The following is a 56,264-nucleotide window of genomic DNA, read 5'->3' on the forward strand; positions in this document are numbered from 1 at the left end:
CATGGGCACAGGCCCGCGCCGATGAAGACGTACCCGCCTTCTTGCCGATTTTGCAAAAGGTTGTGGATTTGCGCAAAGAAGAAGCTGCGGCCATTGCAGGTAACGCCGATCCCTATGATGCATTGCTTGATGATTATGAGCCGGGCGCGACCGGGGCCAGCCTTGCGGCGATGTTTGATGCATTGCGCCCCCGGTTGGTCGCGCTGCGTTCTGCGATCCTGGATAAGCCCGCACCGCAGACCCTGTCGGGCGAATTTGATGAGGCAGCGCAACTTGCCTTGTCCGAAAAGCTTGCGCTGGCATTTGGTTACAGCGTTGCAAATGGGCGGATTGATAAGGCGGTGCATCCGTTCTCATCGGGTTCGGGGCTGGATGTGCGGATCACAACCCGCACTTCGCTGACGGATCCATTCAACTGCTTTTATTCGACCGTGCATGAGGTCGGCCATGCGGCCTATGAGCAAGGCATTGATCAGGCGCATCTTCTGACCCCATTGGGCCGGGGCGTCTCGATGGGCGTACACGAAAGCCAAAGCCGTATCTACGAAAACCAGCTGGGCCGTAGCCGGGCCTTTACGAGCTGGCTTTATGGGCAGATGCGCGATGCGTTTGGTGATTTCGGCATCGCTGATGAGGGGGCGTTTTACGCAACCGTAAACCGGGTCAGCGATGGGTTCATTCGCACCGAGGCCGATGAGGTGCAATATAACCTGCATGTCCTGCTGCGCTTTGATCTTGAGCGTGCGTTGATGGCCGGTGATCTGGCGGTCAACGATCTTGAGGCTGCGTGGAATGACCGGTTCAAGGCTGATTTCGGCTATGCGGTCGATAAGCCTTCGAACGGGGTGTTGCAGGATGTGCATTGGTCCGAAGGTCTGTTTGGTTATTTCCCGACCTATACATTGGGCAATGTTTATGCGGGCTGCCTGCATCAGGCATTGCGCCAAGCTGTGCCAGAGCTGGATGATCAGCTGGCGCAGGGCGACACATCGCAGGCAACGGGCTGGCTTCGGACGCATTTGCAGCAATTTGGCGGGTTACGCAGCCCAGCGGATACCATTCAGCACGCCACAGGCAACGCGCCCAGCGAGGCGCCGCTGTTGGATTATCTGGATGCGAAATTCGGGGATATCTACGGGCTCTAGGTTATTGGTCCCAGTCGGGATCACGCTTTTCCAAAAAGGCGTTGATCCCTTCATTGGTCTGGGTCTCTAGCATGTTTTGCACCATGACATCCCCGGCATAAGCATAGGCCTCGGCCGTGTTCATCTGGGCTTGGGCGTAAAATGCGGATTTGCCGATTTCCACGGCGGCAGGCAGCTTTGATGCAATCGCACCTGCCAGCTCTGTCGTTTCGCGCTCTAACGCGTCGGCATGAACCGCCCGGTTGATCAGACCCAGTTCCTGCGCCTCGCGCGCATTGATGAACCGGCCTGTTGTCAGCATTTCAAACGCGGCTTTGCGGCTGATATTGCGGGTGAGCGCGACCATCGGGGTAGAGCAAAAAAGGCCAATATTCACGCCGTTGACGCCAAAGCGGGCCTCATCCGAGGCGATAGCCAGATCGCAGGTGGCCACCAATTGGCAGCCCGCAGCCGTCGCAATGCCGTGCACCTGCGCGATGACAGGTTGGGGCATGGATTGAATGGTTTGCATCATTGCCGCACAGCGCGCGAACAGGTCTTGAAAATAGGCCGCGCCACCATCAGGGGTCTGTCGTCCGGCCTGCATCTCTTTCAAATCATGCCCCGCACAAAAGGCCTTGCCCGCACCGCGCAGGATAACGGCGCGCACGCGGTGATCTTTGGAAATCTGATCCAGTGTGCCTTGCAAAGCGGCCAGCATCGCATCTGATAAGGCGTTCAGCCGGTCCGGTGCATTCAGGGTCAGTGTCGCGATCGACGCAGCGTCGTGCCGCTCAAGGATTGTCATTTGCGGCCTCTCATGGTCCGTTTGACGTCAGGTTAGGCCGGGGAGGGCGGTAATGGAACCACAGATGGATATCCCGGCGCTGCAAAATTTCGTGGCGCGCGAATTTCCACAATTGGGTGATGATTTCACGATTGAGGCGCTGACTGATGCGGGGGTGCGGGTGCGCTTGAATGTGGGCGAACGGCATTTGCGCCCTGGGGGGACGGTGTCGGGCCCGGCGATGTTCGCGCTGGCCGATGTGGGCATGTATCTGGCGATCCTGGCGCGGCTTGGGCCGGTTGCTTTAGCGGTGACAACCAATTGCGCGATTGACTTCATGCGCAAACCGGCTGCAGAGGCGGATATGATTTGCGACACAAAACTGCTGAAGCTGGGCCGCGTTTTGGCGGTGGGGGATGCGTTGCTTTATAGTGTCGGGCAAGACGCACCGGTAGCGCGTGCCTCTTTGACCTATTCCATTCCGCCTAAATGAAAAAGGGGCCGGAGAATATCCGGCCCAGTCAGGAAGATAGCAGGAGGGGTTAGTCCTGCCAGAACGGTTTGGACGCTTCTGCCTGGGCAGAGCTGCGATCCAAACCGATATCGCGAAGCTGATCGGGCTCCAATGTCTTCAATGTGCGGCGGGTTTTTCGGCGCGTGTCCCATTTAACCACGGCCACCGCGAACGTGACCGCGAGGCGGGCCAATGCAGGCATATGCACCTGGGCGTTCAGAATATTGATTTGCGCGGTGTGGAGCGCGTGTGACATGGGACAACTCCTTCAATTGTATTGACACAAAATAGCATTATGCTATGCCGTATTGATACAAATTGGCGTGCGAAGGGTCCAATAAATGATTGTATCGGGTACAAAATGGGAGGAAGAGCTGCGCCGCGCAGGGCGCTCTAAGTACAAAGCACTGGCCCGTGCCATCCGTGAAGGAATTGTATCAGGACAATTGCAGCCTGGGCACCGGCTGCCAGCTGTACGCGATCTGGCGTTTGAGGTCGCGATGACCCCAGGAACCGTGGCGCGCGCCTATAAACTGCTGATTGATGAGGGGCGTTTGACTGCAGGGGTTGGCAAGGGCACGTTTGTGTCCGGCAGCCAACGCGCGCCGCAGGCGGTTGTGCCCGGCACGCCGATCCTGCACGACCCGGTCTATGATATGCATGCGCGGGCACATCTACTCAGCCCGAAAATGCCTGATCTCGGACAGTCGGAAATGATCCGCGAGGCGATGCGCCATGTGGCCGCCCAGACCGCACCGGATCAGTTATTGCGCTACCCGAGCCGCGATACCGATCTGCCTGCACGGCTGGCATTTGCCAAAACGCTGAGCGCCGATCAGGTGGGCAGTTTCACGGTCGATGATATTGTTGCGGCCCATGGCGGGCAAAGCGGGATCATCATGGTGCTGCAAAGCATCCTGCGCGGACCCAGCCCAATCATCGCCGTGGATGAGCTTAGCTATGGCGGCTTCCGTTCGGCGGCGATGCTCAACCGGGCGACCTTGGTGGGCATTCCATGGGATGATCAGGGGCCGCGTCCGGATGCGTTTGAACTGGCAATCAAGGAAAAGGGTATTCAGGTTTTCTGCACCTCTGCCGAGGTGTGCAACCCAACGGTTCTGGCGACATCGCCGGCCCGACGGCTGGAAATCGTGCGGGTGGCCGAACGCTATGGCGTGCATATCCTGGATGATGATTGCTACCGGCTGATGCAGACGCGCTACATCGGCCCCAGCTACCGGCAGCTATTGCCCGAGCTGGGTTGGTATGTGACCTCACCCTCTAAATCGATCACAGCGTCTTTGCGGATCGGTTTTGTGATCGCCCCCCATGGTTGGAGCGGGACATTGCAGCGCACGGCAGCTTTTGGATCGTTCGGGATTAGCCGCCTGGTAACCGATGTCTACGCGCATGTGGTCGCGCAGCCCGGCTTTGATCAGGTCATCGATGGGGTGAAGGCCCGAATTCGGCAAGATATCCGTGCTGCAGTGAATATGCTGGGGCGCTACCGAATGAACTGGGCCGAGGATGTGCCGTTCTTCTGGCTCGACCTGCCGGAAGGCTGGCGGGCAGGGGAGTTCTGCCAGGCGGCAGAGACCGCAGGGGTGCTGGTCAAATCCGCCGAGGATTTTGCCCTGCGCGACAGCCGCAGCGTCCATTCGGTGCGGGTGGCCGTGAATGGGTTGGTGTCGCATCAGCGATTTTGTGAGGCATTGCAGGTCTTACGCGAATTATTGGACAAACCGCCAGAGCGGATCGTTGTTTGATTGGGGTATAATAATACCTAATTTGCAACCCATTGTTTTCAATTGAATAATTCAATCATATGGCGCTTGACTGCATCGCGCACCCCACTATAACGCCCAAATCCGAATGACAGTGGCCCCGTGCCACCCCAACGATATTGGTGAGATATGAAAACCTTTACCGCAACCCCGGCGGATATCGACAAGAAATGGATCCTGATCGACGCCGAGGGCGTTGTTCTGGGCCGTCTTGCCTCGATCGTCGCTATGCGCTTGCGCGGCAAGCACAAGCCGTCTTTCACGCCCCATATGGATATGGGCGACAACGTGATTGTCATAAATGCTGACAAAGTGCAGCTGACCGGCAAGAAGCGTGATGAAAAATACTATTGGCACACTGGCCATCCTGGCGGCATCAAGTCCAAGACCAAAGCCGAGATCCTGGAAGGTGCCCACCCTGAGCGCGTCGTGATGAAAGCGGTTCAGCGCATGCTGCCCGGCGGTAAACTGTCCCGCAAGCAGATGACCAACCTGCGCGTCTTCGCCGGTGCCGAGCACGGTATGGAAGCCCAGAAGCCCGACGTTCTGGACGTTAAGTCCATGAACAAAAAGAACACGAGGACTGCATAATGGCCGATCAAGTAAACTCGCTCGAAGAGCTGGGCCAAGTTGCCGAAGGCGTCGAAGCGCCCGAAGCTGTGGTTGAAACTGTGACCCTGCGTGAGCCTGTTCGTGACGAACTGGGCCGCTCTTATGCAACTGGTAAGCGGAAGGACGCGGTTGCCCGTGTCTGGATCAAGCCAGGTTCCGGTAAGGTCACTGTGAACGGCAAAGAGATGAACACCTATTTCGCCCGCCCTGTTCTGCAGATGATCCTGGCGCAGCCTTTCACTGTTGCTGGCGTTACTGGCCAGTTCGACGTGATGGCAACTGTTAAGGGTGGCGGTCTGTCTGGTCAGGCTGGTGCGGTCAAGCACGGGATTTCCAAGGCGCTGCAGCTTTACGATCCGTCCTTGCGCGGTGCGTTGAAGGCCGCTGGCTTCCTGACCCGCGACAGCCGTGTGGTTGAGCGGAAGAAATACGGTAAGGCGAAAGCCCGTAAGAGCTTCCAGTTCTCCAAGCGTTAATCGCTTTGAGGAAAAAATTTTCGAAAAGGGCGGTCCGATTGGGCCGCCCTTTGGCATTCTTAGGGACGTTTGGGTGTCGAATAACTTGCTTTTGGGCGTCAAACACAGCATTGCATCCGAAGCGACGGCCCAAGACCGATTTTTTGAATGGCGAATATCAGAGATCTGAAAATTAATGCCATTCCGTATAATCGTTTGGGCGACCGCTTTATTGCATGGAAAAAATTTGTTGCGCGGCACAGGCGTTTACCGTCCAAGCATAAGATGCTCTGGAACGATGTGCTTTACCGGCTAAAGACATCCGATGCGATCCTTGATCCGTTGCGTGTCTTTGTCTCGGACAAAGAACACGTCAAGGATTACGTCCGGGCGATTGTGGGGGACCACTACAATGTACCGACCATTGCGGTAATTCGGGATGCTGCCGCGTTGCATGACTTTGCCTTTCCTGATGAGTGCTGCATCAAGCCCACCCAATCCAGCGGACAGGTGATCCTGCGCAAAAACGCTGCGCCGATTGATATCGATCGCATTGCCGGCTGGTTCAATCTGAACCAATATTATGCAGGGCGCGAGATCAACTATCGCTATCTGGGGATCGGAGGAATGACCCCGATGCAGAAACTGAAAGCAGCTTAGATTCTACTGATGCGCCCCTCTAAAAATGGGGGGATTACCTTGGGATCAGCATGTCAGTGACATGGGATTGTGTAGTCCAAGCTTTTTTGAAACGTGATCGCATCAACGCGTCGCAACGTAGCGCCGTGACGGCCAAGACACTCGAGGACAGTCCTTTGGCTGATCGGGTCCGCCAACGCGACGCGCTGATATTTGATCAGTTTTATGGCGATGAATGGTCCGGCACCGCAAAGAAACCAGTATAACACTCTGTTACTGGTTGATTTTTTATCCAGAGATCGCAACGATTGTTGAATGTGGCGTAGTTTGACAAGTAGTGAAGCAGGGCGCGGGCTAGCAATGATTAGCCCGCCATTTCTTTACGCGCTTGTGATGCTCGCCTTCCCCATGGCGGCGGTCGTCCTGTTCAGCTTCTGGACACAGGATTTTATGGCGCTCGACACGACTTTGACGCTGAATAACTACCGCGAGATTGCCGAAAAGCCGATCTATTTTGCCCTGCTTCAAAGGTCGCTTTATGTTTCGGCCTGTGTCACAGCAGTGACCGTTTTGCTGGCATTTCCCGTCGCTTATTTTGTGTCGTTTCACGTGCGACCGGATCGAAAATCACTTTGGCTCTTCCTGATCACGATCCCGTTCTGGACCTCTTACCTGATCCGGGTGTTTTTGTGGAAAGTGATCCTAGGCTATAATGGCGTCATTAACACCGGGCTTATCAATGCCGGGCTGATCGACGCGCCGCTGACCTTCATCCTTTATAACGTCAATGCGGTGATCATCACCTTGGCCCACGCCTTTGCACCCTTTGCCATCCTGCCGATCTTCGTGGCGCTGGAAAAGATCGATCGGTCGTTGCTTGAGGCGGCGCAAGATCTTGGCGAAAGCAGGTTCACGACGTTTTTCCGGGTGACATTGCCCCTGGCTATGCCAGGTGTCGTTGCGGCCGTTCTGATTGTCTTTATCCCGACAATCGGGGATTACGTCACGCCCGAGCTGATGGGCGGGGCAGGGGGAAAGCTGATCGCCAATATGATCCAGACGCAGTTTCTGGCGCTCAATAACGCGCCTCTTGGTGCGGCTTTAGCGATTGTTGCGATGCTTTGTGTCACTGCGATTGCGCTTGCATTCATCCTGATGAACCGGCGCTGGCTTAAGGGGCGATCATGAGCCTGCGCATCTATGCCATTATCTATCTGGTGTTTCTTTACGCGCCGATCGCCTTGCTGCCTGTCTTTGCATTCAACGATGCAACGATCATCGCCTTTCCATTGACCGGTTTTACAACGGACTGGTTTGCTGAATTATGGACCAACACATCGCTGCATGCGGCGGTCAAGAACTCGGTCTTTATTGCGGTCATGACAGCGTTGTTTTCAACGTTGCTGGGCATCTGCGCCGCCCGGGCGGGCGCGATGGCCCATTTCCCAATGAAGGCGGGGATCATGGGGTTCATCATGCTCCCCTTGGTTTTGCCCGAGATTATCGTGGCCGTGTCCTTGCTGGTTGTGGTTGTGCAGATCTTTGATTTAGGCCTGTCGAATTGGACGATTATCGCGGCGCATGTGTTGATCTGTACGCCGTTTTGCATTGCGATTTTGAATGGTGCGTTTCAAAATCTCGACCCGTCAATGGAAGAGGCGGCGATGGACCTGGGCGAAAGCCGGTTCGGCGCGTTTCGCACCGTCACGCTGCCTTTGGTGATGCCGGGGATTATCTCATCAATGCTGATCGCATTCACGATCAGTCTGGACGAATTCATCATCGCATTCTTTCTATCAGGGGTCAGCCCAACCATGCCGGTTTACATCTGGGGCCTGCTGCGTTTTCCAGCCTCTTTGCCGGTGGTGATGGCGCTTGGCACGCTTCTTGTTGCATTGTCGATCATCTTGCTGACATGCGCAGAAATTCTGCGCTGCAGGGGGCTCGCCCGCGCCGGCGTCAAAGACAAAGGGGGCTTTTTGTGAGCGCTTTGATCACGCTGAATGGCGTCAATAAATACTATGGCGACTACCACGCGTTGCGCGATATCGATCTGACCATTGATGAGGGCGAGTTCTTTTCTCTGCTCGGCCCGTCGGGCTGCGGCAAGACGACTTTGCTACGCACGATTGCGGGGTTTGAGGCGGTATCTGGCGGCACCGTCGCGATCGGCGGTAAGGACATGGCCGGGGTGCCGGCCAATCTGCGTCCGACAAATATGGTGTTTCAATCCTATGCCATTTTTCCGCATCTCAGCGTGGGTGAGAATGTCGCCTTTGGTCTGCGCAAACGTCCTGATATCGACCGGAAAACCGCGGTGCCGGATGCTTTGAAGATGGTCGGGCTGGCCGGGTATGAGGGCAGGGCGGCACATGCGTTGTCAGGTGGACAGCGGCAACGTGTAGCGCTGGCCAGGGCGTTGATTCTTAAGCCAAAAGTCTTGTTACTGGATGAGCCGCTTTCAGCGCTGGACAAAAAGATGCGCGAGCAGATGCAGGTTGAGCTGATGCGCCTACAGCGCCATGTCGGGATCACCTTTATTCTGGTCACACATGATCAGGAAGAGGCGCTGGTGATGTCCGACAGGATCGCGGTGATGTTTGAAGGGCGGATCGGGCAATTGGCGGATGCGGAAACGCTATACAGACGGCCGCGAAACCGTGAAGTTGCTGATTTTATTGGAAAAATGAATTTTCTGGATGCCCAGGTTCTGTCATCCGGTCCCGTCATTGATCTGGACGTTCAAGGGCTTGGCCGTTTGCAGATTGATGCAGAACAATCGCCCGAAAACATCGGCGCGCATCCTGCCGTTGTCGGGATCAGGCCCGAGACGTTGGGTATCCTCTTTGAAGGCGAAAGCACGGATCGCAGGGTGATTGACGGCGTCGTTGATGAAGTCGTCTATTATGGCGATATGACCTATTATGATATTCGCATTCCGGGTGTCGCGGCGCCGCTGAATATCGCCATGAAGAATATCATCGGGCAGCCCGTTCTGGATGTGGGCGAGGCGGCGAAAGTGATCTGGGACGAACGGTCTTTGGTTCTGCTGAAATAGACCGTTTCGCCTATATGGCGCGCGTACAGATCCTGTACAGATGGCGTACATACACGGGCAAGGGATTGTCTGGGTGCTGCGATTGAACACCGGTGCGGACTTGCGGCACAATTTGCCTGATCGGCTGGCTGCCAACCATTCCCGAACAGAACCCGGCCGGTCGGTCGCGTCGAATGTTGCGGCAGATATTTGGAGAACCGTCAACGATGGGCTGCCCGGTTCCAACCTGTCGAGGCGAAAGTCGGACCAAAAAAGAGCGATCAGATTAGCGCCGATTGCCTGAAAGCTGCCATTGTCGCAAAATGCAGCGAAAGACGACATTGAGCCCGTTTTACCGCGTTTCTGCATCGCAGCCAAAGTCCGGTTTCAGAATACGGGCAACACAATCGCTGGACTTTGGCCTGAGGTTTCAGTTTTGAGACATGAGTGCGCGACAAAGCTAGGCGCAGGGTAGGCGACTTTATTATTACGGCATCGCAACCGAACTTGTGTGTGGCCGGCCAACAAATGCGTAAAACAGGATCGTCGCAAAGCAGGCCGGCACCAAGAGCCCAAGCGCCATTGGAAGAGCTGTCTGAGTTCCGCCTAAAGCCACGCAGAATGACACCAAAAATGCGATGGCAAACTGGGTTGCACCCAGCAGGGCGGATCCCATCCCGGCGCCTTCACCGGACAGCTCCATCGTCATCGACATTGCGTTTGCTGAAAGCAGCCCAACCACGCCAATCGATACCCATAGAGGAAAAGCAAAGACCCATAAGGTGTATGAGCCTGATACGAACGCGAGAACCGCCGTCGAAGCGACAAAGATCGGCAGGCCGACGCTGATCACCTGTGCAGGATTAAAGTGGTTGAGCAAAATGCCGTTGATCTTGCCAAAAATGATCAATGCGGTAGCAATCACAGCAAACATGATCCCAAATTCAAGCGAACTTAGCCCGAATTTCCCTTGAAATACCCCTGATGACCCAGTGATGAACGCAAACATCCCGCCTTGAATAAGGCCCGATACCAACGCCATAACGACAAATTTTGGCTTCGAGAGCAGCGTGAAAGCTGTCCGCCCTCCATCGATGAAGGGCCGGGTTTTCCGCGCTGACGCCTTGAGCGTTTCAGGCAAGATAACGAAAGCCATTGCGAAGGCCACAGTGCTGATAAGGGCCATCACAAAAAAGATTGATTGCCAGCCGAGTGTTTCAAGCAGGAGACTGCCCAAAGTTGGCGAAACGATCGGCCCAACCGTCATCAGCATGACAAGCACCGTCATCACTTGAGCCGCACGGCGCCCCTCATACAAATCTCGCACGATGGCGCGTCCAACGACCATACCTGCGCTGGCACCGATCGCCTGCACGAAACGCAATACATTGAACCACGTGATATCGTGGACCAGCGGAAGGGCCACCGACGTCGCCGCGAACAACGCGGTCCCAATCAAAAGCGGCCCTCTACGACCGTAAGTGTCCGCGAGCGGGCCAAGCATAAGCTGCCCCACACAGAGCCCAAGAAAGAAGATCGACAAAGAGAATTCTGCCCCAGCATGACTCGACCCCATTGAGGTCGCCAGATCGCCGAGCGCGGCAAGGTACATATCGGTCGCCAATGGCGGGAACAAAGACAAGAGGCCCAGCGTCACCGTTATGGCCATGGTTCGGTTGATTTTGGGGGCTGAGAGTATAATCATATTGGCTCCAGATCTATTAGTGGACTTCGGTCTACTTTGTGAATAATAGACTGCTGTCCAAAAAGTAAAGGCAGGGGGGACTGTGCAAATGAACAGGAACTGTGCATGAATACGCAAAGTACGAGCGGACGTCCGGTGAGCATCCAAGCGGGTGCAGCTCTGAAGGAGGCCGCACTGCGTCTCGTGCGGGCACATGGATACAATAAGGTATCGATCGCGGTCATCGCAAAGGAAGCTGGGGTTGCGCGCCAAACGCTTTACAACCGATGGGATACCAAAGCCGACCTTATCCTTGATGCTTTGTTTGACGACGCCGAAAACTATGCGGCGGCTCCTTCGTTGGAAGATGGGCGGGACATCCGTGTTCTACTTGAAGAATTTCTGTTGAACATTTTTCAATACGTGACCGCCAATGGTGACATGATGCGCGCACTTATCGCGGCTGCCCAACACGATACGGCGTTTCACAGTTCGTTTTACGCTAAGTTTGTTTTGCCCCGAGACAAGATGATCTCAGATTTGCTGAGGCTTGCGCAAACGCGCGGAGAGTTTTCACCGGAGCGCGATGCAGAGCTGGTTTCGGGCTTTATACACGGGGCATTCTGGTACCGATTGCTAAACCGAAAGCCACTGGATGCTCGTTTTGCGAGGGCTATTGTATCAGATGTATTTGGTTGAACGAGCGAACTTTACAGCCAGACTGCCATGCCTCACCAGTTGGGGGGAGTGTCCAAACTGCCTTTGTGACGCAACTTCGATATCAATGGATCACCAACGCAAAGAGGTCGTTGGTTCTAATGTCTGAAAGGTCTACAAAGTCCCGCTCTGCAGACCTCGATATTTAATACATGGAAGTCCGCTTGTGGAAACGTGATGACGACGCAGTCTTGTTTAGGACGTGCGATACGGAAAAGGTTTGAAACACGCTATTCCCAGTGCGACGCTTTGGTCCTAGGATAATTGCGTCAGGAGCGTTCTATGCCTGTTTTCAGCCCCAAAACGGTTAAGACCGACAGTAGCGATGGCGCGGGTGATCCCTGCGGGCCTTATCATGCGCTGCTGTTCAGCGACAGCGGCGGCTTGACACAGTTTGGTGCTTTTGAGGAAATCTTGCCGCCCGGGTCCTCCTCTTCCATCAAGCATTGGCATCAGACCGAAGATGAAATGGTCTATATCCTTCAGGGCGAAGTCACCCTTCATCTGGGCCCCGACACGATCATCATGCGCCCTGGCGAGGCGGCGACCTTTAAGGCGGGCGACCCAGTGGGCCATTGCCTGACGAATAACAGCGGCGCAGAGGTCCGTTATCTGGTGATTGGCACGCGCGCGCCCGTTGATGTCGTGACTTACCCAGACCATGACCGCGTCTTGCATTTTGACAGAGAGACGCAAAATCGGCGCTGGACAGATCACAGCGGCGCACCGGCGGATAGCCCTTATAAGGGGGATTGAATAGGTATGTTTGCGATTTTCTTCGACGTCGCAAGGCTCGTGTAAAACAGATACGCGCGGCTAATTTCAGTCGTTCAACCTGTTCGAACGACGCGCGCATCTTCGAGCACGAAGAGAGTTTGCTTGGAAGACCCTATCGAACATGTACCGCTCAACTTTTGAACCAGTTATCCGGTTGCGGTAAGTTGCCTTCCCAACCCAAAGTAAGCCTAACGATGTTTGATACGCCTCCATGGGCAAGATGCCGTGCATCTTGGTGCGTCAAAAATTTTGAGACAGTGGCCTTGTTCGCGAATAAAATCGTATCGAAAATCTCTTCACGCATCTTTTCTGTTGGATATGGTGGTAATTGATGCGTTTCGTGCATCACTGCAAACAAGAAATAGAAACGTTCTTCATCTTCTTGCAAGATTTGCAGGTGGTCGTTGGTTATTTCGAAGCTGAACGAACGGTCGATGTGACCTGATGCGACTGGGAAGCTGTACATCAGTTTTCCATCTACACGGACAACGCCAGCGCACCAGCCGGGTTTGCCTTTGGTCGGAATAAGTTCTGTTTCTGACACGACTTTTCCTATCATCATCTAGCAGATTGAACCTGAGCATGCCCTTTAGGCTTAGCGCTGACATCTTTGTGCGACCAAGGCGAGATTCTAATCCCGGTGAAGCAGAAAGTTCAGGAAATATGCTCTTTCAGTTCAATTGCGCATTTTTCACATGGTAAAGTGACTGTCGTCGCTCTTTTGCAATTCTTGTTAGCTCTAACAAACGAAACGGCCGCCCGGCAGAGCTGGGCGGCCGTTTTGGGATGTCTTCTTATTTGGCTGACTTGCTGCCTTTGGGTTTTGCTGGCGTGATCACTTCGCCATCCGCTGCGCTGTCTTCGGGCGCTTCTGGCGTTGGGAAAGCATCACCTGTCACGTCGGCCAGACCGTTTTCAAGGCTGAGCCCCAGTTCCTCGCCCAGCTTTTTCATCGCGGGCATTTGCAGTGCCATCCCCATGATACTGTCCAGCGCCTGGTTAACCGGTTGACCGCCCCCGTTGGCGCCAGCGCCCGCACCATTCAGGCCGCCAACCTGGTGGATCTTGATGCTGTCGATCTTCTCGGCTGGTTTGACCATCTCGGCCACAATCCCGGGCAGGGCTTCGAGCCGGGCGATGTCGAGCTTCATCTTGATGATCTCGGCGCTGAGCGCATTTTCCGCCCCCGCAATCGCGTGCCGCCCTTCGGCTTCGGCCAGCATGTCGGCCTTTTTCGCCTCGGCCCGGATCGTCAGAGCGTTGGCATCGGCTTGCGCCTCTTCCGTCAGGGCGGCGGCCCGGTCGGCTGCGGCGTCTTTCTCGGCCTCAGCTGACAGGCGCACGGCGGTCGCCTGACGCTCGGCCTCTTTGGTGGCTTCGATCAGCGCAATCTGCTTGGCACGGTCCGCTTCGGCCACGGCACGGGCGGTTTCGATCGCCTCTTGCGCCTTTTTGGCTTCGGCGCGGGCGCTGTCAGCAGAGGCCCGGGCCCGGCTTTCTTCTTCGGATTTTTGCGCCACGATGATCTGGCGGTCTTGATCAGCCACTTCTAATTCACGCTCATTGGCGATTTCGGCCTCGCGGATCACGCGCTCGCGCTCAATCTCGGCGGCGCGAATTTCGCGTTCTTTCTCAATCCGTGCCTTTTCCTTGGCCTGATCAGAGATTTCCCTGTTCCGGGCGATTTCGGCTTCTTGTTCGGCCTGCAGGATTTCGATCTGCCGGATCTGTGCAATCTGGGCTTCTTGTTGCGCGCGCTCGATCTCGTATTTCTGGCGTTCGGCTTCCATTTCGGCCTGACGGACAGCGACGTCAGCTTCGGCTGTAATGGTCGCGCGTTCCTTTTTGGAGGTCGCGATCACCTCGGCCAGCTTGCGCATCCCGACAGCGTTAAAGGCGTTGTTTTCATCCAATGCCTCAAACGAGGTCTGGTCCAGCGCTGTGAGCGAGACCGATTCCAGTTCCAGACCGTTTTTCAGCAGGTCCTCTGAGATCGCATTCTGCACCTCTTGTACGAATTCAGAGCGGTTTTCATGCAGCTCATCCATCGACATCCGTGCCGCGACCGAGCGCAGCCCGTCCACCAGCTTACCTTCGATCATTTCGCGCAGTTGATCGACATTGAACGTCCGGTCGCCCAAGGTCTGCGCAGCCCGGCTGATCCCGTCTTCGGTTGCGTTTACCGAGACGTAGAACTCTACGCCCACATCAACCCGCATCCGGTCGCGCGTGATCAGTGAGGCATCGTCTTTGCGGTGCACTTCGAGCCGCAGTGTTTTCATGTTTACATAGGAAATTTCATGCAGGAACGGGATGGCGATTGTGCCTCCATCCATGATGACTTTGCGCCCGCCCGAGCCGGTTTTCACAAGGCTTACTTCGCGCGTTGAACGTCGGTAAAGCCGGGCCATGATCAGCCCGATGAAGATGAACAGCCCGATGATACTGGCCGCAACAATGAGTATGGATTGAAAGTCCATGTACGTCTCCTTGATAAGAAATATTTGTTTTGTTCGGTTTAAGCCGTGATGTCGACGACGAAGAACACGCCGTTTCGTTTGCGGATGACATGCACATCCCGCCCTTGCGGAATTTCTGCATCATCATCCAAAGGTTCGACCCGTAGGTAATGGATATTCCCATGCCGATCTTTGATCTTGGCCTCAGCCGGTTTGCCGCGTTTGGCCGTGCCTTGGCTGATCACCCCGTGATGGCCGCCCAGAAAGCGCGTCTTCATCGCAGAGGATTCTGTTTTGGGCATGATTGCAGCCACCATGCGCGCGATGAACCGGGCGCAATAGACGCCAACCACCGCCGCAATGGGCAACGTGATCGCAACAGGTAGGGTGACCCCGAAAACGCCCGCGCCAGTACTGAGCAACACCAGCCCAGACAGCCCGAAAAGTGTGAGGAATGACACCAGCCAGATTAGAAAGGGGACTTCCCCGATCCCAAGCCAGCCAATCCAGCCCCCGGCGCCAGATGCCCCGTCCAAGCCGGTATCCGCATCCGCATCGAGATCAAGATCCGTGTCTATGTCGACATCGACATCCATATCGATGTCAAAATCCGCATCCAGATCCAGATCAACATCCGGCGCGTCTGATCCGATGGCCAGTAGGCTGCCCCCTAGGATCAAAGAGATAATTTCTAGAATGAAAAGGCCCAGCACAACGCATAGGGCAATGGAAAATGGGTAGGCTTCGGGCGTTAGAAATATAGCGATCATTTGTCCTCCTTCTGGTGTATACATAGGTATACGGGGGATCACTTTAAAGTGAGCTTTACAAAAGTTTCACATTTTTCGCGCGCATTGCCAGGGTTAGGGCCCTAGTCGAGTGTTTGTGAAAACCGAATGCCGACCGTTTCAATCCCGGGGTTCCATTCGGACGCATTTGCATTTGAGCGGTGATCGAACAACACGCTAAGGCTGGAGCCGTTGGGAAAATCGATCCCGGCCCCCAGTGTTCCACGAAATTGCAGGGGGAATCCGACATCCGGCCCGTCGCCCTGAAAATAGACCCCCGGCATCAGCGACAATTCCACATAAACGGGGCTGTCCGCGATCCGCCGCGTCGTCCATTTGCCCCCGGCACCCAACCAAAAATCATCTTGGTCGCTCAGGCTGGCCCCGACCGTCGGCTGGAAGGCCCCGTAATATTTGGGAAAATCATAGATGCCATAAATCTCATCACCGATGATTTCCTCTTGGAAATAGGTATCCCCGAATTGGATCGCGATCCGTTCTTCGGCAGGGGCGGTTTGGATGCAATCGGTCGGGCAGTCGTTCAGGTAGGTATCGAGCCCGCCCATGATGAAAAAGAATACGGCAAATCTGCTGTCCACGGGCGGTCTTCTTACTGGTCTGGGTCGATCAGCCCAAGCCCGCGCAGATAGATACCAATGCCGGACTCCAGCAGATCTTCGGGCGGGTAGGGGCTTTGCGTGCCGGGGTTAGAGCGTGCGAAAAGTTCCACGACCCCGTGGCTCAGCGCCCATATATGCGCGCTGAACATTTGTGCGGGTGGCCTTTTTTCGGCGGGGATGTGTTGGCTGAGTTCGGCAGCCGCTTTTTCAAGCACCCCCATCGCGCGGGTTGCTGCGCTGTGCAGTTCAGGGCTGCGGTTGATCGATATGCCAGATTCGAACATGGCGATGTAATAACCGGGATATTTACGAGCAAATGCCAGATAGGCCCGCCCCGTCGCTTCGAAAGCCGCCAGCGCGGATGGTTGCCCATTCCCGTAAGCATGTTCCATCAAATCGCCAAACATCTCATAGCCTTGCTGGGCCGCGGCGGCGATCAGATCTTCGCGCCCTTCGAAATGCCGGTAGACGGCGGCGGGGGTTACACCGGCCTCACGTGCGGCCTCTGACAGGGTGAACCCGGTTGGTCCCCGCTTTTCGATCAGCGACAGGCACCCATCGATCAGTGCTTTGCGCAGATTGCCGTGATGATAGCCGCGTTTAGGCATGCCAGAGTTCAGGCCCCCCGGCGATTTGCGGGTCGATTTCGCCCAATGCCTTCAGGTCTTTACCGTCATAATCGAGCTGATGAAGGATGCTGCGGATCACCTGCACTCGCGCCCGCCGCTTGTCATCGGACCGCACGAGCGTCCATGGCGCGGTATCCGTATGGGTCCGCGTGAGCGTTTCATCAATTGCGCCCGTGTAAGCATCCCATTTGCCAAGCCCCTCAACATCGATCCAGGACAGTTTCCATTGCTTGAGCGGGTCTTTTTCCCGGTCCAAAAACCGTTTGAGCTGGGTTGCCCGCCCGACATTGAGCCAGATTTTGATCAGGGTGATCCCTTCATCCACCAGCATGTCTTCGAATTCGGGGGTCTGGCGGAACCATGCGGCGCGCTGCTTGTCGCTGCAGAAGCCAAAAACATGTTCGACAACGCCCCGGTTATACCAGCTGCGGTCAAAGATGGTGATCTGCCCTTTGGCCGGTAAATGGGCGATGTAGCGTTGGAAATACCATTGCGCCGCTTCGGTTTCTGTCGGCTTTGAGAGCGCGACCACCTTGGTATTGCGCGGATTGAGGTTTTCGCGGATCCGCTTGATTGTGCCGCCTTTGCCCGCAGCATCGCGCCCTTCAAAGACGATCGCGATCCGTTGCCCGCTATCTTTGACCCAGGATTGCAGGCGCACCAGCTGGATTTGCAGCGCCGCAAGCGCCGCTTCGTAATCATCTTTATCCCAGCGTTTATCATAGGGGAAATCGGGGTTCAGGATATCGGACTTACCGCCTGCTTTGATCGCTGCGCGCACTTCTTTTGGTGCGGCCTCTTTGAAATAGCGGCTGATGCCACCGTCAAAGGGTAAATCCATGAAAACTCTCCCGAACTGCCGGACTTCTTATATGGGGGTTTTATAGCCCGAGCGCAATTCTGCATCCGGTCTGAGTTGACGGGCAGGGCGCTTATCCGGTCATCGCGAAATCGGTGATGGCGGACATCAACAGGTTCAGCGCCTTTTGCGTTGCGGCCTGCCGGACGCCGTCCCGACCCAGCGCGCCGAAATCGGCGGTTTCCGTGTGGCACGTATGCTGTGTTGCGATCCCGAAGCAGACCCGCCCTTCGGGCTTATGGTCTGATCCACCTGGCCCGGCGATCCCGGTCACAGAGACGCTGATCTGCGCGTTCGAGGCCGCCAGCGCGCCTTGCGCCATTTCGGCGGCCACCTGTTCGGAGACGGCCCCATGTTGATCAAGTGTGGCCACTTTCACATTCAGCATCTGCGCTTTGGCCGCATTCGAATAGGTGACAAAGCCCCGGTCAAAAACGGCCGAGCTGCCGGGAATGTCTGTCAGGGCGGCGCTGATCATTCCGCCCGTGCAGCTTTCGGCCGTGGCGATCATCAGATGTTTGTCTTGCGCGGCCTGCAGGATGTCTTTGGCGATCTGGTTCATGTCATATGCGCAAGGGCGGCAAGCCCTGCGACCCCGACCGCTGCGAATACTCCGGCGATGACATCATCCAGCATCACCCCCGTTGGTCCATGCATCCTGTCGGCCCAACCGACCGGTCCCCATTTGGTGATATCAAAGAGCCGGAAAAGCACAAAGGCTACAATCCAGCCGGGCCAAAGCGCAGTGATGCTGACCCCATTTGCCGCAGCCCCAAAGGCCACGGGAAGCAGGGCGATCCATTGGCCGGCGACCTCATCAATCACGATTTCGGACGGGTCGTGATTGTCTTTGCCGCGCGTTTCAACGCCCGTTGCCCAAACCCCCAGCCCGTAAGAGGCGAGGATGCCGCAGACCAGCCCCCAAGGGCCTGTCAGCACATAGATGACCCAAGCGGCGGGCAGGGCGGCCAATGATCCCCAGGTGCCCGGCGCTGGCCGCAGGTGTCCGACGTAAAAGAAGGTGGCGATCAGATGGGTCATGGTTTTACCAATGTTGCTGTGGCCAGTGCGGCGATCCCTTCTTCGCGCCCGGTGAAGCCCAACCGCTCGGATGTTGTGGCTTTGACGCTGATCCGGTCCGCCCCGATCCCTAGAATATCCGCCAATGCGTTTTTCATGGCATCTTGATGCGGTCCGATTTTGGGCCATTCGCAGACAAGTGTGCAGTCTATATTGCTGATTTGAAACCCGTTTTCGGCAGAAAGCCGCGCTGCATGTTCAAGGAAAATATAGCTGGCGGCCCCTTTCCATTGCGGATCCGAGGGCGGAAAATGCTGCCCGATATCGCCCATCCCCAGCGCCCCATAAAGCGCATCTGTGACCGCATGCATCCCCACATCAGCGTCTGAATGCCCCTGCAGCCCGCGCCCATGCGGGATTTGCACACCGCAGAGCCAGATATGATCACCCGGCCCAAACCGGTGCACATCATAGCCATTGCCGCATCTGATATCCATGTTGCCTCTCATCAGTTGGGCGGCCCGTTCAAAGTCATTCGGCGCCGTTATTTTGATGTTGTCTTCATCGCCTGCCACAATCGCCACGTCCAGCCCTGCCGCCCGTGCCACGCTGACATCATCGGTGGCCTCTGCGGTGCTGTTTTGATGCGCTTGCAACAACGGTGCGCGGTGAAAGCCTTGCGGGGTCTGTGCCCGGAACAGCCCATCACGTGCCTGTAGCCCGACGACCTTATGATCTTCCCCATGCCATAGCGTATCCGTGACCGGCAGGGCGGGGGCTGCCCCTTGATGGGTGGTCAGGCCTGCTAGCACCCTATCGATCAATGCAGGCCTGATCAGTGGGCGCGCGCCGTCATGGATCAGGACCTGCTGTATTTGCGCGTCGCAAGCTGTCAACCCTGCCAGGACCGAGGCCTGCCGCGTTGCACCGCCTGCAACGATTCGATCTGCGGGTAGCCGCGCGCCGCGCCCCGCTGCAATATCATCGGGATGCAGAACGAGTATGATTTCATCGATCTGCGGATGTCGCCGAAATGCTGTAATACTGCGCGATAGAACGCTTGCGCCGTGCAATTGCTGCCATTGCTTAGGCAGTGCGCCGCCCGCGCGTGTGCCGCGCCCGGCGGCGACGATGATGGCCGCTACTTGCATCTGTGCCCTGTGAAAATGCCTCGCTCAGTTCTAGGATGCTAAGAGGTCAGGCGCAATTCCGCTGTGAAAGGCCATTTGTGCACATTTTTTGTGCGGTTGCTGATTTTCAGGGATAATATTGACTGGCGCGCGTTGTGGGACCCGCGTGATCGTCCTATTTCAAGGGCAATGCACACCCTTTGAGCGAATGACTGTTCCTTTGGCAAAGAGCGAATCCCTGATTTTAGACGATGTGGGCCTGGCCCCACCGGTCGCGCTTGCGCCATTGGCGGGCATCACCGATTTGCCCTTCCGGCAATTGGTTGCTTCATTCGGGGTTGGTTGGGTTGTCAGCGAAATGGTTGCCAGCCAGGAAATGGTGCAGGCCAAACCGGGCGTGCGCGAGCGGGCAGAGCTTGGCTTTGATCAAGCGGGTACTGCAGTGCAGATCGCAGGCCGCGATGCCCATTGGATGGCGGAAGCCGCCCGCATGATCGAGGCGAATGGCGCCGCGATGATTGATATCAATATGGGTTGCCCGGCCAAGAAGGTGACGAATGGATACTCCGGATCGGCCCTGCTGCGCACGCCTGATCATGCCCTTAGCCTGATTGAGGCGGTGGTGGGCGCTGTGAATGTGCCGGTTACGTTGAAAACGCGTCTTGGCTGGGATGATGACAGTTTGAATGCCGCTGATGTCGCCCGCCGCGCCGAGAATGCAGGCATCAAACTGGTCACGATCCATGGCCGCACCCGTTGTCAGTTCTACAAAGGTTCGGCAGATTGGGCTGCGATCAACAAGATCAAAGAGGCCGTGTCCATCCCCGTGATTGCCAATGGCGACATTGTGGATGCGGCATCAGCCCGCAAGGCATTGGCGCTATCTGGCGCGGATGGTGTGATGATTGGCCGGGGCGCGCAGGGCCGCCCGTGGGTGCTGGCCCAAGTGGCCGCCAATCTACATGGCAGCCCGGCCCCTAAAATCCCGCAGGGCCGCGCCCTGATCGATATGGTTTGCACACATTACGAGGCGATGTTGTCGTTTTATGGAACTGAGCTGGGCCGCAAAGTCGCCCGGAAACATTTGGGCTGGTATATGGATGATGTCAGTACGGCGCCTGCTTTGCGGAAGGCCATTCTGACCCATGTAGACCCGGCGGATGTGCTGCGTGATTTGCCCGAGGCGTTGGATATGCAGGTTGCCGCATGATTGTTGATACGGCTTTGTGGAATTCGCTGCCTGTGCCTGCACTGATGCTGGATGGGGATGATCTGATTGTTTCATCCAATCCGGCGGCCGAGTCTTTTCTGAACTTGTCGACCAAAGCGTTGTTGAACCAGAAAATCTGGGACAAGGTGATGATTGATGCGCCGCTTGAGGGGCCGTTTGCCCGGGCGCGCAGCAACCGTACCTCGCTTTTTGTAAACGATGTTGATGTCGGCAGCGGCGAGCGTGCCCCGCATTTGTGCAATCTGCAATTTGCCCCCCTTCAGGGGACTGATGATATGATGATCGTGATGATCAGCCCGCGCGAGATTGCCAGCCGGATCAATCAAAACCACTCATCCGAAAAGGCCGCCAAATCTGCCATCGGTATGGCCGAGATGCTGGCCCATGAGATCAAGAACCCGCTGGCGGGTATCACCGGCGCTGCCCAGCTTTTGTCGATGGGTCTGAGCACCGAAGATCTGGAGATGACCGATCTGATCGTTGAGGAAAGCCGCCGGATCGTGAAATTGCTAGAGCAGGTGGAACAGTTCGGCAATCTGCGCCCGCCCGTTCTGCGCCCGGTCAATCTGCATGACGTGCTGGACCGCGCCCGCCAATCGGCTGCCGTTGGTTTTGGCGCGCATATGCTTTTTGTTGAGGAATATGACCCATCCTTGCCGCAAACTTTGGCGGATTCGGACCAGTTGCTGCAGGTGTTTTTGAACCTGCTTAAGAATGCGTCTGAGGCGAATAAGGATGGCGGGTCGATCCGGTTGCATACGTTCTATGACACATCGCTGCGCGTGCGCCGTTCCGATGGAACCCAAGCCCGGTTGCCTTTGCAGGTTGAAATCATTGATGACGGACCGGGCCTGCCGCCCGAGATCGCCGATGATGTGTTTGAACCATTTGTATCGGGCCGCGAAAACGGCACCGGATTGGGGCTTGCCCTTGTATCAAAGCTGATCGGCGAAGGTGGCGGTTGGATATCGGTGGATAGCGTGCCTGGCCGCACGGTGTTCCGCATATCATTGCCACTGGCCCCCAAAGAATTCGAGACAGGAGAAGAATAATGGACGGAACCGTTCTAGTTGCCGATGATGATCGGACGATCCGCACGGTGCTCACGCAGGCGCTGACCCGGGCTGGCTGTAAGGTACATGCGACATCATCGCTGGTCACGCTGATGCGCTGGGTTGGCGAGGGTAAGGGCGATCTGGTCATCTCTGACGTGGTGATGCCTGATGGCAATGGTCTTGATCAGTTGCCGCAAATCTCGGACGCCCGGCCCGGCCTGCCTGTCATCGTAATTTCGGCCCAGAACACGATTATGACCGCCATTCAGGCGGCTGAGGCGGACGCGTATGATTATCTGCCCAAGCCCTTTGATCTGCCTGATTTGATGAAACGGGCCGCCCGGGCGCTTGAGGTGAAACGCCGTGCGCCTGTGACGCCGTCGCGCACGCCTGATGTGACCTCGACCGAGCAGGGGGGCGATCTGCCCCTCGTTGGCCGCACAGGTGTCATGCAGGCCCTTTACCGTCTTGTGGCCCGCGTCATGAATACCCAATTGCCGGTGCTGATCACCGGTGAAAGCGGCACTGGGAAATCGTTGATTGCCCGTGCTGTGCATGATTTTTCAGACCGCCGGAACCTGCCTTTTGTCGTTGTCGCCGCAGCTGATCTGGAGGGGATGGATGGCCCCTCAACCGTGCTGAGCCGTGCCAAGGGCGGATCGATCCTGTTTGATGAGGTCAGCGATCTGTCCGATCAGGCGCAGGCCCGCATCGTGCGGATGCTGGACAGTCTGGGTGATAATGCACCACGGATCATGGCGACCTCGCAGACGGATCTGATGGCCCGGATGGAAGACGGCCAATTCCGCGAGGATCTGTTCTATCGTCTGGGCGGTGTCACTGTGGATGTACCATCCTTGCGCGAGCGCGTTGATGATATCCCGCTGCTGGCGGATCATTTTCTGGCCCGCGCCGAGCGTGATGGCGCCCCCGTCCGCCGTTTCGGCCCTGCGGCGCTGGAATTGGTACGCGCCTATAGCTGGCCGGGCAATGTTCGCCAGCTTGAAAATGCCGTGCGCCGTTTGGTCTTCACCGCCGCCGAAGAAGAGATTACCCGGGCCGAGGTTGAGATGGTTCTCGGCAATCAACCTGCGATCGAACCGCTCCGATCGGGTGGTGAGGGTGAAAAGCTTTCTGCAAGCGTTGCCAAGCACTTGCGCCGCTATTTTGATCTTCATGGTGGGGTGTTGCCCCCGCCCGGATTGTACAACCGTATTCTGCGCGAAGTTGAAGGCCCGCTGATTGAGATCGCGCTTGATGCCACAGGCGGTAACCAAGCCAAATGCGCAGATCTTTTGGGGATCAACCGCAATACTTTGCGCAAGAAGATCACAGATCTCGATATCCGCGTGACACGCCGCCGCAAGTTGATGTAAAACCGCAACAGAACCGTGGCACCGATGCGTCATCGTATCGGTTGAACCAGGGTCAACAGGCGGTATCGGCGGGCTAGCCCCCGTCCTAATATGCAGGGCTTTGCGCGTGCAGCGGACCCTTTTGGGCTTTAATTTTAACCGGTTCAGCCGGTGGCAGCGGCAGCGGCATGTCCAAAGCGCGCTGACAGGGGGGCTGGTGCTGGCCGGCCCTTTTCTTGTGCTGCTGACCTATATCGTGATCGTGCCGATGGATCGCGGCGCGTCCTCGACGCTGTTGCGTTTGGTGCTGCTGACCGACCTGATCTATATCCTGATTGTTCTTGCGCTGGTGATGCGCCAGGTCGCCCGGATGATTGCGGCACGGCAGGCCAAATCGGCAGGCTCGCGGCTGCATTTGCGTCTGACCGGTGTTTTCGCGATGGCAGCCCTTGTGCCGACTATTCTGGTTGCGGTCTTTTCGGTACTGATGGTGTCCGTTGCGCTGGACGGTATGTTTGCTGAGCCGGTGGGGAACGTGCTGCGGACCTCGCTGACGACGGCGCAGGCCTATGAGGAAGAACATGTACAAGAGCTGACCCGTGATGCGCGCGGGTTGGCGGCCTATCTGAACCGCGAGCGGCAGTCGAACCTGTTCATGGATGATGGCGAGGTACGCCGCGCCTTGGGCGATGTGCAGGCCCAGATCGAACGCGGTCTGAGCGAAGCCTTTGTTTTGAATGGCTTAGGGGATATCGCCGCACGCGGCGCGAGCTCGTACGATTTTGATTTTGAAAGGCCAGACGCTGAGGTGTTTGTTGAGGCGAACGCCACGGGTCTCGCCATCATCGAAGACCTTGAAAACAACGAATTCCGGGCGCTGATCCCCCTGAGCGCTTTTCGTGATCGCTATCTTTACGTCACCCGCGAAGTTGATGGCAGTGTGCTGTCTCTGCTGGATGATACGACCGAAACGGTGCAGCAATACGAAGAATTGTCGAATGAGCGCGGCCAAATCCTGTTGCAGTTTGGTCTACTGTATTTTGGCTTTGCCGCCGTTCTGATCCTTGGCGCGATCTGGGGCGGGCTGTGGTTTGCCGAACGGCTGTCCCGCCCGATTGGCCGGCTTGTGTCAGCCTCGCAACGGGTTGGGTCTGGCGATTTGGATGTGCGCGTGATCGAGGAGGATGATCACGACGAAATTTCCCAATTGGGCCGCTATTTCAACCAGATGACCCGGCGTTTGAAAGAACAACGCGATGAATTGCTTGAGACCAACCGGCTGACCGAGCGCCGCAGGCGCCTGTTTGACTCTGTGCTCAGCTCGGTCACATCGGGCGTTGTCGGATTGGACGCTGACGGCCGCGTGACCTTTGTGAACCCGTCGGCAGGGCGATTGTTGTCGGTAGGGGCCGATCAGGCGGATAGCGCCTTGGCTGTCGCGATCCCGGAATTTGGCGCCTTGTTTGATCAGGTCCGCAATGCAGGCAGCGATAGTGTGCAGGAACAGGTCAATCTGATCCGAAAAGGCAAACAAGAAAGCCTGCTGGTGCGCATGTCCCCGCGTCGCAACGCAGATGGTGCGCTTGAGGGCTATGTGGTTGCTTTTGACGATGTCACCGATCTTGTCAGCGCGCAGCGGATGGCCGCCTGGGGCGATGTGGCCCGCCGCATTGCCCATGAGATCAAGAACCCGCTGACCCCTATTCAGTTGTCCGCTGAGCGGATCAAACGCAAGTTCCGCAAAGAGGTTGGCGCGGACGCCGCCAAGCTGGATCAGATGACCGATGTGATTGTCCGCCAGACCAATGATCTGCGCCGCATTGTTGATGAGTTTTCGAAATTCGCCCGTATGCCTGAGCCGCAATTGAAGGTTGCCGATCTCCGCGAGCTGTTGATGGATGCGATCACCTTGCAGGTGGCGGGGCTGCCGGATGTGAAAATCCGCTCTGATCTGCCGGATGACGCTGTGCTGGCTGATATAGATTCGACCATGGTCAGTCAGGCGCTGACCAATCTGATCAAGAATGCCGGCGAGGCTACCAATAGCTATGCCGAGAAAATTGGCGCCGAGGGCTACCAGCCAGAGATCCGAATATCGCTGCAACGCCATGAAACAGCCGTGACGATCATGATTGCAGATAATGGCATTGGCCTGCCCGAGGATCGTGCGCGCCTGTTTGAGCCTTATGTAACGACCCGCAGCAGCGGCACCGGCCTTGGCCTGCCAATTGTGAAAAAGATCATCGAGGAACATAGCGGCGTGCTGACTTTGACGGATGCCGATGTTTTTGAAGGGCAGGACCATGCCGGTGCCTGCGCAATTATCCAACTTCCAGTCATGCCCGCAGGGGCAGCGGCTGCAAAAATACCAGCGTGAGGGCAATATGGGCGATATTCTGATCACAGATGATGAGCGTGATATCCGAGAGCTGATTTCGGATATCCTTGAAGATGAGGGCTTTACCACCCGTCTGGCAGGCACCTCCGATGAATGCATGGCGCAGATCGAAAAAGAACCACCAGCGCTGATGATCCTGGATATCTGGCTGAAAGATAGCGGGATGGATGGGATTGATATTCTGAAAGCCGTCAAGCGCGACCATCCTGACATCCCTATCGTCATCATTTCGGGGCATGGCAATATCGAAATCGCTGTCGCTGCGATCAAGCAGGGCGCGTATGATTTCATCGAAAAGCCGTTCAATATCGATCAGCTTTTGGTCGTTATTCGCCGCGCGATGGAGACGTCACGCCTGCGCCGTGAGAACCTGGAGCTAAAGCGCGGTGAAACCGCCAACGCCGAGATGCTCGGCGACAGTGCCGCCTTCCGCGCCTTGAAATCCCAGCTTGAGAAGGTGACGAAATCCAATGGCCGTGTCATGCTGACCGGCCCTGCCGGTGCGGGCAAAGAGATCGCGGCCCGCTACATCCACGCCAATTCAAACCGCGCGTCGAGCCCGTTTGTTACGGTGAATTCTGCCTCGATTGAGCCTGAGCGGATGGAAGAGGTCCTTTTTGGCCGCGAAGATAGCGGGCGCGGGATTGAGCCGGGTTTGCTGGAAGAGGCGAATGGCGGCGTCATCTATTTTGATGAGGTGGCCGATATGCCCCTTGGGACACAGTCAAAAATCCTGCGTGTCCTTGTTGATCAGCGGTTTCAACGGGTTGGCGGCGCGGACAAAGTACAGGTTGATTTGCGGGTGATCTCAAGCACTAACCGCGATCTACCGGCTGCGATTGAGGCTGGGATTTTCCGCGAAGAATTGTATCACCGGCTGAACGTCGTGCCGATTGCAGTGCCTTCGCTTGAAGAGCGCCGTGAGGATATTCCGCTATTGGCTGAGCATTTCATCGAAAATTGCAACAAGTCCCAAGGCCTGCCGCTGCGCAAACTGGCCGAGGATGCGCGCGCTTTGCTGCAAACCATGCTCTGGCCAGGCAATGTTCGTCAGTTGAAGAACGTCATTGAACGTGTTCTTATTCTTGGAGAAAACACTGGTGACATCTCGGCAAAAGAACTGCCCGCGGGTGACGAGGCCCCCGATGACGAAAGCCGTATTGTGCTGGCCGGTGGTTTGGCGACGCTGCCGTTGCGCGAGGCGCGCGAGCTGTTTGAACGTGAGTATCTGCTGACCCAGATCAATCGTTTTGGCGGTAATATCAGCCGGACCGCCTCATTCGTCGGGATGGAGCGGTCTGCTTTGCATCGTAAACTCAAATCCCTAGGCGTTGTGACCACGAACAAGGCGGGCGGCCGTGTTGCCTATGTTGAAGGCGAAGAAACATGAAGGTCATCATTTGCGGCGCAGGCCAGGTTGGTTGGCAGATTGCCCGCCATTTGTCGGGCGAAAACAATGATGTCACCGTTGTTGATCATAACCCCGAACTGGTTCGCCGCGCCACGGATACATTGGATGTGCAAGGCATTGCCGGCTTTGCGAGCCATCCGGACGTGCTGGACCGGGCAGGGGCACGGGATGCCGATATGGTTATCGCGGCCACCCATTCCGATGAGGTGAACATGGTAACCTGCCAGGTTGCCCATTCCGTGTTTGCGGTGCAGCGCAAGATCGCCCGGGTGCGTGCGCAAAGCTACTTGGACAAGGGTTATTCTGACCTTTACCGCCGCGATCATCTACCAATTGACGTGGTGATTTCGCCTGAAAAAGAAGTCGCTGACGCGGCTTTGCAGCGTCTTGCTGCTCCTGCTGCTTTTGATACCGAGAGTTTTTTGGAAGGCGGCGCCCAATTGCTGGGGATCACGATTGATGAGGAATGCCCCGTCATCAACACGCCCCTGCGCCAGCTGACCGATCTATTTTCAACATTGCGTGCCGTGGTGGTGGGCATCCGGCGCGAGGGCGCGTTGTTTGTGCCCGCCTCAGGGGATCAGATTTTCCCGGGCGATGAGTGTTATATCTTCTGTCACACTGATGACATGACCCGCACGCTTGAGATTTTCGGCAAGACCCAATCCAAGCAAGAACGCGTGGTCATCATTGGGGGCGGAAATGTCGGCCTGGCCGTGGCCCTTGCGCTTGAAACCCGGACCGAACGGGTCCGCGTCAAGATGATCGAAAAAAACCGCATTTGCGCCGAGGATGCCGCCGATGCGCTAGACCGCACCATTGTTTTGAATGGTGATGGGTTGAATGCCGAGCTGCTGGAAGAGGCCAACATCGCCACGGCCGACGCCGTTTTGGCGGTTACCGATGATGATAAGACCAATCTTTTAGCCTCGGTGAGGGCCAAAGAGATGGGCTGCCCCATGGCCATCACGCTGGTCAATGACCCGACGTTGGTGCCGCTGATGGGCCCGCTGGATATCGATGCCTATATCAATCCACGGGCCACCACCGTCAGCTCAATCTTGCGCCACATTCGTCACGGCCGGGTGCGCGGCGTTTATTCCATTGGCGATGCCGAGGCCGAAGTGATTGAGGCGCAGGTGCTGGGGACCTCGCCCATTGCCGGACAGCGCATTCGCGAGGTCGCCTTTCCCGAAGGTACATTGGTGGGCGGCGTGATGAAGCAAGGCAAAGTGATCAAGCCCACAGCCGATACCCGTATCGAAGAGGGCGATGTGATCGCTATTTTTGCGATAAGTGATGACGTTCCCGAGGTGGAACGGCTTCTTCAGGTCTCGATCGACTTTTTCTGATGCGCTGGATCGTCCGCCTGCCATTCTTCGTGGTGCTGATGGGGTTGGGGTCGCTTGCCATGATTGTCCCGGCAGGTCACGCCGTGATCATGGAAGATTTCAACACGATGCGTGTATTCTTCTACGGGTTCATCCTGTTTTCGATCCTGACCTTGATCATCGGCTTGGCCACGGCAGGCTATGCGCCGCATAACGTGGCGCGCAGTCAGTTGATCGGGCTTTTGTCGGCCTTCACTGTGCTGCCCCTGATGTTTGCCGTCCCGTTTTACGAGGCCGTGGGCAATACAACCTATCTGAACGCCTGGTTCGAAATGGTCTCAAGCTTCACCACAACGGGGGCGACCGTCTATGACACGGCGGGGCGGCTAACCCCATCGTTGCATTTGTGGCGGGCGCTTGTCGGTTGGCTGGGCGGGCTTTTGATCTGGATCACGGCGGTGTCGATCTTTGCGCCCATGAACCTGGGCGGGTTTGAGGTGCGTGCCGCCTCAGCCGTGGGATCGGGCGCGGCAGTATCCTTTACCCAGATTGCCCGGATCACCGACCCACAAGAACGGATGGTGCGCTACACGCTGACGCTGACCCCGATTTATGTAGGGCTGACTTTGGCCTTGTGGATCGGCCTGGTGATCATGGGCGAGTTTCCCTACATCGCCCTGTGCCATGCGATGTCGACCCTGTCGACCTCGGGGATTTCGCCGATCAACGGACTTTACTTTGCCGCGTCGGGATTCTGGGGCGAGCTGCTGATCCTGGCCTTTTTCATATTTGCGCTGTCCCGGCTGACCTTTAGTCGCGGGTTGATTGGTGAACGGCAAAGCGGGCTGCTGCATGATGCTGAATTCCGCACGGCGATGGTCTTGATCGGCGGTGTCACTGTACTGCTGTTCTTGCGCCATTTTTTGGGTTCGTCTGATCAGGAAACGGCGGCGAGCTTGCTGGATGTGGGGCAGGCGCTTTGGGGCGCGCTGTTTACGGTGACGTCCTTTTTGACCACCACGGGGTTTGAATCGCGTTATTGGGACGGGGCCGCCGCATGGTCGGGTGTGCAAACGCCGGGGCTGTTCTTGATCGGGATGGCGCTGATTGGTGGGGGCGTTGCAACGACGGCGGGCGGTGTCAAATTGCTGCGCATTTATGCGCTGTATCGGCATGGGGAGCGTGAGCAGCAGCGCCTGCTGCACCCTTCATCCATCGGCGGCGGTGGGCGCGAAGCGCGCAGGGTGCGTAAACAAGGCGCGGTCATTTCTTGGGTGTTCTTCATGCTTTTCGCGTTGAGCATCGCCGGTGTCATGCTGCTGTTGTCCCTGACGGGCGTGCAGTTTGAAACCTCAATGGTGTTGGCCGTGTCTGCCTTGTCAACAACCGGACCGCTGGCGTCTTTTGCTGCGGAAACACCCATTGCGTATTCCGGCATTCCGGACGCGGCCAAAGCAATTCTAGCGGCGGCGATGGTGCTGGGACGGCTCGAAACGCTGGCGATTATCGCCCTTTTCAACCCCGAAATTTGGCAGCGTTAAGCCTTGAACGTGGTTTCGTCTTTTTGCACTGGAAAGTCCTGAAACCTCGCGACATACTGCGATCACAATCTGGGGGGCCGTTGCGCGGCCGAAATAACAAAAAAAGGAAGTCGCAATGGCTGCCGATAAAGCAAATCTGCAAGACGCGTTTCTGAACCATGTCCGTAAAACCAAGGTACCTGTGACCATTTTCCTCGTGAATGGCGTCAAACTGCAGGGCGTGATCACATGGTTCGACAGTTTCTGCGTGCTGCTGCGCCGTGATGGGCAATCGCAATTGGTCTACAAAAGCGCGATTTCCACCATCATGCCTGCGCAGCCCATCAGCCTTTATGAAGGTGAAGAGTAGCATTGCTTGAACATGACAAGCCCGTCACCCGGGCTTGGGTGCTGCATCCCGATCTGAAATCAGACCAAAGCCGCCGTGCCGCAGAGCCGGCGCTGGAAGAGGCCGTGTCATTGGCCGCTGCATTGCCTGATCTCGAGGTCTGCGGCGCTGATGTCGTTCGCTTGCCCCGTATTCAACCTGGCATGCTGTTCGGCAAGGGCAAGATTGATGAACTCGCGGGTGTTTTCAAAGCCGCCGAGATTGAGCTGGTTTTGATCGATGGGCCAGTGACGCCCGTTCAACAGCGCAATCTTGAAAAGGCCTGGGGTGTCAAACTGCTTGACCGCACCGGCTTGATCTTGGAGATTTTCAGCGACCGCGCCCGCACATCTGAGGGTGTTTTGCAGGTTGAAATGGCGGCGCTGTCCTATCAGCGCACCCGATTGGTGCGTGCCTGGACTCACCTGGAACGCCAGCGCGGTGGCTTGGGTTTTGTAGGCGGCCCGGGCGAGACCCAGATTGAGGCGGACCGCCGCGCTATTGATGAACAGTTGAACCGGCTGCGCAAACAATTGGCCAAAGTGGTCAAGACCCGCGAATTGCACCGCGCCTCGCGCGCCAAGGTCCCGTTCCCGATTGTGGCCTTGGTCGGCTATACCAATGCGGGTAAATCGACCCTATTCAACCGGCTGACCGGGGCCGAGGTGCTGGCAAAAGATATGCTCTTTGCGACCCTGGACCCCACCATGCGCAAGATTGTGCTGCCCACAGGCGATGAGGTGATCATGTCCGACACCGTGGGCTTCATCAGCGATCTGCCGACCGAATTGGTTGCGGCTTTCCGGGCGACCCTGGAAGAGGTATTAGATGCCGACTTGATCGTCCATGTACGTGATATCAGCCACCCGCAGACCGAAGAGCAGGCCGAGGACGTGCACGCGATCCTGCAAGGCCTCGGGATCGGGGATGAGGCGCCCATTGTTGAGGTCTGGAACAAGATCGACCTGTTGGACGATGAAGCCCGCGCGGCCACGTTGACCCAAGTTGAACGAACTACCGATCTTTACGGGGTGTCGGCCCTGACGGGTGAGGGGATGGACCCACTGCTTGCGGCAATCCCCGACAAGTTGAAAGACCCGCGCCATACCGAGACGCTGCATCTGCCATTCGCCGATGGGCGCCGCCGGGCTTGGCTGTTTGATGCGGGGATCGTCACCGAAGATGTCATGACCGACGAGGGCTACGACATGACCGTCTTTTGGACTGAGCTGCAAAAGAAACGGTTTGCGCAGCTTTAGCGGGTGAATGCGCCGGCGTATTTGCTGCCTTTGTCTTATTACTGTTACGCGATACCAGCAATAACGCCTTTTCAACGCAAGGGGACGAAGCTGTGCATTTTGAAACCCTCCAATCGATCAGTATCAACGGAACGCTGACCACGCCGAATGATGATCGATGCGGGGCAACAGCGCAGTTGGCCTGGGTCGTTGATGGTGCAACCGATCTGGCGCCACCCGGTTTGTTGGGACAACAGGGCGGCGCTGCTTGGCTCGCCGAGACCGCAAGCCTGGCGTTTGGCGCCGCGCTGGCCGGGAACATTCAGGCCTCATGTCAAACCGCCTTTGTCCGGATTGAAGACCAGTTTGAACGCCAAAAGACGCGAGACGTCATTGCAGCCTGGGAAGTCCCTAAAGCCGCCTTTTGTTTGGCGCAATTGACAGATAACGGGCTTTCAGTCGCATGGGCCGCGGATAGCCCGATTTTGCGGATGTCCGGGGATGATGTCCTGTGGTGCACCGGAGAACCTGACACAAGTGCAGAAGCCGAGGACGCCCGCGCATTGGGGGATGGGGTTGGTGCGGCGCGCGCGCTGTCTGGCGCAGTTCTTGAGGACCGGCGTGCCCATCGCGCACAGGATGGGCATGCGGCGCTTAGTCCAGATGCGCAGGCCAGTGCGGCGGTCACGCGCTATGCGCATCATGATATTGCGGTCGGGGATGAGCTGCTTTTGATGAGCGATGGGTTTGCCAGTCTGGTCACGGATTATCAAAGATACTCTGCGCAGGAACTCGCTGCCGCAGTGCGATCAGATGGGCTGGCAAGACTGGCGGAAGAAATCCGTGAGATCGAGGAGGCGGATTCCGCTTGCCTGCGCTTTCCACGGTTTAAAGTGAGTGATGATGCCACTGCCATGTGGTTGAAGATCGGAGGCTAAAGTGTTTTGCGTTTTAACTGAGCCACCCGCATCGCAAATGGCGTTCGACCGCAGGGGGAGGCCACGCATTGCTCATCAGTTTAAACGCAAGATGGCCTAGTCGTTTTGTAGTTCCATTCGAACCTGCATTAGAATTTTCCCCAGCTGGTTAAGGCCAGCTCCGTCAGGTCCAATTCCCCAATAGGCATCCATCGGGGCGTTCTCTGCGATGTGGGCGTTTCCTGTGGATATGAGAAGTTCTCGAGGAATGGCATGAGTTTGAAACTTGCGCCTGACTGCGTTCAACATAATTTCGTCTTTGACATCTTCCCAATCGGCGCGGAGTGGGATCCTTCTTGTCATACCTAGCGCCTTCGCATCCTTTGGTTTTCCGCAACGTCTGATCCGTTCGCGATAATCATCATCGTGGAATTTCATTGCCTGGAAGTAATGCTCAACGGTCCGCCACCACAGGTCGTCAAATGCGACGCCATATGGCGCAAAGTTTGAAAACTCAGAGTATGCGTCTGTTTGCGCGTAAAAGTAGATCGTGCTTTCGGGCTTAGAGGACATCTGAACATGAATGCCAGAACCGCCAGGATTCACAAGTAGTTTTGGATTCGACGACCAAGTTTGCTTAGACGCCCTAAGGCCCGGCTGGCACCAGCACAGTCACCCCGACAGCCGCCGCCCGTGCCAGATCGGGGTCGAGCGACATGGGAATGTATTCACCCCGCCGCCAGAGCTCGCCCAGGTCGTCGTAGTAACGCGACAAAGGGTGGCCCGATTGCCCTGTCGACGTGATGAAAACCGAACTGTCGGGGTCTGCGAAATCGTAAACTCCGCGATAGCCTGCCGCATGCACGTTTTGAAACGGCGCGTCGCCCGTGCCAGAGGTTTTTCCCCGTTGCAGCGTATTATCCCCGCCGCTGGTCGATTGCCGGATGTTCACGATCCAATTCAGGATCGGTGTATTCCCCAGCACAGGGTGATCGTGGGTTGCCACATGGGCATCGCCCCAGCGGACGGCCTCAACCGCGTCGCCGTGATTTTCCTGTATCCAAAGCAAAGCATCATCCAAAGATTGCCGTGCGATATCGGTGCAGGTTTCAACCAGGGCCGATTGGATCACGTCGCACCAGATGCCGGCCCCATCGATATTCCGAAAGACCCGTTCGATGAAAACCGGATCGGGGTGGGTGAATTCAGCGGTAAGCGGTCCCAGCTCATCCCGGATCAGCCGCTGCTGAAAGGCCCGTGCCCAGGCCGCATAGATCAGCGGCTCTGGCAGGTGTTCGTTCATCTCGCCATTCCAGGCCGACAACAGATCCAGCGCGATTTGCCGTTGCCGTTCGGGCGTCCCTTCAGGGGCCGCATCACCGGTGAACCACAGATCGGCGCCCATCAGGGTTGAAAGCGTGCGGGCGGTAAAGCTGACAGTGTCCAACTGTGCCTCAATAAAGCTGTCGCGCGTATGCACTTCGCGGGCCTGCATCAGCCTGCGCCAACGGTTAATCCGCTGCGTGTCCCCCCAGCGATGCGAGACATGCATCGGAAAGGGCCGGTCGATGGTTTTATTATTGGTGTTCCCGATGATCCCGCCTTCGGGGTTCGTGAACTCGGGATTGTCACTGTAGGGAAAACGCCCTTGCCAACGGTTTTGGGCCAAATAGCCAAAAGACGGCAGCCGCCCTTGGCTTTGATGCGCGGGATCGCGCGCGGGCAGGGCACCTAGTGTTTTCAGTGCAATCCGGTTCCTGTCTGCGATGGTCAGGTTTTGCGCTGGCGCGATGTAGCCCTCACCGGCGCGCAGCACTTCGTTGACGGTCCGTGCCCGCATGATGGCAAGCGCTGCGGACATGGATGTGTCCTGATCAGAAAGCGCGCTCCATGCTATGGATGTCACATGCCCGGGCGGGGTAATGGTGCCAAGGTTGAACTGATCGGCGGGCATCACGGGGCCGTTCACCGTCCAGCGCAGACGCAAGGTGACAGCTGGGCCATCCTTGACCGTGATGATGCTGTCACGTGTTTCAAACGGGACCCAGCCGTTCACCCCCCGATATTCATTGGGATTATCGGGGTTCAGCTCTTCTATATAAATATCTTGATCATCGACATAAGCGCTGGTCAGCCCCCAGCCGATGCTGTCGCCGCGCCCGCTTAGCACAAGGGGCATGCCTGGGATGGTTCCGCCGATCACGCCGCCACTGGCCAGTTCCAACCGGGCCAGATACCAGATTGAGGGTGCCGTCAGCCCCAAATGCGGGTCATTGGCCAAAAGCGTTGCGCCACTGGCCGAGCGGCTGGCATCCGCCGCCCAGGCGTTTGAGGCGCCTGCCAGCTCGGGCCGCTTGAACGGGGCGAGCAGATCATCCGCGGGCCGTATGCTGGCGGTATAGGTTGGTACATTGGGCACCAGCTGCGCATATTCGGGCAGGGCGGCAACCCCTTGGCCCGGATCATCGGGCAGGATATCGGCAAGCCGTTCATTTCCGATCACAAGCGATGTGCGGGCGCGCAGTACCTCGCTTTCCAAATGCGAGGAAAACTGCATCGCCATCAGTTTCAGGATGACGAGCGAATCTGCGGGCTGCCAGGGGGCCACCGGGTGGTTGAACAGCCACATCTCGGGGGCACCGCGGCCGCGCGCGCCTGCATTCACTTCGTCCAGCCAGGCATTCACGCCGCTTGCATAGGCCCGCAGCGTGGCTTTGGTCGTCTCATCCTGCACAGCGAATGAAGCGACGGCCAGCGTGTAAAAATCATACCGGCGCATCACCTCATCAATGCCGAGTGTCCGTTCGCCAAACAGTTCGGACAGACGCCCTTGGGCCGTCCGCCGCAGCATGGTCATCTGCCATAGCCTGTCTTGGGCATGGGCATAGCCAAGGGCGAAAAACACGTCTTCATCGGTTTCGCCAAAGATGTGGGGCACGTTGGCGTTGTTGCGCACGATTTCAACCGGGGCGCTGATACCGGTGACATTACGCGTGCCGTCATAATCGGGCAGTGAGCGCGAGGCGAAGTAATAGATCAGCGCGATGGTCCCAACGCCCAGAAAAACAACGGCGTAGGTCAGGCGGATCATCCAGCGAAAGAGACGTGCCATGGGGCCCTCGGGTCTTGTGATTGCCCTGCTTTTATCAATCTAGCGCGTTAGGACAAGCTAGCGTTCAGGGATCAAGCCGCGCGGGCTGAACCGCAGGACCGATAGCAGGACCAATCCCATGGTCAAAAGCCGCATATGGGCCGCCGATTCAATCATCCGATCTTTCAAGGCGCTGCCATCCTCAAGCCCACTGCTGAGCAGGTTCATCAGCCCCAGCCCAAGCGGTTCAACCTGAACCCAGAGGAACCATATCAGCATCCCGCCCAGGATCGCTCCGAAATTATTGCCAGAACCGCCAACAATCACCATGACCCAGACCAGAAAGGTAAAGCGCAATGGCTGATAGGTGCCTGGCGTCAGCTGCCCGTCCAGCGTTGTCATCATGGCGCCCGCAATGCCGCAAATGGCCGAGCCGAGAATAAAGATCTGCAAATGCCGGGCGGTGACGTCCTTGCCCATGGCTTCGGCGGCGACCTCATTATCGCGGATCGCGCGCATCATCCGTCCCCAGGGGCTGTGCAGCGCCTGTTGTGCCAGCCAAAGCAGGATCAGCAGGACGATGGTGAACAGGATTGCATAACCCATCTTGGTGTAAAGGGTTGAGGCCGTGACAGGATCAAGTCCTAGGCTTGCGGCCCGTTCCACAAAGCCCGGATCGTTTTGCAGATCGATCTCATAGGGTACGGGCCGGGGCAGACCGATGACGTTTTTGACGCCCCGCGCCAGCCAGTCTTCGTTTTTCAGGATGGCTATGATGATCTCGGCAATGCCCAGCGTGGCAATCGCCAGATAGTCGGATCGCAGCCCAAGCGCGGTTTTCCCGATGATCCAGGCGGCCCCAGCGGCCAGCAGCCCCCCAACAGGCCAGCTGAGCAAGACCGGCAGGTTCAGCCCGCCGAGGTTGCCGGTTGAGGCCGGATTGATCGCCTCAATCGCGGCTTTGGCCGGATCAAACACGGCGCGGAAGACGAAGAACCCGCCAATCAGGATGACAAGCGTTGCGATTGTGCGCACCCGCCCTTGCAATTGCTTTTGCGCGATGACAGCCGCGACAACCGTGGCAGCCCCCAAGGCAAGCCCTGCAAAGATGCGCAACCCGCCCGCTTGCCAGGCTTCGGGCACGGGCGGTGTTGACACCAGAACCGTGGCCAGCCCGCCAAGCGCGACAAATCCCATCACACCGATGTTGAAGAGCCCCGCAAACCCCCATTGCAGGTTCACCCCCAGGGCCATTATCGCGGAAATCAGCCCCATATTCAGGATCAACAAGGCCGAGTTCCAACCTTGCACAAGCCCGGTCCCCAAAAGCAGGAGTGCCACAAGCCCAAACAGCGCGGTGTTTTTGTAAATCGGGTTCATACGGATTGCCCCTTAAACAGGCCGGTCGGTTTGAACAGCAAGACAATGATCAGGATCGCGAAACTGACCGCAAATTTGTAATCGGTCGACAGAAGCTGGACCAGGCCGTCCGGCTCGAGGCTTTCAGGCATCAGGTAGGTCAGTACCTTTTTCCAGGCATAGGTGATTGTGACCTCGCTAAAGGCAATCACAAAACCGCCGGCAATGGCCCCAATGGGGTTGCCAAGACCGCCGACAATAGCGGCGGCAAAGATGGGCAGCAGCAGCTGGAAATAGGTGAAGGCCTTAAAGGACTTATCAAGCCCGTAAAGGACGCCCGCCGTGGTGGCCAGCGCGGCGACGATCATCCAGGTGACCTTGACCACCCAGTCAGGGTTGATGCCCGAAAGCAGTGCTAGGTCTTCGTTGTCCGAGAATGCGCGCATGGATTTACCGGTGCGCGTTTTGTTCAGGAACCAAAAGAGCAGGGCGACAGCGATGATGGCGACAACGACCGTAATGACTTGCGTCGTTCTGATCGCCAACCCTTCGCTCAGGCCAGTCATATCACGGAATTCGCGGGCGGTGATGATGAAACGCTCGCCATCGGCAAAGCGGATATCATCCACCCCGATGATAAAGCGCACAATCCCGTTCATCACGAACATCACGCCCATGGACACGATGACCAAGATCACCGGCTTAGCCTTTTGATCACGATAAAATTTGTAAACCAGCCAATCGGTGGCCAGCACCAGCCCAATCGTCGCGGCGATCCCAAACGGCAGCGCCAGCAACGCGGTCGGCAGCGGACCAAAGGTGATGCCGATGGCCAAGAGCGCGTTGGTCCCGATGATCGTCATCGCGGTGCCGAACGCCATGGTGTCTCCGTGGGCAAAGTTCGAAAAACGCAGGATGCCGTAAATCAGGGTCACACCAAGCGCGCCGATGGCCAGCTGCGCGCCGTAGGCGAGGCCGGGGACGATGACGAAATTGGCAAGGGCGACTAGGGCGTTGAGAATGTCCATTATTGATCCCTGGTGTAACGCAATGCCGAACATATCAGTTTCGTGACATTTTCAGAAAGATAGGTGCCGTGACCGGTGACGACCGAGTGATAATTTAATCCAAATGCGTCTGCGACTTCGTTATTTGGTATAATGATCGCTCCAAAATCTCGTTCTGGTGCCGTCGAAACGAATTCTTGGGCTTCGTCTAATGACGAAAAATAACCCAGTTTATAACGGACGCCCTCTATTGAATTAGCCATAAAATATTCTCCGTTGTCCTCGATTAGAGTTACCGAAGAAATTGGCAAGTTGCCCCTGATACAAACCCCACCCTCGCATACTTGATAGATGGAGCAACCAGCTGGATAGCCACTTTGGTCGAAGGCTGCCGAAAGCAGCGTTGGTATCAGGCTAGTAAGAATGGCCGCGCGAAAAACTGATCTGTATGTTTTCATCCGCCCAAGAAACTCCGCCGTACTTCGGGATCGGCCAGCAGTTCTTTGCCCGTCCCTGTATGCGCATTGCGCCCTTGCACCAAAACATAGGCTTTATCTGCGATTTCAAGCGCTTGCCGGGCGTTTTGTTCGACCATCAAAATGGGAATTCCGGTGCGCGAGACCTCGATGATCCGGTCGAAAAGCTCATCCATCACGATGGGGCTGACCCCGGCGGTGGGCTCATCCAGCATCAGCACTTTCGGCTGGGTCATCAGGGCCCGGCCCACGGCCACCTGCTGGCGCTGACCGCCTGATAACTCGCCCGCGGCTTGATTGCGCTTTTCCTTTAGGATCGGGAACAGATCATAGACCTGTGCCATCGTGTCCGAAAAATCATCGCGCCGGATAAACGCGCCCATTTCAAGGTTCTCTTCAACGGTCATTGAGGTAAAGATATTGGCGACTTGCGGGACGAACCCCATGCCTTTGACAACGCGTTCTTGCGGGGACAGGTGGGTGATGTCTTCGCCATCTAGCCGGACAGCGCCCTGATTGACGTTCAGCATCCCGAACACGGCCTTCATTGCCGTGGATTTACCCGCCCCATTGGGGCCGACAATCACGGCAATCTCGCCTTTTTCGGCGGCAATCGTGCAACCATGCAGAATGTCGGGGCCTTTGCCATAACCACCGGTCATGGCGTCGCCGATCAGGAAAGCTTCGCTCACGGCGTGATATATTCCTCAAGGAAAGGCGCATAGGTGGTCAGCGTGTCCCGCATCAAGGCCTGCTCTGTTGCGTCCGCGTGGTTTTCATAGATGTAATACAGCGTCCCAGCGGCACCCAATACGGCGCCCAAAAGCAGTGTGAGTAAGAATTTCATGTCGCGCTTACCTTATCTTTGTTTTTCAATCCGGTGCCGAGATAAGCCTCGATCACCTGTTCGTTTGCCTTGATCTCATCCAAGGTTCCTTCGGCCAGGACATGCCCCTCGGCCATACAGATCACCGGATCGCAGAGGCGTCCGATAAAATCCATGTCATGTTCGATCACAACAAAAGTGTAGTTCCGTTCCTTGTTCAGGCGGATTATTGCATCCCCGATCGTGTTCAGCAGGGTCCGGTTCACACCGGCGCCGACCTCATCCAGAAACACGATCCGCGCGTCCACCATCATGGTCCGGCCCAGTTCAAGCAGCTTTTTCTGCCCGCCAGAGAGGTTGCCCGCCTTTTCCTCTTTCAGGTGGTCGATGGTCAGAAATTCAAGCACTTCATCGGCCTTGGCGCGTAGTGCCCGTTCTTCATTGGCAATCCGGCGCCGTCCGATCCAGGCATTCCACAGGGTCTCGCCTGATTGGTCGCCGGGAACCATCATCAGGTTCTCGCGCACGGTCATTGATGAAAATTCGTGGGCGATTTGGAAAGTGCGCAGCAACCCTTTGTGAAACAGGGTATGGGGCGGCAGACCGGTGATATCCTCACCCTGCATGGTGACCCGTCCCGATGTTGGTTTCAGAACACCTGCTATCACATTGAAAAGTGTTGTTTTTCCGGCGCCATTCGGTCCGATCAATCCGGTGATTGATCCTTCTTGAATCGTCAAAGACGCCCCATCAACGGCATGGAATCCCCCAAAGGTTTTCACCAGGTTTTCAACGATGATCATTCACTTCCCCTCGCGCGCGGTTTTTTATGCGCGTCTATTGTCGTAAGCGGCGCGGGTGTGATCCCGCGCCGCCTTTTTGTCAATCCGGTGGATTAACGATAGCCAATCGTCGAATAGACGCCATCGGCAAATTCGACTTCCTGATAGTTGCCAGCGCTTTCGCCGGGGCCAATCAGTTCAACGGCGGACGCGCCGACATAGTCGATTTCTTCACCTGCGGCCAAAAGCTCAAGGCCCTTTTGCAGCTCACCTGGCATGATTTCGACGCCTGGGCCATTCGCGACGTCAAAGATATGGTCTTTGAACGCGGCAGAATCGCTTGATCCAGCGGCTTGCATCGCCAGCATGATCAGCGCTGCTGCGTCATAGGATTCAGGTGCGAATGCGCCGGTGCCGTCAAAGCCAGCACCTTCGGCAAGTTCAACAAACATGCCTGCGCCCGCGTTATCTGTTCCCGGATAGGCCCCGAATGAGCCGTTCAGCTCATCGCCGAAGTTTTCATTCAGCTTTTCGCCGACCATCCCGTCTGGAACGTAGAACGTATCAAACGCGCCTGTGTCCAGGGCCGAACGGATGACGCCCGAGCCGCCTTGGTCCACGTAACCGGCGACAACCAGCACTTCACCACCAGCGGATGCCAGCGCGCCGACTTCAGCCGAATAGTCGGCCTTGCCGTCTTCATGCGCAGCTGAGATTGTGACTGTGCCGCCAGCTTCTTCAAACGCGGCCTGGAACGCGTCAGCCAGACCTTTGCCGTAGTCGTTATTGGTATAGGTCAGTGCCACTTCGCTAAAGCCGCGATCCTGCAGGATATTGGTGATGATGACACCTTGGCGCGCATCGGACGGGGCGGTGCGGAAGAACAGCCCATCATCTTCAGCGGTCGACAGGCCAGGCGATGTGGCCGAGGGCGAGATCATTACAACGCCGTTCGGACGCGCAACATTTTGCAAGATGGCCCCTGTGACGCCGGAGCAGTCCGCGCCCATGATGGCGTGCACATTGTCAGATGTGACCAGACGCTCGGCCGCTGCCGTGGCTGCGCCGGCATCGATGCATGTGCTGTCACCGCGTACAGATGTCACGGTGGATCCGTCTAGCAATGCACCTGACTCGGTCACTTCCTGCATGGCCAGTTCCGCGCCCGAGCCCATTGCGGGGGTGATCGATTCCAAAGGCCCGGTAAAGCCAAGGATCACGCCGATTTTGATATCTTCTGCATTTGCGCCGCCTGCCATCATTGCGATGGCTGAGCTGGCCAAGAATAATTTTCTCATTTTTATCTCCCTGTTGGAACGCATTGTTCTGCATTGCAGATTAGCAGCACGTTTCCAAAAGAAAAGTCAGAACCAAAGGTGAATTCGACCGAACAACGTCCTTTGTGCGGGAAGATCGGGCAGGGGCGCCCTAGATCGACAATCGCGCCGCGTGGCTGCCGCGTTCGCGGTAGGGGGTCGTGTCATAATGGGATCGGTAGCATTTCGAAAAATGCGAGGGCGAGGCAAAACCGCAGGCAAGTGCCACATTGATCACCGTCATATCGGTCTGCATCAGCAGGTTACGCGCCTTTTGCAGCCGCAATTCCATGTAATAACGTTTGGGGCTACGGGAAAGGTAGCGCCGAAACAGCCGTTCAAGCTGGCGCGTGGACATGCCCACATCTTTGGCCAAGATAGAGGGGCTGATCGGCTCTTCGATATTCTGCTCCATCATCTGGATCACGCGGGACAGTTTGGGGTGCCGGACGCCGATCCGAGTCGGGATCGACAAACGTTGTGTGTCCTGATCTGTGCGGATCGCCGAATAGATCATGATATCGGCCACCGCATTGGCCAGCTCTTCGCCATGATCATCAGCAATGATTTTGAGCATCAGATCAATCGATGCGGTCCCGCCTGCGGTGGTGATCCGGTTCCCGTCAACAACAAAGACCGATTTGGTCAGTTCGACCTCGTCAAATTCTTCGGTAAAGCTGTCTTGGTTTTCCCAATGAATGGTCGCACGTTTTCCATCCAGCAGCCCGGCCCGCGCCATCGTGTATCCCGCTGTGCAAAGTCCGATCACGGTGACACCGCGCCGCGCCTCGCGCCGCAGCCAGCCCAGCAGCTTTTTGGTGGTGGCGTCTTTGATATCCATCCCGCCGCACAGCACGACCGTGTCATCGCGCTGCAATTCGGCCAGATCATCATCTAGTTGGAACTTGCATCCGTTAGAGCAGATCGCCTCAACGCCGCCTTCACCGACAAGCTGCCAGCTATACAGCGTTTTTGCGGCGCTTTGGTTCGCAATCCGCAGGCTGTCCAGGGCCGAGGCAAAGGACATTAACGTAAATTCCTGCATCAAAACAAAGACAAACCGGCGCGGCTTGCCGGTATGTGCAACCTCCACAATGTCCTGTTCTGTCCGCATTGGCGTGCCTATTGAATCGGTTCGATTGGCGAAGCTCATCAGGTTTGATCTGATCGTTCAAGTGGGATAATCGCGTCCGGCTCTGATCGCAGCGCAATTTGTCATTGGCCCGGGCGGTTTGCCGCGTTATACGCTGCCTCCAGGGTGCAACGAAGCCCCTGAAAACCTTGATATGGAGCAAGACGATGACTGACTGGCAAAAATCTGACTGGCGCAAAAAGCCCCGGGTTCAGATGCCTGAGTATACTGACGCAGCCGCCCTTAGCGCTGTTGAAGCGCGCCTTGCCAGCTATCCACCCTTGGTTTTCGCCGGTGAGGCCCGCAAGCTGAAATCTGAGCTGGCCGCAGTCAGCCGCGGTGAGGCTTTTCTGCTGCAAGGCGGCGATTGCGCCGAAAGCTTTGCCGAATTCGCCGCCGATGGCATCCGCGACACGTTCAAAGTGATGTTGCAGATGGCGATGGTCCTGACCTATGGCGCCAAAGTGCCCGTCGTCAAAGTCGGCCGGATGGCAGGCCAGATGGCCAAGCCACGTTCGGCTCCAACCGAAACGGTTGATGGGGTCGAGCTGCCCAGCTACCGCGGCGATATCATCAACGGCTTTGACTTCACCGAAGCCAGCCGCGTTCCCGATCCAGAGCGGATGCTGCAGGCCTACCTGCAGGCCGCGGCCACATTGAACCTGCTGCGCGCGTTCTCGACCGGTGGTTTTGCGAATGTGCATGAAGTGCACAAATGGACGCTTGGCTTTACCAGCTTCAATGAGGTTGCCAAATACAGCGATATGGCGGGCCGTATCAGCGATACGCTCGACTTTATGGAGGCCGCCGGCCTGACCACAGACACCAATCACGAACTCCAGACCGTTGATTTCTACACTAGCCACGAAGCGCTGTTGCTGGAATATGAAGAGGCGCTTTGCCGTCTTGATTCCACCTCTGGCAAATGGCTGGCGGGTTCGGGTCACATGATCTGGATCGGCGATCGCACGCGGCAGCCTGATGGCGCACATGTGGAATTCTGCAAAGGTGTTCAGAACCCGATTGGTCTGAAATGTGGGCCAAGCATGACCTCTGGTCACCTCAAATCGCTGATGGCCTCACTGAACCCCGAGAATGAAGCGGGCCGCCTGACCCTGATCGCGCGCTTCGGTGCAGGATCCGTGGGCGAGCATCTGCCGCGCCTCATCCGGGCCGTCGAAGAAGAGGGCGCCAATGTGGTTTGGACCTGTGATGCGATGCATGGAAACACGATCAAATCCTCAACCGGCTATAAAACCCGGCCATTTGACAGCGTTCTGCGCGAGGTAAAGGAATTCTTTGCTGTGCATAACGCAGAAGGCACGATCCCGGGTGGTGTGCATTTTGAAATGACCGGCAAGGATGTGACCGAATGCACCGGCGGTGTGCGTGCTGTGACTGATGAGGATCTGTCCAGCCGTTATCACACTGCTTGTGATCCACGCCTGAATGCGTCGCAGTCTTTGGAACTGGCCTTTTTGGTCGCCGAGGAACTATCAGCCCGCCGCAACGCGTTGCAGCAGGCCAAAGCAGTCTGATCTAGCTGTTATTGACAACCAACCGAAGGACGCCGTGCGCTGCGCTGCGTCCTTTTGGTTTTTCGGTGGGCATAATGGCCTGTACGGCCGCCAATTGCGGGCCTTGTGGCTCGTGTCGGATCGGTTGGTCTGCCGCGATCTCAAACCGGCGGGGGCGGCTGCCACGCGCACCGTCCGTGATAAGGGCGCCCAAGATACGGGTCGTTTCACCCTCGGCATCGCGTAGCGGCAATAGCAGCATGGTGCCCGTCACATCCTGGCGCAGCAATGATCCGCAAGAAATCAACTGTATTGATACGATGGCTTTCGACGCAAAGGCGCTTTCGACCAGCTCAGCCACTTGTTCACGGGCCTCTGGCACGAAAAAAGCGCTGATCGGCATGCCGCGCGCATCCATTTTTAACAGATCGTGCAATTGCTGACCGGCCACGCGCATCCGGGCCACGCCGGGGGCGACACGCTGCAAGATAAAGGCATGCGGCAGGGCCGCATCGATCTGCCGAGGCTCGATATCATTGCGCGATGGGATACGCTGCGCATGACGCAGGGCCCGCCAATATTGTTCGAGGTTTTGCAATGTCGGGTGCTGCGGGGTGGCGGCATCTGTGCGACGGCGCTGGGGAAATTCTGTTACAGTGTTCATCGTGACCTCGAATGGCAATGCCGCTGTCCCGTTAAGGACGTTAGCGAGTTTTCGTTAACAGGAATTTAACAAATCTTACCGGCAATTTCATTTAATTAAGTGTTAAAGGGTTAATCCCAATTGCGCAGGTAGCCTTGCCCCCGTCGGCCATTTTCACGTAGTCCTGACAAAAGCGAATTGTGAACAGGACGTTACATGACTAAATCGATGACCGCTTTTGCCAGCCGCACCGGAACCTGCGGGCCATTGTCGTGGAACTGGGAAATGCGGGGTGTGAACGCGCGCGGGCTGGATCTGCGCATACGTATTCCTGATGGGATTGCCGGGGTTGAACAGGCCTGGCGCGCCGCCCTGGGCAAAGCGCTGTCGCGCGGCAATGTCACGGTAAATCTGCGTCTGACGCGCGAAGAAGCCAGCGCTGGTCTGACCATTGATGCGGCACAATTGGACAGCGTGCTTTCGGCGCTCGATCAGGTGCAGGAGCGCGCCTTTAGCATGGGCGTTACCTTGGGCCAGCCGACGGCAGCAGATGTGCTCGCGCAGCGCGGCGTCTTGATTTCGGCCCAGCCCGAGGATGACACCGGCGCGCTGGCCGCGGCGCTGCAGGCTGATATCGCGCCGCTGCTGGCGGATTTTCTGACCATGCGCGCAAACGAAGGTGCCGCACTTGCTGCCGTGATCAACGACCAGCTGGATCACATCGAAAAACTGACGGATCAGGCGGCCAAGGCGGCCGCCGACCGCGCCCCGCAGACCCGGGCTAATCTGACAGCGGCCCTTGCGCGGGTGCTTGAGGATGTGGCGACGGTTGATGAAAGCCGCTTGGCGCAGGAATTGGCGCTATTGGCTGTGAAATCCGACGTCACAGAGGAAACGGATCGCCTGCGGGCCCATGTCGCGGCGGCGCGCGATCTGTTGAAATCCGATGAACCGGCGGGGCGGAAACTTGATTTTCTGGCACAGGAATTTAACCGTGAAGCAAATACACTTTGCGCCAAATCGCAAGCAACGGCACTGACGGCAATTGGTCTTGACCTGAAGGCTGTCATCGACCAGATGCGCGAACAGATCCAGAATGTGGAGTAACAGATGGCGCGACGTGGCCTTTTGATCATCCTGTCCTCGCCCTCTGGGGCTGGCAAATCAACGCTGGCGGGGCGGCTTCGCAAATGGGATGACAGTTTGCGCTTTTCAGTGTCCTCAACCACCCGGGCCGCGCGCGCGGGCGAGGTGGACGGTCAGGACTATTACTTTGTCTCTGTACCTGACTTTCAAACAGCTGTCGCCGAAGGCGAGATGCTTGAGCATGCCCAGGTTTTTGGCAATTACTATGGCTCGCCCAAAGCGCCAGTAAAGGCCGCCGTTGATGCAGGGCGCGATGTGCTTTTTGATATCGATTGGCAGGGGGCCCAACAGATCAGCAACTCGGCCCTGCAGGAACATGTGTTGTCGATCTTCATTCTGCCGCCTTCCATCACCGAGCTGCACCGACGTTTGGTAAGCCGCGGTCAAGACAGCGCCGAAGTGATCGAAAAACGCATGCAGAAAAGCTGGGACGAAATCAGCCATTGGGACGGCTATGACTACGTTCTGGTCAATGATGATCTGGACGAGACCGAAGCGAAGCTGAAAACCATTATCAGCGCCGAGCGGTTGCGCCGTTCGCAACAACCCAGCCTGGTCGATCATGTCCGCCAGTTGCAAACTGAGTTCGGAGAACGCTGATGAGCCTTTATGCTCTGGGTGAAATAACGCCTGATATTGCCCCGGATGCGTGGATCGCCCCGGGCTGTTTTGTCATCGGAAATGTTGAAATCGGGCCACAGGCCTCGGTTTGGTTTGGCAGCACGCTGCGCGGTGACAATGAACGGATCACTGTCGGCGCGGGCAGCAATATTCAGGAAAACTGCGTCTTGCACACCGATATGGGCTTTCCGCTGGACATCGGCGCAGGATGCACCATCGGGCACAAAGCCATGCTGCATGGCTGCACGATCGGCAAAAATAGCCTGATCGGGATGGGGGCGACCGTTCTGAATGGCGCCGTGATCGGGGAAAACTGCCTGATTGGGGCAGGGGCGCTGATCACGGAAGGGAAGACAATTCCCGACGGATCGCTGGTGATGGGCGCGCCGGGTAAGGTGGTGCGGGAATTGGATGCAGCGGCAATCAACAGCTTACGGTTGTCTGCAGCGCATTATCAGGAAAACGCCGCCCGGTTCATGCGGGACCTGCGCCCGCTTTAGACATTTGCGGGCACTGGCAGCAGATCAAAATCCAGTTGCGGCGCAAAGGCTCGGATTTCTTTGCGGATCAGATCGGCATCCGGCAGGACATCGGATATGGCACGATATTTGCCGTCAAATTGCAAATCGCGCAGCTTGGCAGCGACATCGACTGCGTCGAAATCATCAGCAACCAAGGGCGACAAGATGATATCGGGATCCACCTGATCGACGACTTCGGCGGTGAGGGATTTGATTTCGACAAATTCAAAATCGGTTGGGGGCGTGCTCATGCGCCCCTCGGCCTCCCATCTGGCAAGATCACCGACCACCAACGTTTTGGCCGACAGGTTCTTGATGGCTTCTGGAAACGGCGTAACTGTTTTGCGCTGTGCTTGTGCCGACATCGTTACCTCAACATTATTTTATTCAAAGATATGGGTGACTGCTGAGTTAACGTTTGAGTTGTGTCAATTGTTCCATGCATATGAAGAATTTTTTAACACCTATGTAGACAACAGGCCTAAAGCGCGTTCATTACTTGCCGCAAAACGGAGGCTGAGAGTGACCCAAGAACGTATTTCGGCAGTGATCGACGCGCTTGCCATGCCCGTGCTGCTGATTGGCCCGGATGAGCGCGTGCGCAGCGCCAATGCGCCGCTTGAGGCGATCTTGGGCCCTGATTTGATCGAGAAACACTATATCACGGCCCTGCGCCAGCCAGCTGTGGTCGATGCGATCGCGCGGGCGCGTCAATCCGGAGAACGGCGTGTGACCCGATTTATCGGGCGGGACGGGGACAAGGATACGGTTTACGTTGTGTCCATATCCAAGGCGGCTGATGATATTGTGCTGACATTCGAAGATCAGACCGCTGCCGAAGAAGCCGGTCAGATGCGCCGCGATTTTGTGGCCAATGTCAGCCATGAACTGCGGACACCGTTGACGGCATTGCTTGGTTTCATCGAAACCCTTGGCGGCGCGGCGCGCGATGACGCAGCGGCCCGGGATCGGTTTTTGGCGATTATGGCGCATGAGGCAAACCGGATGACCCGGTTGGTTGATGATCTTTTGTCGCTCAGCCGGGTCGAAGAAGATGAGCGGGTGCGCCCGCGTGAAAATATCGATCTGACAGCGCTGTTGTCCTCGGTGATCAAAGGGCTTGAGCCGGTCAGCCAGGCGGCGGGCGTCACTGTCACGCTTGAGGGCGATGGGCGTGATGAAATGGTGCCAGGCGATGCCGGGCAATTGGTGCAAGTCTTTACCAATCTGATTGAGAACGGCATCAAATACGGGGCGGCGGACCAGGTTGTGACAGTGACACTATCTGCCAAGGCGCACCATCCGCGCCTGCGGGCTGATGGGGTCAGAATCAGCGTCGCTGACAAGGGCGAGGGGATCGCATCGCACCATCTGGCCCGTCTGACTGAACGATTTTATCGGGTCGACAACCACCGCTCGCGCGAGATTGGGGGCACCGGGCTGGGGCTTGCGATTGTCAAACATATCGTCAACCGGCATCGGGGGCGGCTTTCTATTGAAAGTGAACTGGGCGCGGGCACAACCGTGTCTGTTTTTCTGCCTTCCGAAGTGGTGTCATAAAACTTTTACACAACTGTCACAAAAGCGTCGGACAAGCCCAAGTAGACGGGCCATGATGATTGCGCGGCTCGCGCGTGATCAATGTTTGACTGACAGGAGTAATTTGATGTCGATCATGAAACTGACTGCGACAACCGCGGTTATTGCCCTTACTGCCACAACATCTTTCGCACGCGATAACGTGCAAGTTGCTGGCTCTTCTACCGTTTTGCCATATGCATCAATCGTTGCAGAAGCATTCGGCGAAAACTTCGAATTTCCAACACCTGTTGTCGAATCCGGCGGGTCTTCTGCTGGTCTGAGCCGCTTTTGCCAAGGCGTTGGTGAGAACACCATCGACATCGCCAACGCATCGCGCGCCATCCGCCCTGCCGAAGTCGAAGCCTGTGCCGAGGCCGGTGTGACAGACATCATCGAAGTCCGCATCGGCTATGACGGCATCGTTTTTGCCTCGCAGCTGGACGGCCCTGACTACACAGCGTTTGAGCCAGCCGATTTCTTCAACGCATTGGCCCCCAAAGTGCTGGTTGACGGTGAATTGGTCGACAACCCATACACACAATGGTCCGACTTCAACCCTGATCTGCCTGCCGAAGACATCCTGGCCTTCATCCCAGGCACCAAGCACGGCACACGTGAAGTGTTTGAAGAGAAAGTGATCGCCGCAGGTTGCGAAGCCACTGGTGCCTTTGAAGCGATGATCGAAAGCGGCATGTCCGAAGACGATGCAGAAGACGCTTGCCTGGCGGTCCGCACAGATGGTCTGTCGGTTGATATCGACGGTGACTACACAGAAACGCTGGCCCGTATCGACGCCAACACAAACGGCATCGGCGTGTTCGGTCTGGCTTTCTACGAAAACAACACCGACAAGCTGAAGGTTGCGACCATGTCCGGTGTTGAGCCAACAACTGACACGATCTCAACCGGTGAATACCCTGTGTCGCGTCCGCTGTATTTCTACATCAAAGCGGCCCATATCGGCGTGATCCCAGGCCTGAAAGAATTCGCTGAATTCTTCGTCTCAAACGAAGTTGCGGGTCCTTACGGTCCTTTGGCAGCCTACGGTCTGGTCTCTGACCCGGCCCTGGAAGAGACCCAGGCGATGGTCTCAGCCGAAGAAAGCATGTAATCTGCCAGATGTAGATGGCCCGGACCCAGTACCGGGCCATCTGCCAATAATGCTTCTGAACGACTTGATAAAACTATGAATTTGTGGATGCCCATCGTGCATGCCACTTGCCTTAGAGGGCCAAGATGTCAAATTTGCTAATCGTTGCTGTCATTATCGGCCTGGGCATTTTGGGATTTATCGCAGGACGCAGACGGGCTTTGGTCTCGGGCGGGGGCGATAAACGGACCTTACATTCGCTTCCGGTCTATTACGGGGCCAATGTGGGCCTTTCGGCGCTGGTGCCGGCAATTGGCGTGCTGGTTGTGTGGCTGATGGCGCAGCCGCTGGTGATCAACAATACAGTCTCTGGCATGTTGTCTGAAGACAATATTGCGGCGTCAGGGTCGGTCAGTTTGGTGATGGCGGATGTGCGCCGGGTCGCCGATGGTCTGGACGCTGCGATCGCCCAGGGCGTGATCAGCAGCGATGAAGCTGCCGCATTGGAGCCCGAAACAACAGATGTGCGCGCCTTGCTTGCGGGCGTCGGTGTAGCGCTTGGGGCGGATGTGTCTGCAGATACACTGCGCGCGGCACAACGCTATCGCGTGATGGCCGTACGGGGCAATCTGTTCAAAACACTGGCTGTGATCGCCGCCGCGATGGCGGGCTTTGCGGCCAGCTATGCGGTGACCAACAAAGATTTCCGGGCGCGCAACGTGGTCGAACGCGGTGTGCTGGCCTTGCTCATCGCAGCGGCCTCTTTGGCGGTGTTGACCACGCTGGGGATTGTTCTGTCGTTGATTTTCAACACGGTTGAGTTTTTCCGGCTTTACGCAGCCAGTGACTTCTTCTTCGGCCTCAGCTGGAGCCCCAGCTTTTCAGGGCGGGGCGGCAGCTCGGAATTGGGTATTTTGCCGCTCTTGTGGGGCACGCTTTATATCTCACTGGTGGCGCTACTGGTCGCAGTACCATTGGGGCTGTTCGCCGCGATCTATCTGTCTGAATACGCAACCAGAAAGGTGCGCTCAATCGCCAAGCCACTGCTTGAGGTGCTCGCCGGGATCCCTACCATTGTTTACGGGCTTTTCGCCCTTCTGACGGTCGGCCCGCTGCTGGTATCTGTCTTTGGACGCGACGGGGCGCTGGGTGTGGAATGGATGTCAGGCGGAACGGCGGTGATGACTGCCGGACTGGTCATGGGCATCATGCTGATCCCCTTCGTTAGCTCGCTGTCTGACGACATCATCAATGCGGTGCCGCAAGCGCTGCGCGATGGCTCATACGGGCTGGGGGCGACGAAATCGGAAACGGTGCGGCAGGTGGTGCTACCTGCAGCCTTGCCAGGGATCGTTGGCGCTATCCTTCTGGCCGCATCACGGGCCATCGGTGAGACGATGATCGTGGTGCTGGGGGCAGGGGCCGCTGCACGGCTGAGCATGAACCCCTTTGAGGCCATGACCACCGTGACTGCCAAAATCGTCAGCCAGCTGACGGGTGATAGTGACTTTGCCTCGCCCGAGGCGCTGGTGGCCTTTGCCCTTGGGATCACGCTGTTCGTAATCACATTGGCGCTGAATATCTTTGCCCTCTACATCGTTCGCAAATACCGGGAGCAGTACGACTAATGACTGACGCAACCGCAAATCCGGTTCCGGCCAAGACCAAGGGGAAATCCCTGTTGGAATTGGACGACCGCACCAAGCGCCGCAACGCTGCTGAAAAGCGGTTCCGGGCCTATGGTATCGCTGCCATCACAGTGGGGCTGCTGTTCCTGCTGGCGCTGCTCTGGGCGATTATCAATAATGGCACAGCGGCCTTCACGCAGACCTTCATCAATCTGGATGTTGAACTGGCCGAACAAAACCTAGACCCAAGCGGTGAGCGAAACCTGGAAGACATCAGCAAAGTGTCGACCTTTGGCTACACGCCTTTGATCATTGAGGCGTTGATCCGGCAAACGTCGGATATCGAAACCGACATTGCTGACCGGGATTTGGCCAAGATCCTTTCGGCCTCGGCTGCGGCGGAAATCCGATCTTATGTCGTTGATAACCCCGATCAAATCGGTGAAACCGTGACCTTCCGGTTGCTCGCGTCATCCCGGGTGGATGGCTATCTGAAAGGCCGTGTGCAGCGTGAAGATCTGGCGCGCGACCGGAACCTGGATGCCGCCCATTTGGACCTGATCGACGTGATGGCCGAACGGGGACAGGCCGAGCGGGTGTTCAACTGGGATTTCATCCTGGGCGCTGACGCCTCTGAAAGCCGGCCTGAGCAGGCGGGGATCGGTGTGTCGATGCTGGGGTCGCTTTTTATGATGCTGGTTGTGCTTTTCCTGGCACTGCCGATTGGGGTTGCCGCGTCAATCTATCTTGAGGAATTCGCGCCGCAGAACAAATTCACCGATCTGATCGAGGTGAATATCGCCAATCTGGCGGCGGTGCCTTCGATTGTCTTTGGTATTCTAGGCCTTGCCGTCTTCATCCAATTCGCGCATTTGCCGCAATCGGCCCCGCTGGTGGGCGGGCTGACGTTGACACTGATGACATTGCCAACAATCGTGATCTCAACCCGTGCTTCGCTAAAGGCGGTCCCTCCATCGATCCGCGATGCGGCTTTGGGTGTTGGGGCGTCAAAGATGCAATCGGTTTTTCACCATGTGCTGCCTTTGGCCATGCCGGGCATCCTGACTGGAACGATCATCGGATTGGCGCAGGCGCTTGGTGAAACGGCACCGCTCTTGCTGATCGGGATGGTAGGCTACATTGCCTCAAACTATCCGGATGGGGTGGCCTCGGGGTTCCTTGACCCGAACTCGGCCATGCCCGCACAAATCTACGAATGGGCAAAACGGGCGGACCCGGCCTATTATGAAAGGGCCTGGGGCGGTATTATCGTACTGCTGCTGTTCCTGATGACCATGAACATCATCGCTATCATTCTGCGCCGCCGGTTTGAGCGTCGCTGGTAGGAGGGGCAGAAAATGGAAGATATGGTACATATGGATCGCGCAATGAGCACCCAACAAGATATCAAGATCAAAGCCAACAAAGTGCAGGTCTTTTACGGCGAAAACCACGCGATCAAGGACGTCGATGTCGAGATTGCCGATAAAACGGTGACCGCCTTTATCGGCCCCTCAGGCTGCGGCAAATCCACCTTTTTGCGCTGCATCAATCGGATGAACGACACGATTGATGTCTGCCGGGTTGAGGGTGACATCCTCTTGGATGGCGACGACATTTATGACCCCAAGGTTGACCCGGTCCAGCTGCGCGCCAAGGTTGGGATGGTGTTTCAAAAGCCAAATCCTTTCCCCAAATCAATCTATGATAACGTCGCTTACGGGCCGAAGATCCACGGTCTTGCCCGCAACAAGGCTGATCTGGATGAGATCGTTGAAAAATCGCTGCGCAAGGCGGCGCTTTGGGACGAGGTGAAGGATCGGCTTGATGCGGCGGGCACGGGTATGTCGGGCGGGCAGCAGCAGCGCCTTTGCATCGCACGCGCTATTGCGACCCAACCCGAAGTGCTGCTGATGGACGAACCCTGTTCAGCGCTCGATCCGATAGCGACCGCGCAAGTTGAGGAATTGATTGACGAATTACGCCAAAGCTTTTCGGTTGTGATCGTCACCCACTCAATGCAGCAGGCGGCCCGTGTCAGCCAAAAGACGGCGTTTTTCCATCTGGGTAACCTGGTTGAGTTTGACGACACCGACAAGATTTTCACGAACCCGCAGGACAGCCGGACGGAAAGCTATATTTCCGGCCGGATCGGGTAAGGAGCAGTTTGATGAACGAACATATTTCCTCGGCCTATGATCGCGACCTTGAAGGCATTACGACGCTGATCGTGCAAATGGGTGGGCTTGTCGAAGAGGCGATCCTGAAAGCCGCCAAATCGCTTGCCGATCGCGACGTTGAACTGGCGGACGAAGTGCGCGCTGCTGACAAAACCATTGACCAGCTTGAAGTCCAAATTAACGAGGAGGCTGCGCGTACAATTGCGCTTAGAGCCCCTGTTTCCAAAGACTTACGGTCCGTACTTACTGTTTTGCGTCTGGCCGCATCGCTCGAACGGATTGGCGATTATGCCAAGAATATTGCCAAACGCACCAGCGTTCTAGTTGAAATGAGCCCGGTAAACGGCTCAGACGCTGCGCTGCGCCGCATGGCCCGCGAGGTGCAGGCCATGCTGAAGGATGTGCTTGATGCGTATATCCGTGGCGATGTGGCACTGGCAGAAGATGTGCGCCAGCGTGACCAGGAAGTTGATCAGATGTATAACGCGCTGTTCCGCGAGTTCCTGACTTTCATGATGGAAGACCCGCGCCAGATCACGGCCTGTATGCATCTGCATTTCATGGCCAAAAATATTGAACGGATGGGCGATCTGACCACCAATATGGCTGAACAGATCATCTATCTGGTCACTGGCGAAATGCCCGACGAGGCCCGCCCGAAAGAAGACCGAACTGCATATGTGAGCGATCTGAGCTAAGCCAATGCCGCAACAACCGCATGTCTTGATTGTCGAAGACGAGGCCGCCCAACGCGAGGTGTTGGCCTATAATCTGGAAGCCGAGGGTTTTCGTGTCACCCGCGCTGAGAACGGCGAAGAGGGGTTGCTTTGCGTGCAAGAAGACACGCCCGATGTCATTGTGTTGGACTGGATGATGCCCAACCTGTCCGGGATTGAGGTTTGCCGCCGCTTGAAAATCAAACCTGAAACCCAAGCGATCCCGATCATCATGCTATCCGCCCGTTCAGAAGAAGTTGACAAGGTGCGCGGTCTGGAAACGGGTGCCGATGACTATGTCGTCAAACCTTATTCTGTCTCCGAGCTGATGGCCCGCGTGCGCACCCAGCTGCGCCGGGTACGCCCAGCGACGGTCGGGCAGGTGCTGACCTATGATGATATCGTCTTGGATGCGGAAACCCACCGTGTGACCCGTGACGATAACCCTTTGAAACTAGGGCCGACCGAGTTTCGCCTGCTGAGCACATTTATGGAAAAACCCGGCCGGGTCTGGTCGCGTGATATGCTGCTCGACCGGGTGTGGGGGCGCGATATCTATGTCGATACGCGGACCGTTGATGTGCATGTCGGGCGGTTACGCAAAGTGTTAACGCAGCATGGCGGCAATGATCCTGTGCGCACCGTGCGCGGCGCGGGGTATGCGCTGGGTTGAGCGGTTTTCGCTCAGCAACATCGCGTACAGATACCGTACATACGGCGTACATACACGCAACCTGCAAAGCACCGCAGTTCGTCTTCTGAACCAAGAAATGGGCTGCTGTATTTAGGCCCCGCAGACGTTGGGCATGTCTTGCCCAGTCCTTATATCTTACGGAGCGGAGGAAAGTCAGAGACGCGACATTTTGCTGTCATTGCGAAAGTACGACGCGCACCCTAAGTCTATTACTGACGTAAGCGAGGGTCCCATGCGCCTATTTTCCTTAATTTTGCTTTCTTTCCCTACATTGATATACGCTGAACCAGTTCAAATTCCTGGGCCGCAGGGGGCGCTTGAGGCGGAAATGCTTGCTGTCGAGGGGGCTGATCATGCGGTGATCATTATTCCCGGATCGGGTCCGACCGACCGGGATGGAAATTCCCCGCAGACGGGGCTTTCCACTGATACCTACAGAATGCTGGCCGAAGGGCTCACCGAGCACGGGATCACATCGTTACGGATCGACAAAAGGGGATTCTATGGCAGTGCCGGGGCTATTGCCGATCCGAATGATGTTACCATCAGTGCCTATGCCGATGATGTCAGCAATTGGATCACATTTGCCGCTGGCTCGGCATCTTGTGTTTGGCTCGCCGGTCATTCCGAAGGGGGATTGGTTGCGCTTGTGGCCGCGCAGGGCGCGCCGGAAAACCTTTGTGGTTTGATCCTTCTGGCGACGGCCGGGCGGCCAATAGGACAGATCTTGATTGAACAGCTCGCAGCCAATCCAGCCAATGCCCCTTTTATGCCCGAGATCACCGCGATTGTCGCTGACCTTGAGGCGGGTCAAAGCCGGGACCCCGATACCATTGACCCTGTCTTACGTTCGTTGTTTTCTGCCGGGCTCCAACGCTACATGATTGACCTTTTTTCCTATGATGCGGTGGAGGTCGCCAAAGGGTGGGACGGCCCCGTTCTGATTGTCCAGGGCAACGAAGACCTGCAGGTGCAACCTTATGATGCTGATCTTCTGGCAGGTGCTTTGCCACAGGCCCAACGTATTAGTCTTGTTCGGGGCACGCATATGCTGAAGGCTGCCGTCGCGGGGGACCCGCTTGCGACATATGCCGATCCTACGTTGCCTCTTTATGAGAATCTTGTGTCTGATATTGCCAGCTTTATCGAAGGTGCGGCAGGCGCTGACTGACAGCCGTAGAAACTGACCCGCGGCGGCGGTGGTATCGCCGACAAATTAAATTGTGGGCGCACCATGTCTTGGATGAAAATCCCTATATCATGCGACATCTGCACTGGCTGTGGGAAGCCGAACTCTGCAAGAGGCCACATTCAGAAAGCTTCATTCACGGCTTGATGGCGATACATAGCTTTCTGCATTGGCCGGTGCAAACATCGGCGTTACGCGGCACCCCAGCGCTGAAAGATCCACGCCTCGTCACCACGCCAGCGAAACAGGCGGAACTGATAAATGATCTTT

At 56.8% G+C, this 56,264-nt stretch carries 58 protein-coding genes and 2 pseudogenes (2 of these 60 running past the window's edge); 36 read left to right on the plus strand and 24 right to left on the minus strand.

Annotated elements, in window-relative coordinates; all coding sequences use genetic code 11:
- Positions 1-1,145: the 3' portion of a carboxypeptidase M32 gene (locus tag AABB29_RS15150; protein WP_341366119.1), read on the plus strand. Its footprint begins 325 nt before the window's first position; 1,145 of the gene's 1,470 nt are visible here — the last part of the coding sequence; its start codon lies off the left edge, out of view; it ends in the stop codon at positions 1,143-1,145.
- Between the two features lies 1 nt (position 1,146).
- On the opposite strand, the pseudogene AABB29_RS15155 reads toward AABB29_RS15150, so the two are convergent.
- Positions 1,147-1,941 (minus strand): annotated as a pseudogene (locus AABB29_RS15155) (enoyl-CoA hydratase); the annotation flags it as partial.
- A 43-nt stretch (positions 1,942-1,984) separates the two neighbouring features.
- On the opposite strand from AABB29_RS15155, the gene AABB29_RS15160 reads away from it, so the two are divergent.
- Positions 1,985-2,404 (plus strand): PaaI family thioesterase, encoded by a 420-nt coding sequence (locus AABB29_RS15160; protein ID WP_341366118.1) that lies wholly within the window; start codon positions 1,985-1,987, stop codon positions 2,402-2,404.
- Between the two features lie 49 nt (positions 2,405-2,453).
- On the opposite strand, the gene AABB29_RS15165 is transcribed toward AABB29_RS15160, so the two are convergent.
- Entirely contained in the window at positions 2,454-2,681 is a 228-nt protein-coding gene (locus AABB29_RS15165; protein WP_341366117.1) for a DUF1127 domain-containing protein, read from the minus strand.
- An 85-nt stretch (positions 2,682-2,766) separates the two neighbouring features.
- Between AABB29_RS15165 and AABB29_RS15170 the strand changes: the two genes are divergently transcribed.
- The 8 genes from AABB29_RS15170 to AABB29_RS15205 all read left to right on the plus strand — a co-directional run bounded on the left by AABB29_RS15170 (position 2,767) and on the right by AABB29_RS15205 (position 8,973).
- Complete coding sequence (locus AABB29_RS15170; protein WP_341366116.1) at positions 2,767-4,191, plus strand: PLP-dependent aminotransferase family protein; 1,425 nt, start codon at positions 2,767-2,769, stop codon at positions 4,189-4,191.
- Positions 4,192-4,338: 147 nt separating this feature from the next.
- A complete protein-coding gene (rplM, locus tag AABB29_RS15175; RefSeq protein ID WP_341366115.1) occupies positions 4,339-4,800 on the plus strand; it encodes a 50S ribosomal protein L13 in 462 nt (153 codons plus the stop codon).
- Positions 4,800-5,297: a 30S ribosomal protein S9 gene (gene rpsI / locus AABB29_RS15180; protein WP_341366114.1), complete on the plus strand. Its 498-nt coding sequence runs from the start codon at positions 4,800-4,802 to the stop codon at positions 5,295-5,297. Before rplM ends, rpsI begins: the two co-directional genes overlap by 1 nt.
- Positions 5,298-5,444: 147 nt before the next feature.
- Entirely contained in the window at positions 5,445-5,936 is a 492-nt protein-coding gene (locus AABB29_RS15185) for an ATP-grasp fold amidoligase family protein (RefSeq protein ID WP_341366113.1), read from the plus strand.
- Positions 5,937-6,022: 86 nt separating this feature from the next.
- On the plus strand, positions 6,023-6,181 hold the full coding sequence (locus AABB29_RS15190) for a hypothetical protein (RefSeq protein ID WP_341366112.1): 159 nt from the start codon (positions 6,023-6,025) through the stop codon (positions 6,179-6,181).
- A 49-nt stretch (positions 6,182-6,230) separates the two neighbouring features.
- On the plus strand, positions 6,231-7,103 hold the full coding sequence (locus AABB29_RS15195; RefSeq protein ID WP_341366111.1) for an ABC transporter permease: 873 nt from the start codon (positions 6,231-6,233) through the stop codon (positions 7,101-7,103).
- Positions 7,100-7,900, plus strand: a complete 801-nt coding sequence (locus tag AABB29_RS15200) for an ABC transporter permease (RefSeq protein WP_341366110.1) — start codon at positions 7,100-7,102, stop codon at positions 7,898-7,900. Before AABB29_RS15195 ends, AABB29_RS15200 begins: the two co-directional genes overlap by 4 nt.
- Positions 7,897-8,973 (plus strand): ABC transporter ATP-binding protein, encoded by a 1,077-nt coding sequence (locus tag AABB29_RS15205; RefSeq protein WP_341366109.1) that lies wholly within the window; start codon positions 7,897-7,899, stop codon positions 8,971-8,973. Before AABB29_RS15200 ends, AABB29_RS15205 begins: the two co-directional genes overlap by 4 nt.
- Positions 8,974-9,439: 466 nt before the next feature.
- Here AABB29_RS15205 and AABB29_RS15210 read toward each other — a convergent pair whose 3' ends face one another.
- Positions 9,440-10,657, minus strand: coding sequence for a multidrug effflux MFS transporter (locus tag AABB29_RS15210; protein WP_341366108.1), 1,218 nt, complete (start codon positions 10,655-10,657; stop codon positions 9,440-9,442).
- 105 nt (positions 10,658-10,762) lie between these two features.
- Here AABB29_RS15210 and AABB29_RS15215 point away from each other — a divergent pair.
- The 3 genes and pseudogenes from AABB29_RS15215 to AABB29_RS15225 all read left to right on the plus strand — a co-directional run.
- Positions 10,763-10,891, plus strand: a pseudogene (locus tag AABB29_RS15215) (TetR family transcriptional regulator); the annotation flags it as partial.
- A gap of 66 nt (positions 10,892-10,957) precedes the next feature.
- Complete coding sequence (locus AABB29_RS15220) at positions 10,958-11,335, plus strand: TetR-like C-terminal domain-containing protein (protein WP_373636920.1); 378 nt, start codon at positions 10,958-10,960, stop codon at positions 11,333-11,335.
- A 300-nt stretch (positions 11,336-11,635) separates the two neighbouring features.
- A complete protein-coding gene (locus tag AABB29_RS15225) occupies positions 11,636-12,109 on the plus strand; it encodes a cupin domain-containing protein (protein ID WP_341366106.1) in 474 nt (157 codons plus the stop codon).
- A 151-nt stretch (positions 12,110-12,260) separates the two neighbouring features.
- Here AABB29_RS15225 and AABB29_RS15230 read toward each other — a convergent pair whose 3' ends face one another.
- The 9 genes from AABB29_RS15230 to AABB29_RS15270 form a co-directional block, all read right to left on the minus strand.
- Positions 12,261-12,674: a DUF6357 family protein gene (locus AABB29_RS15230; protein WP_341366105.1), complete on the minus strand. Its 414-nt coding sequence runs from the start codon at positions 12,672-12,674 to the stop codon at positions 12,261-12,263.
- 250 nt (positions 12,675-12,924) lie between these two features.
- On the minus strand, positions 12,925-14,610 hold the full coding sequence (locus tag AABB29_RS15235) for a flotillin domain-containing protein (protein WP_341366104.1): 1,686 nt from the start codon (positions 14,608-14,610) through the stop codon (positions 12,925-12,927).
- 38 nt (positions 14,611-14,648) lie between these two features.
- Positions 14,649-15,359, minus strand: a complete 711-nt coding sequence (locus AABB29_RS15240) for a YqiJ family protein (RefSeq protein ID WP_341366103.1) — start codon at positions 15,357-15,359, stop codon at positions 14,649-14,651.
- Positions 15,360-15,460: 101 nt separating this feature from the next.
- Positions 15,461-15,976 (minus strand): acyloxyacyl hydrolase, encoded by a 516-nt coding sequence (locus AABB29_RS15245; RefSeq protein ID WP_341366102.1) that lies wholly within the window; start codon positions 15,974-15,976, stop codon positions 15,461-15,463.
- A gap of 11 nt (positions 15,977-15,987) precedes the next feature.
- Entirely contained in the window at positions 15,988-16,605 is a 618-nt protein-coding gene (locus AABB29_RS15250) for a TetR/AcrR family transcriptional regulator (RefSeq protein WP_373636607.1), read from the minus strand.
- Positions 16,598-17,467 (minus strand): polyphosphate kinase 2, encoded by an 870-nt coding sequence (gene ppk2, locus AABB29_RS15255; protein WP_373636608.1) that lies wholly within the window; start codon positions 17,465-17,467, stop codon positions 16,598-16,600. Before ppk2 ends, AABB29_RS15250 begins: the two co-directional genes overlap by 8 nt.
- A gap of 91 nt (positions 17,468-17,558) precedes the next feature.
- Positions 17,559-18,047: a CinA family protein gene (locus AABB29_RS15260; protein ID WP_341366100.1), complete on the minus strand. Its 489-nt coding sequence runs from the start codon at positions 18,045-18,047 to the stop codon at positions 17,559-17,561.
- Complete coding sequence (locus AABB29_RS15265; RefSeq protein ID WP_341366099.1) at positions 18,044-18,526, minus strand: phosphatidylglycerophosphatase A; 483 nt, start codon at positions 18,524-18,526, stop codon at positions 18,044-18,046. Before AABB29_RS15265 ends, AABB29_RS15260 begins: the two co-directional genes overlap by 4 nt.
- Positions 18,523-19,656 carry a bifunctional 2-C-methyl-D-erythritol 4-phosphate cytidylyltransferase/2-C-methyl-D-erythritol 2,4-cyclodiphosphate synthase gene (locus AABB29_RS15270; RefSeq protein WP_341366098.1) on the minus strand — a complete coding sequence of 378 codons (1,134 nt, stop codon included), beginning with the start codon at positions 19,654-19,656 and terminating at the stop codon, positions 18,523-18,525. The genes AABB29_RS15265 and AABB29_RS15270 overlap by 4 nt, the downstream gene beginning before the upstream one ends.
- Positions 19,657-19,843: 187 nt before the next feature.
- Here AABB29_RS15270 and dusB point away from each other — a divergent pair, with 187 nt between their 5' ends.
- The 10 genes from dusB (at position 19,844) to AABB29_RS15320 (ending at position 32,500) form a co-directional block, all read left to right on the plus strand.
- Complete coding sequence (gene dusB, locus AABB29_RS15275) at positions 19,844-20,845, plus strand: tRNA dihydrouridine synthase DusB (RefSeq protein WP_341366097.1); 1,002 nt, start codon at positions 19,844-19,846, stop codon at positions 20,843-20,845.
- Positions 20,842-21,918, plus strand: coding sequence for an ATP-binding protein (locus AABB29_RS15280; RefSeq protein ID WP_341366096.1), 1,077 nt, complete (start codon positions 20,842-20,844; stop codon positions 21,916-21,918). Before dusB ends, AABB29_RS15280 begins: the two co-directional genes overlap by 4 nt.
- On the plus strand, positions 21,918-23,297 hold the full coding sequence (locus AABB29_RS15285; protein ID WP_341366095.1) for a response regulator: 1,380 nt from the start codon (positions 21,918-21,920) through the stop codon (positions 23,295-23,297). Before AABB29_RS15280 ends, AABB29_RS15285 begins: the two co-directional genes overlap by 1 nt.
- 106 nt (positions 23,298-23,403) lie before the next feature.
- Positions 23,404-25,653, plus strand: a complete 2,250-nt coding sequence (locus AABB29_RS15290) for a PAS domain-containing sensor histidine kinase (RefSeq protein ID WP_341366094.1) — start codon at positions 23,404-23,406, stop codon at positions 25,651-25,653.
- Between the two features lie 7 nt (positions 25,654-25,660).
- Positions 25,661-27,064, plus strand: a complete 1,404-nt coding sequence (locus AABB29_RS15295; protein WP_341366093.1) for a sigma-54 dependent transcriptional regulator — start codon at positions 25,661-25,663, stop codon at positions 27,062-27,064.
- Positions 27,061-28,437: a Trk system potassium transporter TrkA gene (gene trkA / locus AABB29_RS15300; RefSeq protein WP_341366092.1), complete on the plus strand. Its 1,377-nt coding sequence runs from the start codon at positions 27,061-27,063 to the stop codon at positions 28,435-28,437. Before AABB29_RS15295 ends, trkA begins: the two co-directional genes overlap by 4 nt.
- Positions 28,437-29,957: a potassium transporter TrkG gene (locus tag AABB29_RS15305; protein ID WP_341366091.1), complete on the plus strand. Its 1,521-nt coding sequence runs from the start codon at positions 28,437-28,439 to the stop codon at positions 29,955-29,957. The genes trkA and AABB29_RS15305 overlap by 1 nt, the downstream gene beginning before the upstream one ends.
- A 115-nt stretch (positions 29,958-30,072) precedes the next feature.
- On the plus strand, positions 30,073-30,306 hold the full coding sequence (gene hfq, locus AABB29_RS15310) for an RNA chaperone Hfq (RefSeq protein ID WP_007204924.1): 234 nt from the start codon (positions 30,073-30,075) through the stop codon (positions 30,304-30,306).
- A gap of 2 nt (positions 30,307-30,308) precedes the next feature.
- Positions 30,309-31,583 carry a GTPase HflX gene (gene hflX / locus AABB29_RS15315; RefSeq protein ID WP_341366090.1) on the plus strand — a complete coding sequence of 425 codons (1,275 nt, stop codon included), beginning with the start codon at positions 30,309-30,311 and terminating at the stop codon, positions 31,581-31,583.
- 92 nt (positions 31,584-31,675) lie between these two features.
- Positions 31,676-32,500 carry a hypothetical protein gene (locus AABB29_RS15320; protein ID WP_341366089.1) on the plus strand — a complete coding sequence of 275 codons (825 nt, stop codon included), beginning with the start codon at positions 31,676-31,678 and terminating at the stop codon, positions 32,498-32,500.
- Between the two features lie 96 nt (positions 32,501-32,596).
- On the opposite strand, the gene AABB29_RS15325 is transcribed toward AABB29_RS15320, so the two are convergent.
- The 10 genes from AABB29_RS15325 to AABB29_RS15370 all read right to left on the minus strand — a co-directional run bounded on the left by AABB29_RS15325 (position 32,597) and on the right by AABB29_RS15370 (position 42,450).
- Positions 32,597-33,052 carry an NADAR family protein gene (locus tag AABB29_RS15325; RefSeq protein ID WP_341366088.1) on the minus strand — a complete coding sequence of 152 codons (456 nt, stop codon included), beginning with the start codon at positions 33,050-33,052 and terminating at the stop codon, positions 32,597-32,599.
- Between the two features lie 73 nt (positions 33,053-33,125).
- Positions 33,126-35,591, minus strand: a complete 2,466-nt coding sequence (locus tag AABB29_RS15330) for a penicillin acylase family protein (RefSeq protein WP_373636609.1) — start codon at positions 35,589-35,591, stop codon at positions 33,126-33,128.
- A 57-nt stretch (positions 35,592-35,648) separates the two neighbouring features.
- On the minus strand, positions 35,649-36,950 hold the full coding sequence (locus tag AABB29_RS15335; protein WP_341366087.1) for a branched-chain amino acid ABC transporter permease: 1,302 nt from the start codon (positions 36,948-36,950) through the stop codon (positions 35,649-35,651).
- Complete coding sequence (locus AABB29_RS15340) at positions 36,947-37,957, minus strand: branched-chain amino acid ABC transporter permease (protein ID WP_341366086.1); 1,011 nt, start codon at positions 37,955-37,957, stop codon at positions 36,947-36,949. The genes AABB29_RS15335 and AABB29_RS15340 overlap by 4 nt, the downstream gene beginning before the upstream one ends.
- Positions 37,957-38,394 carry a hypothetical protein gene (locus AABB29_RS15345; protein WP_341366085.1) on the minus strand — a complete coding sequence of 146 codons (438 nt, stop codon included), beginning with the start codon at positions 38,392-38,394 and terminating at the stop codon, positions 37,957-37,959. Before AABB29_RS15345 ends, AABB29_RS15340 begins: the two co-directional genes overlap by 1 nt.
- Positions 38,391-39,104: an ABC transporter ATP-binding protein gene (locus AABB29_RS15350; protein ID WP_341366084.1), complete on the minus strand. Its 714-nt coding sequence runs from the start codon at positions 39,102-39,104 to the stop codon at positions 38,391-38,393. The genes AABB29_RS15345 and AABB29_RS15350 overlap by 4 nt, the downstream gene beginning before the upstream one ends.
- A complete protein-coding gene (locus AABB29_RS15355; protein ID WP_341366083.1) occupies positions 39,101-39,259 on the minus strand; it encodes a hypothetical protein in 159 nt (52 codons plus the stop codon). Before AABB29_RS15355 ends, AABB29_RS15350 begins: the two co-directional genes overlap by 4 nt.
- Positions 39,256-40,041, minus strand: coding sequence for an ABC transporter ATP-binding protein (locus tag AABB29_RS15360; RefSeq protein WP_341366082.1), 786 nt, complete (start codon positions 40,039-40,041; stop codon positions 39,256-39,258). Before AABB29_RS15360 ends, AABB29_RS15355 begins: the two co-directional genes overlap by 4 nt.
- Before the next feature lie 92 nt (positions 40,042-40,133).
- Positions 40,134-41,318, minus strand: coding sequence for an ABC transporter substrate-binding protein (locus AABB29_RS15365; protein WP_341366081.1), 1,185 nt, complete (start codon positions 41,316-41,318; stop codon positions 40,134-40,136).
- Between the two features lie 130 nt (positions 41,319-41,448).
- A complete protein-coding gene (locus AABB29_RS15370) occupies positions 41,449-42,450 on the minus strand; it encodes a GlxA family transcriptional regulator (RefSeq protein ID WP_341366080.1) in 1,002 nt (333 codons plus the stop codon).
- A 185-nt stretch (positions 42,451-42,635) separates the two neighbouring features.
- On the opposite strand from AABB29_RS15370, the gene AABB29_RS15375 reads away from it, so the two are divergent.
- Entirely contained in the window at positions 42,636-44,006 is a 1,371-nt protein-coding gene (locus tag AABB29_RS15375; protein WP_341366079.1) for a class II 3-deoxy-7-phosphoheptulonate synthase, read from the plus strand.
- Between the two features lies 1 nt (position 44,007).
- Here AABB29_RS15375 and AABB29_RS15380 read toward each other — a convergent pair whose 3' ends face one another.
- On the minus strand, positions 44,008-44,649 hold the full coding sequence (locus tag AABB29_RS15380; protein WP_341366078.1) for a PAS domain-containing protein: 642 nt from the start codon (positions 44,647-44,649) through the stop codon (positions 44,008-44,010).
- Between the two features lie 195 nt (positions 44,650-44,844).
- Here AABB29_RS15380 and AABB29_RS15385 point away from each other — a divergent pair, with 195 nt between their 5' ends.
- Genes AABB29_RS15385 through AABB29_RS15395 form a run of 3 tightly spaced genes read left to right on the plus strand, consistent with a single transcriptional unit; the run spans position 44,845 to position 46,895 of the window.
- Positions 44,845-45,735: a YicC/YloC family endoribonuclease gene (locus tag AABB29_RS15385; protein ID WP_341366077.1), complete on the plus strand. Its 891-nt coding sequence runs from the start codon at positions 44,845-44,847 to the stop codon at positions 45,733-45,735.
- Between the two features lie 3 nt (positions 45,736-45,738).
- Positions 45,739-46,374, plus strand: a complete 636-nt coding sequence (gene gmk / locus AABB29_RS15390; RefSeq protein ID WP_341366076.1) for a guanylate kinase — start codon at positions 45,739-45,741, stop codon at positions 46,372-46,374.
- Positions 46,374-46,895 (plus strand): gamma carbonic anhydrase family protein, encoded by a 522-nt coding sequence (locus tag AABB29_RS15395; protein WP_341366075.1) that lies wholly within the window; start codon positions 46,374-46,376, stop codon positions 46,893-46,895. Before gmk ends, AABB29_RS15395 begins: the two co-directional genes overlap by 1 nt.
- Here AABB29_RS15395 and AABB29_RS15400 read toward each other — a convergent pair.
- A complete protein-coding gene (locus AABB29_RS15400; RefSeq protein ID WP_341366074.1) occupies positions 46,892-47,281 on the minus strand; it encodes a hypothetical protein in 390 nt (129 codons plus the stop codon). The genes AABB29_RS15395 and AABB29_RS15400 overlap by 4 nt on opposite strands.
- Positions 47,282-47,438: 157 nt before the next feature.
- On the opposite strand from AABB29_RS15400, the gene AABB29_RS15405 reads away from it, so the two are divergent.
- The 9 genes from AABB29_RS15405 to AABB29_RS15445 form a co-directional block, all read left to right on the plus strand.
- The gene (locus AABB29_RS15405) at positions 47,439-48,476 is read left to right on the plus strand and encodes an ATP-binding protein (protein ID WP_341366073.1); all 1,038 of its coding nucleotides are present in this window, start codon (positions 47,439-47,441) and stop codon (positions 48,474-48,476) included.
- Positions 48,477-48,582: 106 nt separating this feature from the next.
- On the plus strand, positions 48,583-49,608 hold the full coding sequence (locus AABB29_RS15410) for a substrate-binding domain-containing protein (protein ID WP_373636610.1): 1,026 nt from the start codon (positions 48,583-48,585) through the stop codon (positions 49,606-49,608).
- 125 nt (positions 49,609-49,733) lie between these two features.
- A complete protein-coding gene (gene pstC, locus AABB29_RS15415) occupies positions 49,734-51,215 on the plus strand; it encodes a phosphate ABC transporter permease subunit PstC (RefSeq protein WP_341366072.1) in 1,482 nt (493 codons plus the stop codon).
- Positions 51,215-52,561 carry a phosphate ABC transporter permease PstA gene (gene pstA, locus AABB29_RS15420; RefSeq protein WP_341366071.1) on the plus strand — a complete coding sequence of 449 codons (1,347 nt, stop codon included), beginning with the start codon at positions 51,215-51,217 and terminating at the stop codon, positions 52,559-52,561. The genes pstC and pstA overlap by 1 nt, the downstream gene beginning before the upstream one ends.
- A gap of 12 nt (positions 52,562-52,573) precedes the next feature.
- Positions 52,574-53,374: a phosphate ABC transporter ATP-binding protein PstB gene (gene pstB / locus AABB29_RS15425; RefSeq protein WP_341366070.1), complete on the plus strand. Its 801-nt coding sequence runs from the start codon at positions 52,574-52,576 to the stop codon at positions 53,372-53,374.
- Positions 53,375-53,385: 11 nt separating this feature from the next.
- Complete coding sequence (gene phoU, locus AABB29_RS15430; RefSeq protein WP_341366069.1) at positions 53,386-54,093, plus strand: phosphate signaling complex protein PhoU; 708 nt, start codon at positions 53,386-53,388, stop codon at positions 54,091-54,093.
- A 4-nt stretch (positions 54,094-54,097) separates the two neighbouring features.
- Positions 54,098-54,784: a phosphate regulon transcriptional regulator PhoB gene (gene phoB, locus AABB29_RS15435; protein ID WP_341366068.1), complete on the plus strand. Its 687-nt coding sequence runs from the start codon at positions 54,098-54,100 to the stop codon at positions 54,782-54,784.
- Between the two features lie 349 nt (positions 54,785-55,133).
- Entirely contained in the window at positions 55,134-55,976 is an 843-nt protein-coding gene (locus AABB29_RS15440) for an alpha/beta fold hydrolase (RefSeq protein ID WP_341366067.1), read from the plus strand.
- 164 nt (positions 55,977-56,140) lie between these two features.
- Positions 56,141-56,264 carry the beginning of a DUF6493 family protein gene (locus tag AABB29_RS15445; RefSeq protein WP_373636611.1) on the plus strand. It continues 656 nt past the right edge of the window, so 124 of the gene's 780 nt are visible here — the first part of the coding sequence; the start codon lies at positions 56,141-56,143; its stop codon lies beyond the right edge, outside the window.

The sequence above is a fragment of the Yoonia sp. BS5-3 genome (assembly GCF_038069655.2).
Taxonomy (GTDB): domain Bacteria; phylum Pseudomonadota; class Alphaproteobacteria; order Rhodobacterales; family Rhodobacteraceae; genus Yoonia; species Yoonia phaeophyticola.

What these genes read in the sequence shown, in the direction of transcription:
- AABB29_RS15250 (WP_373636607.1), bottom strand. Translation starts at nt 16,605, where the DNA reads ATGCCTAAACGCGGCTATCATCACGGCAATCTGCGCAAAGCACTGATC.
- AABB29_RS15240 (WP_341366103.1), bottom strand. Translation starts at nt 15,359, where the DNA reads ATGATCGCTATATTTCTAACGCCCGAAGCCTACCCATTTTCCATTGCC.
- AABB29_RS15185 (WP_341366113.1), top strand. Translation starts at nt 5,445, where the DNA reads ATGGCGAATATCAGAGATCTGAAAATTAATGCCATTCCGTATAATCGT.
- AABB29_RS15260 (WP_341366100.1), bottom strand. Translation starts at nt 18,047, where the DNA reads ATGAACCAGATCGCCAAAGACATCCTGCAGGCCGCGCAAGACAAACAT.
- AABB29_RS15280 (WP_341366096.1), top strand. Translation starts at nt 20,842, where the DNA reads ATGATTGTTGATACGGCTTTGTGGAATTCGCTGCCTGTGCCTGCACTG.
- hfq (WP_007204924.1), top strand. Translation starts at nt 30,073, where the DNA reads ATGGCTGCCGATAAAGCAAATCTGCAAGACGCGTTTCTGAACCATGTC.
- AABB29_RS15295 (WP_341366093.1), top strand. Translation starts at nt 25,661, where the DNA reads ATGGGCGATATTCTGATCACAGATGATGAGCGTGATATCCGAGAGCTG.
- AABB29_RS15165 (WP_341366117.1), bottom strand. Translation starts at nt 2,681, where the DNA reads ATGTCACACGCGCTCCACACCGCGCAAATCAATATTCTGAACGCCCAG.
- dusB (WP_341366097.1), top strand. Translation starts at nt 19,844, where the DNA reads ATGACTGTTCCTTTGGCAAAGAGCGAATCCCTGATTTTAGACGATGTG.
- AABB29_RS15410 (WP_373636610.1), top strand. Translation starts at nt 48,583, where the DNA reads ATGTCGATCATGAAACTGACTGCGACAACCGCGGTTATTGCCCTTACT.
- AABB29_RS15385 (WP_341366077.1), top strand. Translation starts at nt 44,845, where the DNA reads ATGACTAAATCGATGACCGCTTTTGCCAGCCGCACCGGAACCTGCGGG.
- AABB29_RS15400 (WP_341366074.1), bottom strand. Translation starts at nt 47,281, where the DNA reads ATGTCGGCACAAGCACAGCGCAAAACAGTTACGCCGTTTCCAGAAGCC.
- AABB29_RS15195 (WP_341366111.1), top strand. Translation starts at nt 6,231, where the DNA reads ATGTGGCGTAGTTTGACAAGTAGTGAAGCAGGGCGCGGGCTAGCAATG.
- pstC (WP_341366072.1), top strand. Translation starts at nt 49,734, where the DNA reads ATGTCAAATTTGCTAATCGTTGCTGTCATTATCGGCCTGGGCATTTTG.
- AABB29_RS15200 (WP_341366110.1), top strand. Translation starts at nt 7,100, where the DNA reads ATGAGCCTGCGCATCTATGCCATTATCTATCTGGTGTTTCTTTACGCG.
- AABB29_RS15170 (WP_341366116.1), top strand. Translation starts at nt 2,767, where the DNA reads ATGATTGTATCGGGTACAAAATGGGAGGAAGAGCTGCGCCGCGCAGGG.
- AABB29_RS15345 (WP_341366085.1), bottom strand. Translation starts at nt 38,394, where the DNA reads ATGAAAACATACAGATCAGTTTTTCGCGCGGCCATTCTTACTAGCCTG.
- AABB29_RS15225 (WP_341366106.1), top strand. Translation starts at nt 11,636, where the DNA reads ATGCCTGTTTTCAGCCCCAAAACGGTTAAGACCGACAGTAGCGATGGC.
- AABB29_RS15335 (WP_341366087.1), bottom strand. Translation starts at nt 36,950, where the DNA reads ATGAACCCGATTTACAAAAACACCGCGCTGTTTGGGCTTGTGGCACTC.
- AABB29_RS15325 (WP_341366088.1), bottom strand. Translation starts at nt 33,052, where the DNA reads ATGTCCTCTAAGCCCGAAAGCACGATCTACTTTTACGCGCAAACAGAC.
- AABB29_RS15375 (WP_341366079.1), top strand. Translation starts at nt 42,636, where the DNA reads ATGACTGACTGGCAAAAATCTGACTGGCGCAAAAAGCCCCGGGTTCAG.
- trkA (WP_341366092.1), top strand. Translation starts at nt 27,061, where the DNA reads ATGAAGGTCATCATTTGCGGCGCAGGCCAGGTTGGTTGGCAGATTGCC.
- phoB (WP_341366068.1), top strand. Translation starts at nt 54,098, where the DNA reads ATGCCGCAACAACCGCATGTCTTGATTGTCGAAGACGAGGCCGCCCAA.
- pstA (WP_341366071.1), top strand. Translation starts at nt 51,215, where the DNA reads ATGACTGACGCAACCGCAAATCCGGTTCCGGCCAAGACCAAGGGGAAA.
- AABB29_RS15370 (WP_341366080.1), bottom strand. Translation starts at nt 42,450, where the DNA reads ATGCGGACAGAACAGGACATTGTGGAGGTTGCACATACCGGCAAGCCG.
- AABB29_RS15330 (WP_373636609.1), bottom strand. Translation starts at nt 35,591, where the DNA reads ATGGCACGTCTCTTTCGCTGGATGATCCGCCTGACCTACGCCGTTGTT.
- rpsI (WP_341366114.1), top strand. Translation starts at nt 4,800, where the DNA reads ATGGCCGATCAAGTAAACTCGCTCGAAGAGCTGGGCCAAGTTGCCGAA.
- AABB29_RS15440 (WP_341366067.1), top strand. Translation starts at nt 55,134, where the DNA reads ATGCTTGCTGTCGAGGGGGCTGATCATGCGGTGATCATTATTCCCGGA.
- AABB29_RS15380 (WP_341366078.1), bottom strand. Translation starts at nt 44,649, where the DNA reads ATGAACACTGTAACAGAATTTCCCCAGCGCCGTCGCACAGATGCCGCC.
- AABB29_RS15210 (WP_341366108.1), bottom strand. Translation starts at nt 10,657, where the DNA reads ATGATTATACTCTCAGCCCCCAAAATCAACCGAACCATGGCCATAACG.
- AABB29_RS15395 (WP_341366075.1), top strand. Translation starts at nt 46,374, where the DNA reads ATGAGCCTTTATGCTCTGGGTGAAATAACGCCTGATATTGCCCCGGAT.
- AABB29_RS15360 (WP_341366082.1), bottom strand. Translation starts at nt 40,041, where the DNA reads ATGATCATCGTTGAAAACCTGGTGAAAACCTTTGGGGGATTCCATGCC.
- AABB29_RS15365 (WP_341366081.1), bottom strand. Translation starts at nt 41,318, where the DNA reads ATGAGAAAATTATTCTTGGCCAGCTCAGCCATCGCAATGATGGCAGGC.
- AABB29_RS15160 (WP_341366118.1), top strand. Translation starts at nt 1,985, where the DNA reads ATGGAACCACAGATGGATATCCCGGCGCTGCAAAATTTCGTGGCGCGC.
- AABB29_RS15235 (WP_341366104.1), bottom strand. Translation starts at nt 14,610, where the DNA reads ATGGACTTTCAATCCATACTCATTGTTGCGGCCAGTATCATCGGGCTG.
- AABB29_RS15270 (WP_341366098.1), bottom strand. Translation starts at nt 19,656, where the DNA reads ATGCAAGTAGCGGCCATCATCGTCGCCGCCGGGCGCGGCACACGCGCG.
- gmk (WP_341366076.1), top strand. Translation starts at nt 45,739, where the DNA reads ATGGCGCGACGTGGCCTTTTGATCATCCTGTCCTCGCCCTCTGGGGCT.
- AABB29_RS15355 (WP_341366083.1), bottom strand. Translation starts at nt 39,259, where the DNA reads ATGAAATTCTTACTCACACTGCTTTTGGGCGCCGTATTGGGTGCCGCT.
- phoU (WP_341366069.1), top strand. Translation starts at nt 53,386, where the DNA reads ATGAACGAACATATTTCCTCGGCCTATGATCGCGACCTTGAAGGCATT.
- AABB29_RS15305 (WP_341366091.1), top strand. Translation starts at nt 28,437, where the DNA reads ATGCGCTGGATCGTCCGCCTGCCATTCTTCGTGGTGCTGATGGGGTTG.
- ppk2 (WP_373636608.1), bottom strand. Translation starts at nt 17,467, where the DNA reads ATGGATTTACCCTTTGACGGTGGCATCAGCCGCTATTTCAAAGAGGCC.
- pstB (WP_341366070.1), top strand. Translation starts at nt 52,574, where the DNA reads ATGGAAGATATGGTACATATGGATCGCGCAATGAGCACCCAACAAGAT.
- AABB29_RS15340 (WP_341366086.1), bottom strand. Translation starts at nt 37,957, where the DNA reads ATGGACATTCTCAACGCCCTAGTCGCCCTTGCCAATTTCGTCATCGTC.
- rplM (WP_341366115.1), top strand. Translation starts at nt 4,339, where the DNA reads ATGAAAACCTTTACCGCAACCCCGGCGGATATCGACAAGAAATGGATC.
- AABB29_RS15285 (WP_341366095.1), top strand. Translation starts at nt 21,918, where the DNA reads ATGGACGGAACCGTTCTAGTTGCCGATGATGATCGGACGATCCGCACG.
- AABB29_RS15265 (WP_341366099.1), bottom strand. Translation starts at nt 18,526, where the DNA reads ATGACCCATCTGATCGCCACCTTCTTTTACGTCGGACACCTGCGGCCA.